Below are 56,424 nucleotides of genomic sequence, written 5' to 3'. Positions count from 1 at the left end.
GACGGCATGACCCTGTGCCGGGATCTGCGCGCCCGCTGGCAGGGCCCGATTGTGCTGCTCACCTCTCTCGACAGCGACATGAACCATATCTTGTCTCTGGAAATGGGCGCCAACGACTACATCCTGAAAACTACCCCTCCGGCAGTGCTGCTGGCGCGTGTGCGCCTGCATCTGCGCCAGCATGTTGCCACCTCCAGCGAAACCCCGGCCCCGCAACTCACTCCGCATAAAGCGCTGCGTTTCGGTACGCTTTCCATCGACCCGGTGAATCGTCAGGTGCTGCTTTCCGGCGAGCAGGTGGCATTGTCGACGGCGGATTTCGATCTGCTGTGGGAGCTGGCGACCCATGCCGGGCAGATTATGGACCGGGACGCGCTGCTGAAAAACCTGCGCGGCGTCAGCTACGATGGCATGGACCGCAGCGTGGACGTGGCGATCTCCCGCCTGCGCAAGAAACTGCTGGATAACGCCACCGAGCCGTTCCGCATTAAAACCGTGCGTAACAAGGGCTATCTCTTCGCGCCCCACGCCTGGGACATGTAAAGCGGCTGCCGCCAAGGTAAGCGGCCTCATTCATTATCCTTCCCCTGGTGATTAACCTTTTGCTACCGCCCTCATAATATGTATTATGTTATAACATAACATTTATGGGGAAGGTAACGTGTTTATCAAATACAGCGCAATGGCATTAGTGCTTGCGACACTGGCGCAACCGGCGATCGCCGCAACAACTTATCCGCTGACGGTAGAAAACTGTGGGGTAAAGGAGACCTTTACCCAGGCTCCACAGCGGGTAGTGACGGTGGGGCAACACGAGACGGAACTGCTGCTGGCGCTGGGGCTTGAGAAGAAAATCAGCGCGACCTCGGTCTGGTTTGGCCCGCTGCCCAATGCGCTTTCAGAGCAGGGTAAGGCGCTGAAAAAGCTGGCAGATAACGCCCCTTCCTTTGAAGCGGTCACCGCGCAAAATCCCGATCTGGTTCTGGCGCAATATCACTGGCACATCGGGCCGCAGGGGGAAACCGGCACCCGGGAACAGTTTGCTTCCCTTGGCATTCCGACGTGGATCTCCCCTGCCGACTGCATCGGCAAAAGCGTCACCGACAGCTCGAATGCCGACGGAGCGCGCAGCACGCCTTTCTCCATCGCGGAGATCGAGCGTGAGATCAGCGAACTGGCAGCAATATTCGATGTTCAAGCCCAGGGTAAAGCGCTTAACGCGGCGCTGAAACAGCGTATTGCGAAAGCTCAGACCCTGGCGGCTACGCAGCAGACCCGCCCTCTGAAAGTGGTGTTCTGGTTCTCCAGCAGCCGTCTGAAAGGCGATCCCTGGGTGGCGGGCGATTATGGCGCGCCGGGCTGGATCAGCAACACGCTGGGGCTGAAAAACATTATTGATTCACATGATGAATGGCCCGCCGTCACCTGGGAACATATCGCCCAGGCGCAGCCGGACGTGATCGTTATCGCCGAAATGTCCCGTCGGCTCTACCCCGCCGATGACGTGGCGGTTAAAAAGGCATTTTTAAACGACGATCCGGTGACCCGAAACATCCCCGCCGTAAAAAACGGTCACATCATTGTGGTGCCCGCGATGTCACTCAATCCCTCACTGCGTAATGTCGATGCCGTCGAGGCCATCGGCGAAAAACTGGCGACTTATCAGGCTGAACGATGAGCATGCTGACTCTGCGCGCCACCTTTACCCTGCCACGCTGGCGGCAGGGTAGCCTGCTGGCTGTCGGGTTACTGACCCTGCCGCTGATGCTGGTTTTCGCCGCCACCGTCGGGGATATGCCGGTGTCATATGGAAATGCGGGGAAAGCCATTCTTAACGGCCTGGGTCTGGGAAACTATGCCATGCCTCAGGTCGAGGAAGGGATTGTCTGGCAGTACCGCATGAGCCGGGCGCTGATGGCGGCCTGCAGCGGCGGCGGACTGGCGCTCTGCGGCCTGGTGATGCAGGCGATCCTGCGTAACCCGCTGGCGGAGCCGTATTTACTGGGGATCTCCTCCGGCGCCTCACTGGGTGCCGTCTGCGTGATGCTGCTCGGGATCGGCGGCGGCGCGCTGGGCATCAGCGGCGGGGCCTTTATCGGCGCCTGCTGCGCATTCGGGCTGATCATGCTGATCACCCACGGCATGACCGACAGCCCGCCCCGCATCCTGCTGGCGGGTATTGCCGGGACGCAGCTCTTCAACGCCATGACCGCGTACATTGTCAGCACCTCCGCCAACGCCGAGCAGTCGCGTAGCGTTATGTTCTGGCTGCTGGGTAGTCTGAGCGGCGTGCGCTGGCCGGATGCGCTGCTGGCACTGGGGGTGGTTCTGGCCGGGTTCATCGTGATCTTCGCCTTTTCACGCTCGCTGGATACCTTCACCTTTGGCGATGAAGTCTCCACCACCCTGGGCGTGCCGGTGACTCTGGTACGCATCATCCTGCTGCTCACCTGCGCCCTGGTGACGGCGGTGATGGTCAGTATTATTGGCGCAGTGGGGTTTGTCGGGCTGGTGATCCCGCATATCACCCGGATGCTGTGCGGCCCCGGGCACCGCCGCGCTGTTCCCCTGACCTTCCTGGTCGGGAGTCACTTTATGATCCTCGCGGATGTGGTTTCCCGCACGCTGATTACCCACCAGGTGCTGCCGATTGGCGTGGTCACTGCGCTAGTGGGCGCGCCTGCCTTTGTCGTTCTGCTCTATCGCAGCCGGGAGAAAAGAGTATGACTATTTCATTGAGAGAGCTGCAGGTTACCCTGCAGTCCCGTAAGGTGCTTCAGGATATCAATCTGGAGCTAGGGAGCGGCGAGATCGTCGGTCTGCTCGGGCCAAATGGCTCGGGGAAATCAACGCTGCTGCGCTGTCTGGCCGGGTTAATCCCACGGCATGCGCACCATATTCAGTTTGATGGCACTCCGCTCAATAAAATCTCCGTGCGGGATCGGGCAAAACAGCTGGCGTTTGTCCCCCAGCATGCCGGGGTGGATGGCGATCTCAGCGTGGAGCAAATTGTCCGGCTGGGGCGCACGCCGCACCGCCGGGGACTTTTTGGCTGGAGCGAGAGCGACAACCAGGCGGTGGAGAACGCCATCCATCAGATGAAGCTCTCTGCCCTGCGTCACCGGCTCTGGCGGCAGCTTTCAGGCGGCGAGCGGCAGCGCTGTCAGATTGCCCGCGCCCTGGCCCAGCAGCCGCGCGTGTTGATCCTCGATGAGCCCACCAACCATCTGGATATCGAGCATCAGCTGGAGCTGATGACGTTGATCACCCGGTTGCCCATTACGGTGGTGGTGGCGCTGCACGATCTTAATCTCGCCGCCAACTACTGCCATCGGCTGGTCCTGCTGAAATCCGGCAAGGTGATAGCCAGCGGGCCGCCGGATACCGTGCTGACGCCAAATATGATTGAAAATGCCTGGCATGTGCAGGCAAACGTGATGAAGCAAGACGAAACCTTCAACATTCGCTATGCCATGAGGCAGCCCATTGCGTAAAGTATGCGATGCCCGTTCAGGGAAAATGATTCTTAAGACCGGGCGGCATTGTTAACGCGTTGTATTTGGGTGATATTTCATGAAAAAACTGTTCGTTCAGTTTTACCTCCTGCTGTTTGTCTGCTTCCTGGTGATGACCATGCTGGTCGGGCTGGTCTACAAATTCACCGCCGAGCGGGCGGGCAGACAGTCGCTGGATGATTTGATGAAAAGCTCGCTCTACCTGATGCGCAGCGAACTGCGTGAGATCCCCCCTCACGACTGGGCGCGGACCATCAAAGAGCTGGATCTGAATCTGTCCTTCAAACTGCGCATCGAGCCGCTGAAGAAATACACCCTCGATGCCCCGACGATGCAGCGACTGCGTCAGGGCGACATTGTGGCTCTGGACGATCAGTACACCTTCATTCAGCGAATTCCGCGCAGCCATTATGTGCTGGCGGTCGGCCCGGTGCCCTATCTCTACTTCCTGCATCAGATGCGCCTGCTGGATATCGCCCTGCTGGCCTTCATCGCCATTTCCCTCGCCTTCCCGGTGTTTATCTGGATGCGTCCCCACTGGCAGGACATGCTGCGTCTGGAAGCTGCCGCCCAGCGTTTTGGCGATGGGCACTTAACCGAGCGTATCCATTTCGACAGCGGTTCCAGCTTTGAGCGCCTGGGGGTAGCGTTTAACCAGATGGCGGACAACATCAACGCCCTGATCGCCAGCAAAAAACAGCTGATTGACGGCATCGCCCACGAACTGCGTACCCCGCTGGTACGACTGCGTTACCGGCTCGAGATGAGCGAAAACCTGACCGAGGCGGAGTCCCTGGCGCTGAACCGCGATATCAGCCAGCTCGAGGCGCTGATTGAGGAGCTGCTGACCTACGCCCGCCTCGACCGGCCGCAGAACGAGCTGAAGCTCACCACCCCGGACCTGCCCGCCTGGCTGCGCAGCTACGTGGAGGATGTGCAGAGCGTGAACCCGCAGCGCACGCTGCTGATCAACAGCATGGACGGCGATTACGGCGCGCTGGATATGCGGTTGATGGAGCGCGTGCTGGATAACCTGGTCAACAATGCCTTGCGCTACAGCGATAACCGTCTGCGAATTTCATTGCAGCTGGACGGCAGCCGCGCCAGTTTGTCGGTGGAAGATGATGGCCCGGGCATTGCGCCAGAGGCCCGCCAGCGCGTTTTTGAGCCGTTCGTGCGTCTCGACCCGAGCCGCGACCGCGCCACCGGCGGCTGTGGCCTGGGTTTGGCGATCGTTCACTCCATCGCCCAGGCGCTGGGCGGCGACGTCAGCTGTGAAGCCAGCGACCTCGGCGGAGCCCGTTTCTGCTTTAACTGGCCCGTGTGGCACCACATCGCCCTGCCCATCCCTGACTGACCTAAACCGCACGCTGGCCTGACCCGGCGTGCTGTGCTATAAATTCAGTATGTTGTAACTATTATGGTGTGCAATGGCTACTTACGATTTGATCGAACGCTTAAACTCCACCTTCCGCCAGATGGAGCACGAGCTGGCGGAATTAACGCCCGAACTCCAGGCCTGCCGGTTGCTGGCCGGGCGCGTCTTCTCCCTGCCGGATGTCGCCAAAGGCGCCGAGCACGATCCGCTCAACGCCATCGCGGTGAAGCAGCATCTCAGTCAGGAGGCGCTGACGATGGCCCTCCAGCACTATCGGCATCTGTTTATTCAGCAGCAGTCCGAGACCCGCAGCAGCAAGGCCGCCGTGCGCCTGCCGGGGGTGATCTGCCTGCAGACCGATGCCGCGCACCGGGAGCAACTTACCGCCCGCATCGCCAGCATTAACGCCCTGAAAGCAGAATTTGAAAAAATCGTTACCGAAGAGTCGGGCCTCGCACCTGCCGCCCGTTTCGAGTGGGTGCACCATCAGCTGCCGGGATTGATTACCCTTAACGCTTATCGCACGCTGACGGTCATTAACCACCCCGCCACCCTGCGCTTCGGCTGGGCCAACAAGCACATCATCAAAAATTTCACCCGGGATGAGGTGCTGGAGATGCTGGAGAAAAGCCTGAAATCGCCGCGCGCCCAGGCGCCCTGGTCGCGGGATCAGTGGGTTGAACGTCTGGAAGCGGAGTACACCGCCATCCACGCGCTGCCCGCGGATGCCCGGCTCAAGATCAAACGGCCGGTGAAGGTGCAGCCCATTGCCCGCGTCTGGTATGCCGGTCAGCAAAAGCAGGTGCAGTACGCCTGCCCGACGCCGCTTATCGCGCTGTACGATGCGGATCAGGGGGCGGTGATCCCGGATATCGGCGAGCTGCTGAATTACGATGCTGACAACGTTCAGCATCGTTATAAACCCCAGGCGCAGCCGCTGCGCTTAATCATTCCGCGGCTGCACCTGTACGTGGCGGAGTGACTATTTCAGGCTGCCGACCATCTCTTGTGGGCGTACCCAGCTGTCGAACTCGGCCTCGGTGAGATACCCCAGCGCCAGCGCGGAGGCTTTCAGGGTCAGCCCCTCTTTGTGCGCTTTTTTGGCGATTTCTGCCGCCTTGTCGTAGCCGATGTGGGTGTTGAGCGCCGTCACCAGCATTAGCGACTCATTGAGCAGCTGGCTGATGCGCTCGCGGTTAGGCTCAATGCCCACCGCGCAGTGCTCGTTAAAGCTCTCCATTCCGTCAGCCAGCAGACGCACCGACTGCAGGAAGTTATGGATGACCATCGGACGGTAAACGTTAAGCTCAAAGTTGCCCGATGCGCCGCCCATATTCACCGCCACGTCGTTGCCCATCACCTGACAGCAGAGCATGGTCATGGCTTCGCACTGGGTCGGGTTGACCTTACCCGGCATGATGGAGCTGCCCGGCTCATTCTCGGGGATGCTGATCTCGCCGATGCCGCAGCGCGGGCCGGAGGCCAGCCAGCGCACGTCGTTGGCGATTTTCATCAGCGAGGCCGCCAGCCCTTTCAGCGCCCCGTGGGCATGCACCAGCGCATCACAGGTGGCCAGCGCTTCGAACTTATTCGGCGCGGTGACAAACGGCTGCCCGGTGATGGAGGCCAGCTCTTTTGCCACGCGCACCGCGTACTCGGGATGGGTGTTAAGCCCGGTCCCCACCGCCGTACCGCCCAGCGCCAGCTCCGCCAGATGCGGCAGGCTGTGGTCGATGTGCCGCAGGTTGTGCTCGAGCATCGCTACCCAGCCGGAAATCTCCTGGCCGAGGGTCAGCGGCGTGGCATCCTGCAGATGGGTACGGCCAATTTTGACGATATCGGCAAAGGCCTGGGATTTGTCGTGGAGGGTCTGCTTCAGCACGTTCAGCTGCGGGATCAGCTGCTCGCGCAGGGCGATCAGCGCCGCCACGTGCATCGCCGTCGGGAAGACGTCGTTGGAGCTCTGGCTTTTGTTGACGTCGTCATTCGGGTGGATCTTGCGCTCCATGCCGCGCACCCCGCCGAGCAGTTCACTCCCACGGTTCGCCAGCACCTCGTTCATGTTCATGTTGCTTTGGGTGCCGGAGCCGGTCTGCCAGATGGCGAGCGGGAACTCATCGGGATGTTTACCGGCCAGCACTTCATCGGCGGCGGTGATGATAGCGGTGGCTTTTTCCGCCGCCAGCAGGCCTAAATCCTGGTTGACCTTCGCCGCAGCGCGTTTGGTCAGCGCCAGGGCCTGGATCAACGAGACCGGCATTTTTTCAGTGGAGATACGGAAATGTTCCAGCGAACGCTGGGTTTGTGCGCCCCAGAGTTTGTCCTGCGGGACGTCGATGGCACCCATCGAATCTTTCTCACTGCGTGAGGTGGTCATACTTTCTCCTTGATAACAACGAAGTGGGTTGCTCACAGCTCAAAGAAACAAGTATTGATGAGATCGGGAAAAGGGTATGGCGCTTTGTGCGCTCTTTTTGTTGCCGGGCTTGTGCCGGGTGGCGCTGCGCTTACCCGGCCTACATGTTCAGTAGGCCGGGTAAGGCGAAGCCGCCACCCGGCAGGTTTTTCAAACTACTTCACGCACGCCGAACACTGGGACGACTGGATCTGCTTGAAGAAGTCGTTACCTTTGTCATCCACAAGGATAAACGCCGGGAAGTCTTCCACTTCAATTTTCCAGATAGCCTCCATACCCAGCTCCGGGTACTCAACGCACTCCAGGCTCTTGATACTGCCCTGCGCCAGCACTGCGGCCGGGCCGCCGATACTGCCGAGGTAGAAGCCGCCGTGTTTGTGGCAGGCGTCGGTCACCTGCTGGCTGCGGTTGCCCTTCGCCAGCATGATCATGCTGCCGCCGTTGGCCTGCAGCTGGTCGACGTAGGAGTCCATACGCCCGGCAGTGGTCGGGCCCAGGGAGCCAGACGCATAACCGTCCGGCGTTTTGGCCGGGCCTGCGTAGTAGATCGGGTGATCCTTAACGTACTGCGGCAGCCCTTCGCCGTTATCCAGACGCTCTTTCAGCTTCGCGTGGGCGATATCGCGGCCCACGATGATGGTGCCGTTCAGCGACAGACGGGTAGAGACCGGGTACTGAGAAAGCTGGGCCAGGATCTCGTTCATCGGACGGTTCAGGTCGACGTGTACCGCCTCGCCCTCGCCCGCTTTACGCAGCTCTTCAGGAATGTACTTGCCTGGGTTGTTTTCCAGCTTTTCAATCCAGATCCCGTCGCGGTTGATTTTGGCTTTGATGTTGCGGTCCGCCGAGCAGGAGACGCCCATGCCCACCGGGCAGGAAGCGCCGTGACGCGGGAGACGGATCACGCGAATGTCGTGGGCGAAATATTTGCCGCCGAACTGCGCGCCGAGGCCGAGGTTCTGCGCTTCCACCAGCAGCTCCTGCTCCAGCTGTACGTCGCGGAACGCCTGGCCGTGCTCGTTACCTTCGGTCGGCAGGCCATCGTAGTATTTGGTGGAGGCCAGCTTCACGGTTTTGAGGGTGCTTTCTGCCGAGGTGCCACCGATGACAAACGCAATATGGTACGGCGGACAGGCGGCGGTGCCGAGGGTGCGCATCTTCTCCACCAGGTAGTTCTTCAGCTTGCCTGGAGTCAGGAGCGCTTTGGTCTCCTGATAGAGGTAGGTTTTGTTGGCGGAACCACCACCCTTAGCGATGCACAGGAATTTGTATTCGTCGCCATCCACGCTGTAGAGGTCGATCTGCGCGGGCAGGTTAGTGCCGGTATTGACCTCTTTGTACATATCCAGCGCGGCGTTTTGCGAATAGCGCAGGTTGTCTTCGATATAGGTGTTGTACACGCCGCGCGCCAGGGCAGCTTCATCGCCGCCGCCGGTCCAGACGCGCTGGCCTTTTTTACCGGTGATAATGGCGGTGCCGGTATCCTGGCAGGTCGGCAGAATGCCTTTCGCCGCGATATCGGAGTTACGCAGGAACTGCAGGGCCACGTACTTGTCGTTTTCACTGGCCTGCGGATCGCTGAGGATATCCGCGACCTGCTGCTGGTGCGCCGGGCGCAGCATAAACGAGGCGTCGTGGAAAGCCTGCTGCGCCAGTAAGGTCAGCGCCTGCGGCTCAACTTTCAGGATCTCCTGTCCTTCAAACTCGGAGACAGAAACGTGGTCGCGGGTTAACAGGTAATATTCGGTCTGATCCTTGGCCAGCGGGAAAGGATCTCGGTAATGGAAGGGTTTATTCGACATTGATCTCTCACTTACTGCTTCGGTCTGTTTATTTAGAGCAGATGTTCCGCTGCCCTGCTTAAAAGCGAGTTAGCCTATCCTACACAATTTTTTAACAAAAACTGAGACTAGTACGACTTTTTCCGCGTGCAGGTTACATCCGTGCGGTTTATTGCTTTAATACGGGCAGATAATTCCACATATGAAACAGGGCTTGATAATGCAAAAACTCATCAACTCAGTGCAGAACTACGCCTGGGGAAGTAAAACTGCGTTAACGGATCTCTACGGTATCGCCAACCCGGACAACCTGCCGATGGCAGAATTGTGGATGGGGGCGCACCCGAAGAGCAGCTCAAAAATTGAAGATGCCCGGGGCGTGCGTTCCCTGCGTGAGGTTATTGATGCCGATAAAACCACGCTGTTGGGCGGTGCCGTCGCCGAACGTTTTGGCGAACTGCCATTCCTCTTCAAGGTGCTTTGCGCCGATCAACCGCTCTCCATTCAGGTTCACCCGAACAAGCAGGCCTCCGAAGAGGGCTTTGCGAAAGAGAACGCGGCCGGTATTCCGCTGGATGCCGCCGAACGTAACTACAAAGATCCCAACCACAAACCGGAACTGGTTTTTGCCCTGACCCCGTTCCTGGCAATGAACGCCTTCCGCGAGTTCTCTGAGATCGTCTCCCTGCTGCAGCCGGTCGCCGGGGCGCACAGCGCCATCGCCCACTTCCTTGAAAAGCCGGATGCCGATCGCCTGAGCCACCTCTTCGCCAGCCTGCTCAATATGCAGGGCGACGAAAAATCCCGCGCCCTGGCGGTGCTGAAAGCGGCTCTGAACAGCCAGAAAGGGGAACCCTGGGAGACTATTCGCGTCATTTCAGAATTTTACCCGGACGACAGCGGTCTCTTCTCTCCGCTGCTGCTGAACGTGGTGAAACTGGAGCCGGGCGAAGCGATGTTCCTGTTTGCCGAAACGCCGCACGCCTACCTTAAAGGCGTGGCGCTGGAGGTGATGGCGAACTCCGATAACGTCCTGCGTGCGGGGCTGACGCCAAAATACATCGACATTCCTGAACTGGTGGCTAACGTCAAATTCGTCGCCAAACCGGCCGCTGAGTTGCTTACCCAACCGGTGAAAAACGGCGCAGAGCTGGACTTCCCGATTCCGGTGGATGACTTTGCTTTCTCGCTGCATGACCTCGGCAGCGACGAGACCCGTATCGCCCAGCAGAGCGCGGCCATTCTGTTCTGCGTTGAGGGCGAAGCCGTGCTGAGCAAGGGTGACGAGCGCCTGGTGCTGAAGCCTGGCGAGTCAGCCTTTATTGCGGCGAATGACTCTCCGGTCAGCGTCAGCGGCGTGGGTCGTCTGGCGCGGGTTTTCAACAAGCTTTAGTGAACCGCTGAATTTTTTAACAATTATTGCTAAGCTATTGGTAATCTTATGACCTCACCGGGCGGTTTTCACCGCTCGGTTTCATTTTAGGGATAATCACGATGAAAAAATCGGTTGTAGCTGCAGGCGTTATTGTTGCTTTAGGGCTGGTCTGGACGGGCGCGGCCTGGTACACAGGGAAACAGCTGGAGAGTCGTCTGTCAGAGATGGTGGCGCAGGCGAACGGTGAGCTTAAGCGTACCGCACCGGAAGCCGGGCTGGAGCTGAGCTATCAGGATTATCAGCGCGGCGTGTTCAGCAGCCATCTGCAGATGGTCGTTAAGCCGGTTGCCGGCAGCACAAATCCGTGGCTGCAGCCGGGGCAAAGCCTGGTGCTGAACGAAGAGGTCGACCACGGCCCGTTCCCGCTGGCCCAGCTGAAAAAGTTCAACCTGATCCCTTCTATGGCCTCGGTGAAGTCGACTCTGGTCAACAACGAAGCCTCTAAGCCGCTGTTCGATCTGGCGAAGAATGAGTCGCCGTTCGAAATTAATACCCGCATCAGCTATGCCGGTGACACCCGTTCCGATATCGCCCTGAAAGCGCTGAATTACGAGAATGGCGACGAGAAAGTGGCGTTCAGCGGCGGCAACTTCCAGCTTGATGCCGATCGCGACGGCAAAAACGTCACGCTGAAAGGCGAAGCGGCAAGCGGCCTGGTCCACGCGGTGAACGAGTACGATCAGAAAGTCCAGCTGACCTTCAATAACCTGAACATCGATGGCAACAGCCGTCTGACCAGCTTTGACGAACGCATCGGCGATCAGAAACTGACCCTTGATAAAATGGCTATCGCCATCGAAGGCAAAGAGATGGCGGTGCTGGAAGGCACGGATCTGAAAGCGACTGCGGATCTGTCTAAAGATGGCAAGAGCATCAACAGCCAGCTGGATTACAGCCTGAAGAGCCTGAAAGTGCAGAATCAGGACCTGGGTACCGGCAAGCTGACGCTGAAAATCGGCAATATCGACGGTCAGGCGTGGCACCAGTTCAGCCAACAGTACCGCGCCCAGAGCCAGGCGCTGCTGGCGGATAAAGAACTGATGACCAATAACCCGGCGCTCTACCAGCAGAAAGTGGCCGAGGCGTTCTTCGGCAATCTGCCGATCCTGCTTAAAGGCGAGCCGGTAATCACTCTCGCCCCGCTGAGCTGGAAAAACAGCAAAGGCGAAACCAACTTCAACCTCTCGCTGTTCATGAAAGATCCGGCCACCGCGACGGGTGAAGCCCAGACCCTGGCCCAGGAAGTGGATCGCAGCGTGAAATCGCTGGAGAGCAAGCTGACCATCCCAATGGACATGGCGACCGAGTTCATGACCCAGATTGCGAAGCTGGAAGGCTACAACGAGGATGACGCCGGGAAGCTGGCCAGCCAGCAGGTGAAAGGCCTGGCGGCGATGGGACAGATGTTCCGCATCACCACCGTGGAAGATAACGTCATCAGCACCAGCCTGCAGTACAGCAATGGTCAGGTGACGCTGAACGGTCAGAAAATGCCGCTGGAGGAGTTCGTTGGCATGTTCGGCGTACCGGCCCTGAACCTGGCGCCACCGGCCGAGCCTGCGGCACCAGCAGTACCGCCAGCGCCGGCCGCTCCGGCAGCACCTGCGGTTCCTCAGCAGTAACGGTTTAACCCCTCTTCGGAGGGGTTTTTTATTGCCGCTTATCCTTTCCAGCCGGTAAGGAAATCCAGCAGCAGGGCATTGACCTTCTCCGGCTGCTCTTCCTGCGGCAGATGACCACACTCCTCAATGGCATACGCCCTGAGATCGTCCGCCATTTCCGCCCAGACGCTTTGCATATCGAACAGCTTTCCGACGGCGTGGAAATCATTGCCCCACAGCGACATCACCGGGCAGGCAATTTTGACGTCAGCATCGGCAAGATCCTGCGCCACATCCTCCGCGTTAGCGCGATAATCCGCCATGGCCCCGCGCACGGCTCCGGGGGCCTGATACGCCCGGACGTAGGTATCAAATGCCTCGCCGCTGATGGTTGACGGATCAAAGGTCCAGTCCGAGAAGAAGTGACGCAGCCAGATATGCTCCCGACCGGCAATCAGGGCTTCCGGCAGATCGGGCACCAGGTGGAACAGAAAGAACCAGTACGCCCGGGCGATGGAGGCATTTAAATCGCGGGCAACGATACGCGTCGGGACGTTGTCCATCACCACCAGACGGTCCACCAGCTCCGGATAATCTTTCGCAAAGCGGGTTGCGACCCGCGCCCCACGGTCGTGCCCCACCAGCACCACTTTTTCCAGCCCCAGCGCGCGCATCAGCTCCCGGATATCCCGCGCCATATTGCGTTTATCGTAGCCGGAGGCGGGTTTATCGGTTTCCCCGTAGCCACGCAAATCCGGAGCGATTACCCGGTAGTGTTTTGACAGAACAGGGATCTGATAGCGCCAGGCGTAGTGGGTTTCCGGAAAACCGTGCAGCAGGATAACCGGCGCGCCTTCCCCCTCCTCAACCACAAACTGACGGATGCCATTTGCCATAACGGTATAACTTTTCATCTTTATTCTCTCGCCTTATTTCAACAGTGGCACATCGGCCGCACGCTGGTACGGGCCGTAGTTCGCCGGATTCCAGCTGTAACCCTGCGGGATTGTGGAGAGCTGGCCGATCCCCGGAAAGGCCAGATGCGCCGCCGCCAGCCACTCGCCATCTTTCGCCAGGGCGTTAAATTCTTTTTCACGGGACGCGGAGGCTTTCTTCGCGTCCACGTCAAAGCGAATCGTCACTTCAGGGTGCGGGAACTGCACGGCGGGCGCATGGATCAGATCGCCAATGAAGTTAACGGCCTTCCCTTCTGAGGCAAAGCGGTAGAGGGTGCTGCCAGGAGTGTGGCCGGTGGCATAGGCGGTCTGGACCTCCGGAATGGGCGAGGCGGGCGGTACGAAGGTTTTCAGCCGTCCGGCCGCTTTATAGGCTGCCAGGGCATCCCGGGCGATGGCGAAATACTCCTTCGCATTCGCGGGGGCACTGGCTTCTTTCGCCGGATCCAGCCAGTAGTCGGCCTCCCCCTGCGGCACGTAAACCGTGGCATTGGAGAACAGCGCTTTACCGGCTGCATCGCTCAGACCGCACACATGATCCAGGTGAAGGTGGGTCAGGAAGATGGTGTCAACCTGCTCGGGGCGATACCCGGACGCCGTCATATTGGGGATCAGCTGTCCGGCGGTTTGCGGTACACAGTGGCCCGCCCCGCTGTCAATCATCACCAGATGTTTCCCGGTATTGATCAGAAAGGCGTTAAAGGAGGTGGGCATGCGCTCTGCATCAATCTTATGTTGCGCCAGCAGCTCGCGTATTTTGCTGGCCGACAGGCCTTTTAATAAGGAGGGCGAGAGATCGTTGTAGCCGTCAAACAGCGCCGTGACTTCATAGGCTCCGACAGCCAGGCGGTAATATCCCGGCACCTGCTGTTTAATCTGGGCGGGCGCATCAGCCAGGACGGCGCTGGCCACAAACAGGCTGCTGAGGGCTAAAACTGCGGTCATCTTTTTCATCTTCACTCCGAATTCACCGTTAATCTGAATGTGAAGTGACTATGGCGCTATAACGACAATTAGTGTAGATGTGTAATTTGATAGGCCAGTATAACGAGAAACGAGATAATGAGACTGGAAGAGGTAGAAGTGTTCGTGGAAGCGATCAAAGCGGGCAGTCTGGCGGGCGCCGCGCGTCGGCTGTCGATGAGCGCCATGGCGGCTTCGCGGTGCCTCAATAATCTGGAGGCGGAGCTTGGAGTCCGGCTGGTGCATCGCACCACGCGCTCCCTTTCCCCCACCAGCGACGGCGCGGTTTTTTTGCCCCATGCCCAGGCGCTGCTGGAGGACAAAACCAATGCTCTTGCCGATCTGTTTCCTGACGGCACCCACCTTACCGGGCGGCTGCGCATCACCGCCTCGGCGGCGTTTGGGCGGAAGATCATCGCCCCGATGCTGCCCGACTTTATGCGCCAGCATCCTGCCCTGCAGGTGGATCTGCTCGCCACCGATGAACAGGTTGATATTGTCGCCAGAGGAATCGACGTGGCGTTACGTATCGCCCCGCTGCGGGACAACCGTCTGGTGGCGCATCGCCTGTGCGATAACCCCCGCGATTTGTGCGCCAGCGCTGAATATCTGGCGGCGAACGGCTATCCGAAAACCCTCAGCGATCTGGCGACGCACAGCTGCTTAACCACCTCCGATACCACCCACTGGGCGTTTGACCAGGGCGGGCAGCGCAGCAAACAGAAGGTGTCCGGGCGATTTTCGGCGAACTCCATTGAGGCGATCTTTGAGGCGTGTCTGGGGGGAATGGGTATCGCCAACCTCTCCCGCTGGTACGTTGAGCCCGCCCTGGCGCAGGGCCAGCTTGAGCGGATCGTGCTGGAGGATGCCCAACCGGAGGCCCTGGCCGTCTGGGCCGTTTACCCGACGTCGCGACTGATCCCGGTGAAGGTACGTAAGTTTGTTGAAGCCCTTGAGGCGCGGCTGGCGATGAACCCGCTCACGCCATAAGCGTAACGCTATTTCACCGTCACCAGCCGGGCTGAAACGATCTGGTGCCCGGCCTGCACGTCGGATTTCTCGATGCGCTGCATAATGCGGTCTGCCAGGGTGTAGCCCATTTCGCGCGCGGGCGTGGTCGCCCAGACGATGGGCAGATCGTCCAGCGCGTTCTCTGACACATCCGCAAAGGCGCCGAGCGCCACCTGATGACCGAAGAAGGTTTCAACTCCGCCTTCCCCACTTTGTCGTCCGGCACGGATCAGGCCAAACCAGGCCCCCATGGCGATGACGTCGTTGTAGCAGATCACGGCGCTGATGGTCGGGCTGGCGCGCAGCAGTGCATTTATCGCCTCTGCCGCCTGCTTCTGGCTGGAGCCGCACTCCACCACCCACTCGCTGTGGAACGGCAGCCCGTATTTAATCAAGGTCGCGCAGTAGCCGCCCACCCGTTCGGCGCGGGTCAGCGACGAGCTTTGCCCGCCCAGCCAGGCAATGCGCTGATGGCCGCGATGAATAAGATGTTCGGTCAGCATTTGCGCCGCCTGCATGTTGTCCGGGCGCAGAGTATCCGCTTCGTCCAGATAGCTGGCGCGGGAGGCAAACACCAGCGGAACGCCCTTCTGTGCGGCCCGCTCGCACAGCTCATTACTCACCCCGGAGGCTCCGGCGACGATCACGCCATCCACCCCTTGCGTCAGCAGCATGTCGAGACGCTGGAGCAGCTGGTCGGCCTCGCGCCCGCCGGCCAGCAAAAAGACCATCCGCCCCTGGGCTTCCAGCGCTTCCGTCAGGCCTGCGGTGAGCTCAGCATAAAACGGCGACGTGAGGTCGCGGACGATCAGGCCAATCACCCCGCTTTGCCCACCCCGCAGGGCGGATGCCTGGCGGTTGCGGACAAAACCGAGTTGCTCAACCGCCTCGTTGACGCGCTGGCCCGTTGCGGGAGAGATGCGTCCTTTACCGCTCAGAACCAGTGAAACCGTGCTGACGGAAACCCCCGCCGCCAGCGCGACGTCGTTGATGGTGATCTTTTTCGCTACAGCCATGTGGTGGCGTGACTCCCTGATAATGAGATCGCTAAAACGTTTTATCAATACGTTATCTTTATACTCTCTGCCAAAGCCTGAGAATGTGATTTAGCGCGCACTAAACTTTGATAAAACGTTTTATCTTCTCGCAGCACTGAGACAGGTAAACTTATTTTAACAATAAAGGAGTCGTTTTATGACGGCGAAAGCAGCACAAAAAATCTCGCTGTGGGAGTTTTTCCAGCAACTGGGTAAAACCTTTATGCTGCCCGTGGCTCTGCTCTCCTTCTGCGGGATCATGCTGGGGATCGGCAGTTCGCTCAGCAGTCACGATGTCGTTACCCTGATCCCGGCGCTGGGGAATCCCGTGCTGCAGGCGATCTTCATCTGGATGAGTAAGGTCGGCTCCTTTGCCTTTAGCTTCCTGCCGGTGATGTTCTGTATCGCTATCCCGCTGGGGCTGGCGCGCGAGAACAAAGGCGTGGCGGCGTTTGCCGGCTTCGTTGGCTATGCGGTGATGAACCTGGCGGTCAACTTCTGGCTGACCGCGAAAGGTATTCTGCCGACCACCGACGCGGCGGTGCTCAAAGCCAACAACATTCAGAGCGTAATTGGTATTCAGTCTATTGATACCGGGATCCTCGGAGCGGTGATCGCAGGGGTGATTATCTGGATGCTGCACGAGCGTTTCCACAATATCCGCCTGCCGGACGCGCTGGCCTTCTTCGGCGGTACCCGCTTTGTGCCGATTATCACCCTCGTGGTAATGGGTCTGTTTGGTCTGATCATTCCGCTGATTTGGCCTGTCTTTGCCATGGGCATTACCGGCATTGGCCGTATCATTAACAGCGCGGGGGATTTCGGTCCGATGATCTTCGGCACCGGGGAACGCCTGCTGCTGCCGTTTGGACTCCAGCATATTCTTGTCGCCCTGATCCGCTTCACCGAAGCGGGCGGCACCATGGACGTATGCGGTCACGATGTGAGCGGCGCGCTGACCATCTTCCAGGCGCAGCTGAGCTGCCCGACCACCCACGGCTTCTCGGAGAGCGCCACCCGCTTCCTCTCCCAGGGTAAAATGCCTGCCTTCCTCGGCGGCCTGCCGGGTGCGGCACTGGCAATGTACCACTGCGCCCGTCCGGAAAACCGTCATAAGATTAAAGGCCTGCTGATCTCCGGCGTTATCGCCTGCGTGGTAGGCGGCACCACCGAGCCGATCGAGTTCCTGTTCCTGTTCGTGGCGCCGGTGCTGTATCTGATTCACGCCGTGCTGACCGGTCTGGGCTTCACCACCATGGCGGTGCTGGGCGTGACCATCGGCAACACCGACGGCAACGTGATCGACTTCGTGGTGTTCGGTATTCTTCATGGCCTGTCGACCAAGTGGTATCTGGTACCGGTAGTGGCCGCTATCTGGTTTGCGGTGTACTACGGCATCTTCCGCTTCGCCATCACCCGCTTTAACCTTAAAACGCCGGGACGTGATATCGATAACGCGGCAAGCGTGGAACAGGCCGTGGCAGGCGTCACCGGCAAATCCGGCTACAATACCCCGGCAATCCTCGCGGCGCTGGGCGGTGCGGATAACATTACCTCGCTGGACAACTGCATCACCCGTCTGCGTCTGTCGGTAGCGGATATGTCCAAAGTGGATACCAACGCCCTGAAGGCCAACCGCGCCATCGGCGTGGTGCAGCTTAACCAGCACAATTTGCAGGTAGTGATCGGCCCGCAGGTACAGTCAGTGAAAGATGAGCTGGCGACCCTGATGCGAACAGTAGAAGCCTGATGCCTCAGCCCCCTCACCTGAGGGGGTTTTCTTTTAAGGACACGTTATGTTTGATTTTTCAGCCGTCGTGGATCGTCACGGCACCTGGTGTACCCAGTGGGATTACATTGCGGACCGCTTCGGCACCGCCGATCTGCTGCCCTTTACCATCTCGGATATGGATTTCGCCACCGCCCCCTGCATCATCGACGCCCTGCAATCGCGCATCGGCCACGGGGTGTTTGGCTACAGCCGCTGGAAAAACGACGAATTCCTTGCCGCGGTGGCACACTGGTTCCGCCAGCGCTTTAACAGCACCATCGACACCAACGCCATCGTCTACGGTCCGTCGGTGATCTATATGGTGTCGGAGCTGATCCGCCAGTGGTCAGCGCCCGGCGACGGCGTGGTGATCCACACCCCGGCCTACGACGCGTTTTACAATGCCGTGGCGGGCAATCACCGTCAGGTGGTCTCCGTTGGCCTGCATAAAACGCCTGCTGGATGGCAGTGCGACATGGCGGAACTGGAAGCGGTGCTGGCCCAGCCGCAGAACACTGTTTTACTGCTTTGCAGCCCGCACAACCCCACCGGCAAGGTCTGGACCCGGGATGAGCTGAAAACCATGGCGGAACTGTGCACGCGTTACGGCGTAGCGGTGATCAGCGATGAGATCCATATGGATATGGTCTGGGGCAACCACCGGCATACCCCGTGGTGCGAGGTGGCCCGCAGCAAATGGGCCTTGCTGACCTCGGGCTCCAAGAGCTTTAACATTCCCGCCCTCACCGGGGCTTACGGGCTTATTGGCGACGAGGCCAGCCGCACGGCGTATTTACAGGCGCTGAAGGGACGCGACGGGCTCTCTTCGCCGTCGGTGCTGGCGCTGGTGGCGCACATTGCCGCTTATGAGCAGGGTGAGGCCTGGCTGGATGCGCTGCGCGGGTATCTGGAGGCCAATTTGCAGTATGTGGCCGACAGGCTCAACGCCGCCTTCCCCGCGTTAAACTGGCAGCCGCCGGAAGCGACCTATCTGGCGTGGGTCGATCTCCGCCCGCTCAACATTGATGACAAAGCGCTGCAAAAGGTGCTGATTGAGCAGCAAAAGGTGGCGATTATGCCGGGCTATACTTACGGCGAAGAGGGTAACGGTTTTATCCGCCTTAACGCCGGATGCCCGCGCAGCAAGCTGGAGCAAGGCGTCGAACGCCTGATTGCCGGGATCAACGCCCTGCGGTGATCCTGTTGCGCAACGGATATTTATCTTGCGCAAATAGCTTTTTCATCGTTTTTGTTTTTATAATGTGTCGCACTTCTACTAATAAAGAGTGCGACCATGATTGATACCACCCTCCCGCTAACTGACGTTCACCGCCACCTTGACGGCAACATCCGCGCCCAGACCATTCTGGACCTTGGTCGTCAGTATAATTTAACCCTGCCCGCACAAACCCTGGAGACACTGATCCCGCATGTGCAGGTTACGGAAAACGAGCCGGATCTGGTCAGCTTTTTGAGCAAACTCGACTGGGGGGTAAAAGTTCTCGCCTCGCTGGACGCCTGCCGTCGCGTCGCCTTTGAAAATATCGAAGATGCCGCGCGCAACGGTCTGCACTACGTCGAGCTGCGTTTCTCCCCAGGCTATATGGCGATGACCCATAACTTGCCGGTCGACGGTGTAGTAGAAGCGGTGATCGCAGGCGTTCGCGAAGGGTGCAAAACCTTTAACGTTGAAGCGCGTCTGATCGGGATCATGAGCCGCACCTTCGGCGAAGCCGCCTGCCTGCAGGAGCTTGAAGCCCTGCTGGCGCACCGGGACGGTATCACTGCGGTGGATCTGGCCGGTGATGAGCTGGGCTTCCCGGGCAGCCTGTTCCTTTCCCACTTCAACCGCGCCCGTGATGCTGGCTGGCACATCACCGTCCATGCCGGTGAAGCGGCGGGCCCGGAGAGCATCTGGCAGGCTATTCGTGAGCTGGGTGCCGAGCGAATCGGTCACGGCGTGAAGGCGGTGGAAGACAGGGCCCTGATGGACTTCCTGGCCGAACAGCGCATCGGGATCGAATCCTGTTTAACCTCCAACATTCAGACCAGCACCGTGGCGACGCTGGCGCACCATCCGCTGAAAACCTTCCTCGAGCATGGGGTACTGGCGTCCTTGAACACCGACGATCCGGCGGTTCAGGGTGTGGATATCATTCATGAGTACAACGTGGCTGCCTCGCTGGCAGGACTGAGCCGGGAGCAGATCCGCCAGGCGCAGATCAACGGGCTGGAGATGGCATTTTTAACGCCGGCCGAGAAGCAGGCGCTGCGCGACAAGGTCGCACGCGGATAAGAAAACGCCCGGCACTGCCGGGCGTTGTTTTTTATGCCAGACAGAGAGTCGCGCGATGTTTCGCCGACTCGATACCCAGCTCAATCAGCTCCATAATCTGAATCGCCTGACTGGCCGGAACCGGGTTTTCCCCGTCGCCGTTCAGCGCATCGCGAATACCGGCGTAATAGGCCGGATAGTTGCCCGGCAGCGTCAGCCAGGTCTCTTCCACGAGTTCTTCGCCTTCGACGCGGGTCAGCACACCATCACGCATGTCGTAACCCCAGTCCTCCTGCGGCAGACGTTCGCCGTTCTTCAGACGATCTTCCTGTGGGTCGAGACCAAACTTCACATAGCTGCCGCGGGTGCCGTGGACGATGTAACGCGCGGATTCCGCCGCGGCCACCATGGTGCCGTGCAGCACAACGCGACGCTGCGGGTAGCTCAGCACCGCATGGAAATAGTCCGTCGCCTGCGCGCCAGGACGCAGCTGGGCCAGATCGACGTTCAGGCTCACCGGCAGACCAAACAGGTTGACGGCCTGGTCGAGAAGATGCGGAGCCAGATCGTACCAGATGCCGCTGCCCGGGCCTGCCTGCTCACGCCAGCGGTTACGCACCTGGGGACGGAAACGGTCGAAATGGGATTCAAAAAATGCCACTTCCCCGAGGGAGCCGTCGGCAATCAATGCCTTAACGGTGAGGAAATCGCTGTCCCAACGACGGTTGTGGAACACGGAGAGCAGTTTACCCAGGCTTTTCGCCAGCGCATCCAGCTCGCGCGCCTGTGACAACGTCACGGTGAACGGTTTATCCACGACCACATGCTTGCCTGCTTCCAGGGCCGCTTTCGCCAGCGGGAAGTGGGTGTCGTTCGGCGTCGGGATGACGATCAGATCGATAGTCGGATCGTTAAAAAGATGCTTCGGCTCGGAAACCACCGGCACGTTTGGCCAGTCGGCGTGGACTTTTGTCGCATCGCTGCTGGAAATTGCTGCCAGCTCCATCCCCGGAGTGCCATCAATCAGCGGGGCGTGAAACGTTTTACTCGCATAACCATAACCTATTAATCCAACACGGATTTTGTCGCTCATGAAATCGCCTCTCATCTTTTGACACTCATATTTCACACTATCTCTTCTCACCTCACAATAGATTAATCTGGCACTCCTCGCTTTAAAGCAACACAAGCAATCAGTAATTTCTGATTAACATTTATAACTCGCTGAATACAATCGTAAAACATCAATGCAAAGCGCTTGCCGGAAGGCATAGCGCGCTGTAAAATTCTGGATCTGTATTTATGGATAAAACAAATAACGAATCATGACGACAATAATTAATCGAATTATCGAGTTAGCAGGGTGGATTGTGCTGGGCGTGTCGGTGATATTGCTGGGCATTGCCAGCCATATTGATAACTACCAGCCGCCAGAACCGGTGAATACGGTCAATCAAGCCAAGCCTCATGCACTGATCAAAAATAGTGACATATGATGTCAGTTGCTTATTGCCAGCCGTCATGAACAGCGTTACCCTTCTTCGCCAGGCGTCGGCCGACGCCTGATTTCGTCAGCAAAGAATATTCTTAATTTTGCCGATGCGTTTCTGCAAAATGTTTACGTCTTATTTGAACCGTTTATTATTCGACCGAATTACTCTTTTGGTATTACTCACTCGTATATGGAAAATTATTAAAATGACAGTTCAGGACTATTTATTAAAGTTTCGCAAAATTAATTCCCTTGAAAGTCTGGAAAAGCTCTTTGATCACCTGAATTATACCCTGAATGATAATCAGGAGATTATCAGCATGTACCGCGCCGCCGATCACCGTCGCGCAGAGCTGGTCTCTGGTGGACGCCTGTTCAACGTCGGCGAAGTGCCTAAGTCAGTGTGGCGTTACGTGCTCTAAAAGGATACTCATTCCCCGGAAATGTTATATACTCTCGCCCCTGCTAATTTGCGGTTCGCGCTTTAATGACTTCGGGAGAGAACATGACCACTACGGCTGGAGAAAGAATTGGCGGCTGGTTACTTGCTCCGCTTGCCTGGCTGCTGGTTGCATTATTAAGTGCCTCGCTGGCCCTGGTACTTTACTCTACTGCGTTAATTACGCCGCACGCGTTAAAGACGCTTGGTGCGCAAAATACGACTGCTATTGTCATGTGGTTTATTTCCTTCGCCTTCGCGATTGCCATGTGGTACTACACGCTGTGGCTGACCATTGCGTTTTTCAAACGCCGCTGCAGTGTGCCTAAGCACTATATTATCTGGCTGCTTGTCTCCGTATTGCTGGCCGTGAAGGCCTTCGCTTTTTCGCCGGTATCCGATGCGCTGGCGCTGAGACAACTTCTCTTCCCACTGCTGGTGACCGCGCTGTTTGTGCCCTACTTTAAGCGCTCGGCACGTGTGAAGAACACCTTTGTGAACCCGTAATAACCTTACAGTTAACCTGTTGTCGCCTGCGGCGGTTTATCCGATAATAGGCGGCTTTTTTATGTCAGGCTAAATAATGACCGATTACTTACTGCTCTTTGTCGGCACGGTGCTGGTAAACAACTTCGTTCTCGTGAAGTTCCTTGGCCTGTGTCCGTTTATGGGCGTCTCCAAAAAGCTGGAAACGGCGATGGGGATGGGGCTGGCAACCACCTTCGTGCTGACCCTGGCCTCGATCTGCGCCTGGTGGGTAGATACCTGGATCTTAATCCCCCTTGGTCTGACCTATCTGCGCACGCTGGCCTTTATTCTGGTTATCGCTGTGGTGGTGCAGTTCACCGAAATGGTGGTGCGTAAAACCAGCCCGGCGCTCTACCGCCTGCTCGGCATCTTCCTGCCGCTGATCACCACCAACTGTGCGGTGCTCGGCGTGGCGCTGCTCAACATTAACCTTGGGCACAATTTCCTGCAGTCGGCGCTGTACGGCTTTTCCGCAGCGGTCGGCTTCTCGCTGGTGATGGTACTGTTTGCGGCGATCCGCGAACGCCTGGTCGCGGCCGATATCCCGGCACCGTTTCGCGGTAACGCTATCGCGCTGGTTACCGCCGGTCTTATGTCTCTGGCCTTTATGGGCTTTAGTGGTCTGGTGAAGTTGTAATGAATGCAATCTGGATTGCCATTGCTGTCCTCGGCGTTCTGGGACTGCTGTTTGGCGTTATTCTCGGTTACGCCTCACGCCGCTTTGCGGTAGAGGACGATCCGGTTGTCGAAAAAATTGATGAGCTGCTGCCGCAAAGCCAGTGCGGCCAGTGCGGCTATCCTGGCTGTCGCCCTTACGCCGAGGCGGTGGGCACCGGCGGCGAGAAAATTAACCGCTGTGCCCCTGGCGGCGAAACGGTAATGCTCAAAATTGCCGGACTGCTGAACGTGGAACCCCAGCCGGTCGACGGTGACGAAAGCGCCCAGGAGCCGGTGCGCATGCTGGCGGTGATTGATGAGCCCAACTGCATCGGCTGCACCAAATGTATTCAGGCCTGCCCGGTGGATGCCATCGTGGGCGCCACGCGCGCCATGCATACCGTGATGGAAGATCTGTGTACCGGCTGTAACCTCTGTGTTGCCCCCTGCCCGACCCAGTGCATTGAGTTACGCCCGGTAGCAACCACAACTGACAGCTGGAAATGGGATCTTCAGACCATTCCGGTGCGCATTATTCCTGTGGAACAACATGCTTAAGTTATTTTCTGCCTTCAGAAAAGAGAAGATCTGGGATTTCGACGGCGGTATTCACCCGCCGGAGATGAAAACCCAGTCCAGCGGCACGCCGCTGCGCCAGATACCGCTGGCCAACCGTTTTATTATCCCTCTGAAACAGCACATCGGCGCTGAGGGTGAGCTGTGCGTGAAGCCCGGCGACAGCGTGTTACGCGGCCAGCCCCTGACCTTCGGGCGCGGGCGTATGCTGCCTGTCCATGCCCCGACCTCCGGCACCGTGGTGGCGATTGCCCCCCATACGGTGGCCCACCCTTCCGCGCTGTCTGAAATGTGCATCGTGATTGAAGCCGATGGCGAAGATCGCTGGATCGAGCGCGACGGCTGGAGCGACTACCGCAGCCACAGCCGGGAAGAGCTAATCGCCCGCATCCATCAGTCCGGCGTCGCCGGTCTGGGCGGCGCAGGCTTCCCGACCGGCAACAAACTGCAGGGCGGCGGCGATAAGATTAAGACCCTGATCATCAACGCCGCCGAGTGCGAACCCTACATTACAGCGGACGATCGTCTGATGCAGGACTGCGCGGCGCAAATCGTTGAGGGTATTCGTATCCTCGCGCACATTCTGCAGCCGCAGGAAGTCCTGATCGGCATCGAAGATAACAAGCCGCAGGCCATCTCCATGCTGCGTGCGGTGCTGGCGGGTAGCCACGACATCGGCCTGCGCGTGATCCCGACCAAATACCCTTCGGGCGGTGCGAAGCAGCTGACCCAGATCTTAACCGGCAAGCAGGTTCCCCACGGCGGTCGTTCGTCTGATATCGGCGTGCTGATGCAGAACGTCGGCACCGCCTATGCCGTGAAACGTGCGGTCATTGACGGCGAACCGCTCACCGAGCGCGTCGTTACCCTCACCGGTGAAGCCGTCAGCCGTCCGGGCAACGTCTGGGCGCGTCTCGGCACTCCTGTCCGCCACCTGCTCGATCAGGCCGGTTTCTGCCCGAGCGCTGAGCAGATGGTGATCATGGGCGGGCCGCTGATGGGCTTTACCCTGCCGTGGCTCGATGTCCCGGTCGTGAAAATTACCAACTGCCTGCTGGCACCGTCCGCCAGCGAAATGGGCGAAGAGCAGGAAGAGAAAGGCTGCATTCGCTGTAGCGCCTGCGCCGATGCCTGTCCGGCAGATCTGCTGCCCCAGCAGCTGTACTGGTACAGCAAAGGGCAGATCCACGACAAAGCAAAATCCCACAACCTGGCCGACTGTATCGAGTGCGGTGCCTGCGCCTGGGTTTGTCCGAGCAATATTCCGCTGGTGCAGTATTTCCGCGTCGAGAAAGCCGAAATTTACGCCATCGCCCAGGAAGAGAAGCGTGCTGCCGAAGCCAAAGCACGTTTTGAAGCGCGCCAGCAGCGTCTTGAGCGTGAGAAAGCCGCCCGCGAGGAGCGCCACAAGAAAGCCGCGGTTCAGCCTGCGGCGAAAGATCAGGACGCCATCAACGCCGCCCTGGCCCGCGTGCGCGAGAAGAAAGCCACCGCTACCGAAGATGTAGTGATCCCGGCAGGTCAGCGTCCGGATAACAGCGAGATGATTGCCGCCCGCGAAGCGCGTAAAGCCGAGGCCCGGGCGCGGCAGGCAGAAAAAGCCCAGGCAGCCGCAGCGCTGCCGGAAGCCGATCCGCGTAAAGCTGCGGTGGAAGCGGCGATTGCCCGCGCCAAAGCCCGCAAAGCGGCCCAGCCGGAAGAAAGCCAGGCCGAACCGGCTCCGGTCGATCCACGTAAAGCCGCGGTCGAAGCGGCGATTGCCCGCGCGAAAGCCCGCAAAGTGGCGCAGCCGGACGACATTCAGATCGAACAGACGCCGGTCGACCCACGCAAAGCCGCGGTCGAAGCGGCCATTGCCCGTGCGAAAGCCCGTAAAGCGGCGCAGCCGGAAACGACCCCGGAAGAAAAATCCCCTGTCGATCCGCGTAAAGCCGCGGTCGAGGCGGCCATCGCTCGTGCCAAAGCACGCAAGGCGGCGCAGCAGGAAGAAGAACCGGCAGCCAATGACGATCCACGCAAGGCGGCAGTTGCTGCCGCCATCGCGCGCGTCCAGGCGAAGAAAGCCGCACAGCAGGCAGTTAACGAGGATTAAATGGTTTTCAGAATCGCAAGCTCCCCTTATACCCATAACCAGCGCCAGACATCGCGCATTATGATGCTGGTTTGCCTGGCCGCGCTGCCGGGCATTGCCGTTCAGTTCTGGTTTTTCGGCTGGGGTACGCTGCTGCAAATTATCCTCGGCTGTGTCAGCGCCCTGGCGGCTGAAGCGCTGGTGCTTAAGCTGCGCAAAATTGCCGTAAGCAAAATTCTGGCGGACAACTCCGCCCTGCTTACCGGTCTGCTGCTGGCTATCAGTATTCCCCCCTTCGCCCCCTGGTGGATGGTGGTGCTCGGCACCGTATTTGCGGTTATCATCGCCAAGCAGCTGTATGGCGGCCTGGGGCACAACCCCTTTAACCCGGCGATGATTGGCTACGTGGTGCTGCTGATCTCCTTCCCGGTGCAGATGACCAGCTGGCTGCCGCCGCATGACATCGCCGCAACGGTGCCAGGTTTTATGGATGCCGTGCAGGTGATCTTCTCTGGCCATACCGCCAGCGGCGCTGATATGAACAGCCTGCGCATGGGCGTGGACGGCATCAGCCAGGCAACACCGCTTGATACCTTCAAAACCTCCCTGCACGCGGGCCATAGCGTGGAGCAGATCCTGCAGTACCCGATTTACAGCGGCGTGCTGGCGGGCGCAGGCTGGCAGTGGGTTAACCTCGCTTATCTGGCGGGCGGGCTGTTTCTGCTGTGGCAGAAAGCGATCCGCTGGCATATCCCGGTGAGCTTCCTGGTGACTCTTGCGGTCTGTTCCGGGCTGGGCTGGGCGTTCTCGCCGGAGTCGCTGGCATCGCCGCAGATCCATCTGCTCTCTGGTGCCACCATGCTGGGTGCGTTCTTTATTCTGACCGACCCGGTGACGGCCTCCACCACGAACCGTGGACGTCTCATTTTTGGTGCGCTGGCCGGTCTGCTGGTGTGGCTGATCCGCAGCTTTGGCGGTTACCCGGACGGCGTGGCCTTCGCCGTGCTGCTGGCGAACATTACCGTACCGCTCATCGACTACTACACCCGTCCGCGCGTGTACGGCCATCGCTAAGGAATACGCCATGTTAAAGACGATGCAAAAACACGGTGTGACCCTGGCGCTCTTTGCCGCGGTGCTGACCGGCCTGACCGCGCTGGTCAACGGGTTAACCAAATCCACCATTGATGAACAGGCGGCCCGTCAGCAGAAGGCGCTGTTTGACCAGGTTATTCCGGCCGATTTGTACGATAACGAACTGCAGAAGAGCTGCTACCTTGTTCAGGCTCCGGCGCTGGGCAAAGGTACTCACCGTATCTATATTGCCCGTAAGGGCGATACGCTGGTCGGTACCGTAATGGAAGCAACGGCCCCTGACGGTTACTCCGGCGCTATTCAGCTGCTGGTCGGCACCGATTTCTCCGGTACCGTGCTGGGCACGCGCGTGACTCAGCATCACGAAACGCCAGGGCTTGGGGATAAAATCGAAACCCGCTTAAGCGACTGGATTTTGCATTTCGCTGGTAAAATGATCCACGGTATTGACGATCCGGCCTTTGCGGTGAAAAAAGATGGCGGCGAATTCGATCAGTTTACCGGTGCTACCATCACCCCACGTGCGGTGGTGAATGCCGTTAAGCGCGCGGGCGTCTACGCGCAAACGCTGCCTGCGCAAATTAACAATCTGCCCGCCTGTGAGGAGTGATCATGAGCCAGGTTAAAGAGGTTATTGTCCAGGGGCTGTGGAAGAACAACTCCGCCCTGGTGCAGCTGCTGGGGATGTGTCCGCTGCTGGCCGTCACCTCGACCGCCACCAACGCCCTGGGCCTGGGCCTTGCCACTACGCTGGTGCTGACCCTGACCAATCTGTCGATCTCTGCCCTGCGTCGCTGGACGCCGTCAGAAATTCGTATTCCGATCTACGTGATGATCATCGCCTCGGTGGTGAGCGTCGTGCAGATGCTGATCAACGCTTACGCCTTTGGTCTTTATCAGTCGCTGGGGATTTTTATCCCGCTGATCGTGACCAACTGTATTGTGGTGGGACGCGCCGAAGCCTTTGCGGTGAAAAACGATCCGCTGATTTCCGCCCTTGATGGCTTTGCCATCGGGATGGGGGCAACCGGAGCGATGTTCGTGCTGGGCTCGATGCGCGAAATCCTCGGCAACGGCACCCTGTTCGACGGCGCGGACGCGCTGCTGGGCGGCTGGGCCAAAGCCCTGCGCATTGAAGTGTTCCACACCGATACGCCGTTCCTGCTGGCGATGCTGCCCCCTGGCGCGTTTATTGGCCTCGGCATGATGCTGGCGGTGAAATACCTGATTGATGAGAAGCGCAAACGCCGCGCTGCCGCTCGCAGCGCAGAGGAAGGGATCCCTGAGAAGGCCTGATGAACAAAGAGAAGCGTTTAACTATTTTGCAGCGCCTGCGGGATAACAACCCGCACCCGACGACCGAACTGAACTTCACCTCGCCGTTTGAGCTGCTGATCGCGGTCCTGCTCTCCGCGCAGGCTACGGACGTGAGCGTGAACAAAGCCACCGCCAAGCTCTATCCCGTAGCCAACACGCCCCAGGCGATGCTGGAGCTGGGCGTCGAGGGGGTAAAGTCGTACATCAAGACTATCGGCCTGTTTAACAGCAAAGCCGAGAACGTGATTAAGACCTGCCGGATGCTGATTGAGCTGCACGGTGGCGAAGTACCGGAAGATCGCGCTGCGCTGGAAGCCCTGCCCGGCGTGGGCCGCAAAACCGCCAACGTGGTGCTGAATACCGCCTTTGGCTGGCCGACCATTGCCGTGGATACCCACATCTTCCGCGTCTGCAACCGGACGAATTTCGCCCCGGGCAAAAACGTGGAGCAAGTTGAAGATAAGCTCCTGAAGGTGGTTCCGGCGGAGTTTAAGGTCGACTGCCACCACTGGCTGATCCTGCACGGGCGCTACACCTGTATTGCGCGTAAGCCCCGCTGTGGCTCCTGTATTATTGAAGATCTCTGTGAATATAAAGAGAAAACCGATGCCTGAAACCGTCATCCGACGGTTTTTTCATGATGTAAATCCCTTACACTAAGCATGACTATCTTTTAATCCCGCCTTTTGCAGTTTTTCCAACTGAGCTAAAGTGCATGCTTCGCGCATTGTGCGGCTATATAACAATCAAACAGGTTAATTGTTTTTTCGTCAGCGAAATTTTCTATATAAATGTGATCTCGATCACCCTGTTCACACGCTGTTAATTTTATGTGTCAAAAAGGCTATCAAGGCCTTACAGCATCAATAATTATCCCCTTTATACCCGTAGATATGTCCGGGTATTTTTCAGAATGCAGGCCATATCACTGCTTAACACCTTTTACAGCAGAACATATCGCCACATGGCGATTTTTTCCCCTGACTGACAGTGAAAAAAACCAGTTTCAACGCAACGGTAAAATTTAACGCTAAATAACATTTGGGTTTCTGGCGCATTATAGGGCAAGAGTTAAATGTAACAGACTATTACAAACACCTTGCCAGATGGGTCAGGATAGTGAACATTACCCGCCGTTTCCCCTCCCACTATAACTATAAAGCGGATGGACTACGGTCATCACGCTGTGAACACCCCCGTTAATATGGGATGTAAAAAAAGAGGTATATGTGTCTACTGCAAACAATAAACCAGCTGAAGAGAGCGTAAGTCTTAACGCTTTCAAACAACCGAAATCGTTCTATCTCATTTTCTCTATTGAGCTGTGGGAGCGTTTTGGTTACTACGGTCTGCAAGGGATCATGGCGGTTTACCTGGTTAAACAACTGGGTATGTCCGAAGCCGATTCCATCACGCTGTTCTCTTCCTTCAGTGCTCTGGTGTACGGTCTGGTCGCGATTGGCGGCTGGCTGGGCGATAAAGTGCTGGGTACCAAACGTGTCATCCTGCTGGGCGCCATCGTTCTGGCTATCGGTTATGGTCTGGTGGCATGGTCCGGTCACGATGCCGGCGTGGTGTATATGGGTATGGCGACCATCGCGGTCGGTAACGGCCTGTTCAAAGCGAACCCGTCTTCCCTGCTTTCTACCTGCTATAAGAAAGATGACCCACGTCTGGACGGTGCATTCACCATGTACTACATGTCCATCAACATCGGTTCCTTCTTCTCTATGCTGGCAACCCCGTGGCTGGCAGCAAAATTCGGCTGGAGCGTGGCGTTTGCCCTGAGCTTCGTCGGTATGCTGATCACCGTGGTGAACTTCCTGTTCTGCCGCAGCTGGGTTAAAGACTACGGTTCAAAACCTGACTTTGCCCCGGTGCAGAAAGGCAAACTGCTGGCAACTATCGTCGGTGTTGTGGTGCTGGTTGCTATTGCGACCTGGCTGCTGCACAACCAGGGTATCGCCCGTGCGGTGCTGGGCGTGGTTGCGCTGGGTATCGTCTGCATCTTCGCGAAAGAAGCTTTCTCTATGCAGGGCGCAGCGCGCCGTAAGATGATCGTTGCCTTCATCCTGATGGTTGAAGCCATTGTCTTCTTCGTGCTCTACAGCCAGATGCCGACTTCTCTGAACTTCTTCGCGATCCGTAACGTTGAGCACTCTATCCTGGGTATCGCGTTCGAACCTGAGCAGTTCCAGGCCCTGAACCCGTTCTGGATCATGATTGGTAGCCCGATTCTGGCTGCTATCTACAACAAGATGGGCGACCGCCTGCCAATGCCGCACAAGTTTGCTGTCGGTATGGTGCTGTGCTCTGGTGCGTTCCTCGTACTGCCGCTGGGTGCTAAGTTCGCCAGCGACGCGGGTATCGTCTCCGTTAACTGGCTGATCCTGAGCTACGCGCTGCAGTCTATCGGTGAGCTGATGATCTCCGGTCTGGGCCTCGCGATGGTTGCACAGCTGGTTCCACAGCGTCTGATGGGCTTCATCATGGGTAGCTGGTTCCTGACCACTGCCGGTGCTGCCATCATCGCCGGTAAAATCGCGAACCTGATGGCCGTGCCATCTGACGTGACCGATCCGCTGCAGTCCCTGCATGTCTACGGCGACGTGTTCCTGCAGATTGGTATCGCCACCGCGGTCATCGCTGCGCTGATGATGCTGACTGCGCCGAAACTGAACCGCATGACTCAGGACGACGACACTACCGCTAAAGCGAGCAAAACCGCCACCGCGTAATGTCATCGGGAAACGACTGAACGGAAGCCGCTAACTGTGCGTTAGCGGCTTTTTTTTTACCTTGTGGCGCACTAACATAGAGTAAACCTACGTAAACAGGAGTGACCGATGAAACTGTTCTATAAACCAGGCGCCTGCTCTCTTGCCTCCCACATTACGCTGCGCGAGAGCGGTAAAGACTTCACCCTCAACGGTGTCGATCTGATGAAAAAGCGTCTGGAAAACGGCGATGATTTTTTCGCGGTGAATCCTAAAGGCCAGGTTCCGGCCCTGCTGCTGGAAGACGGTACCCTGCTGACCGAAGGGGTTGCCATCATGCAATACCTCGCCGACAGCGTGGCAGACCGCCAGCTGCTGGCCCCTACCGGCAGCATTGCCCGCTATAAGACCATCGAGTGGATGAACTACATCGCCACCGAACTGCACAAGGGCTTTACCCCGCTGTTCCGCCCGGATACCCCGGAAGAGTACAAGCCGACCGTCCGCGCCCTGCTGGAGAAAAAGCTGCAGTACGTCAACGAATCACTGAAAGATGAACAGTGGATCTGCGGTCAGCGCTTTACCATCGCCGATGCGTATCTGTTTACCGTCCTGCGCTGGGCACGCGCCGTGAAACTGAACATGGAAGGGTTAAGCCATATTGACGCTTATATGCAGCGTATGGCGGAGCGTCCTGCCGTGGCGGCAGCGCTGGAAGCGGAAGGGTTGAAGTAAGAGGATTTTTTTTGCCCGGCGGCGCTTCGCTTGCCGGGCCTACAGATTCCGTAGGCCGGGTTAGCGAAGCGCCACCCGGCTTTTTTTATCAGAGCTGGGTCGCACTAAAGACGTGTTCTGGCTTCGCTATACGATCCTGGGCGGCCACCACCTGCAGTTCGTACTCCTGCATCGCTTTGGTGGCGATCATAATCTCATACACCGCCGCCGTGACGTGCTCCAGCGCATCACGCACCGTTGCACCCTGCAGCAGTTTCACCAGCAGTAGACCGCTGGTGACATCGCCCACGCCTACCGGCTGGCGGCTGCCGAAATCCACCAGCGGACGGCTGATGTGCCAGGCTTCATCTTTGGTTACCAGCAGCATTTCAAAGCGATCCGGGCTTAATCCGGCGCGGGCCAGATGCTTCACCAGCACGATCTCAGGCCCCATCACAATCAGTTCGCGGGACGCCGCCACGGCCTCTTCCACGCTGTTCACCGGGTGCTCGCAGAGGATCTCCAGCTCGATAAGGTTCGGGGCGATAATGTCGCTGGCCGGTAAAGCGTGACGCACGTGGAACTCCGCCACGCCCGGTGCCACGATACAGCCCTTTTCCGGATGGCCCATCACCGGGTCACAGAAGTATTTCGCCGCCGGATTCGCCGCCTTCACCTGGCGGACGATACCGAGAATATGCTCGCCCTGCTCTGCAGAACCCAGGTAGCCGCTCAGCACGGCATCGCAGGTTTTCAGTTTGTCGATATCGGCGATGCCCTGAACAATCTCCGTGAGATGAGCGGGCGGCATCACGCAACCGGTCCACTTGCCGTATTGCGTATGGTTGGAAAACTGAACGGTGTTTAACGGCCAGACGTTGGCCCCGAGACGACGCATCGGAAACTCAGCGGCGCTGTTGCCAGCATGCCCAAAGACAACGTGGGACTGGATGGCGAGGATATTCTTCATGTTCTTACCACAACCCTGAAAAAATAAAGGGGCGTGGTTTCCCACGCCCCTGTGCTTTTATGATTATTTCCAGCAAACCAGACAGTAATTCTTCTTACCGCGACGCAGTAAGGTATAACGACCAAACAGACGATCGCTGTCGGTGAAGATGTACTCCGGGTCAGACTGTTTTTCACCGTTAATGGTGATGGCGTTCGAGGCGATGGTTTTACGTGCCTGACCGCGGGACGGCTGCAGCTCAGAATCCACCAGGGCCTGCATCAGATCGGCGCCTTTGTCCATCTCAACCATCGGCACACCATCCTGCGCCAGCTGTTCGAAGTCCTCTTCGCTCAGATCGCTTAAGGTGCCGTTAAACAGGCTGGCGGTGATACGCTTCGCCGCTGCCAGGCCCTCTTCACCGTGAACCAGCTTCGTCACTTCATCTGCCAGCACGTACTGGGCGCGTGGCGCTTTACCGCTGTTCTTGTCTTCTTCTTCCAGGGCATTGATCGCTTCGATGTCCATAAAGGTGAAGAACTTCAGGAAGCGATAGACGTCAGCATCCGCGGTGTTGATCCAGAACTGGTAGAACTTGTACGGGCTGGTTTTCTTCGGATCGAGCCATACCGCGCCGCCTTCAGTTTTACCGAATTTGGTGCCGTCTGCTTTGGTGATCAGCGGAACGGTGAGACCAAAGACCTGGTTCTGGTGCAGACGACGGGTCAGATCGATCCCGGAGGTGATGTTACCCCACTGGTCAGAGCCGCCAATCTGCAGGGCAACGCCGTGCAGTTCGTTCAGACAGGCGAAGTCATAACCCTGCAGCAGGTTGTAGGAGAACTCGGTAAAAGAGATGCCCTGATCGTCACGGTTCAGACGCTGCTTCACCGCTTCTTTGTTGATCATCTGGTTAACGGAGAAGTGCTTGCCGATATCACGCAGGAAGGTCAGCACGTTCATGCCGCCAAACCAGTCGTAGTTGTTCGCGGCAATCGCTGAGTTCTCACCACAGTCGAAGTCGAGGAATGGGGCAACCTGTTTGCGGATTTTTGCCACCCACTCCTGCACGGTGTCTGCCGTATTCAGTTTACGCTCAGCGGCTTTGAAGCTCGGGTCGCCAATCAGACCCGTTGCGCCGCCGACCAGTGCCACAGGCTTATGGCCTGCCAGCTGGAAGCGTTTCAGGCATAACAAAGGAACCAGATGCCCCAAATGCAAGCTGTCAGCGGTAGGATCGAAGCCGCAATAGAGCGCGATCGGGCCTTGCGCCAGTCGCTCTGCTAACGCTTCCTCGTCCGTCACCTGGGCTACCAGCCCCCGCTCTTGCAATTGTTTAATCAAGTTACTGCTTGCCATCAAATTCTCCATGTATAAAACGACTGCACCTTTGCCGGTACACGACTTTTCGCCAGACGCGAAAGGTACATAGAATAAAGCGCTGACACCCGTTGTACCAGCGCTTAAGAGAACAAATTTCGGGGATTAAGGTGCCAGACGATCGATTTTCCAGGCATCGTTATCGCGCTGGTATAAAAAGCGGTCGTGGAGTCGATGTTCACCGCCCTGCCAGAACTCCATCTGCTGGACCTGGACGCGGAAACCGCCCCAGAAGCTCGGCAGCGGCACTTCGCCCTGCTGGAATTTCTGTTTCAGCTCGAGGAACTTGCTTTCCAGCACGCCGCGGGCAGAGATGCGGCTCGACTGTTTAGAGACCCAGGCGCCAATCTGGCTGTCGCGCGGTCGGCTGTGGAAATACTTCACCACCTCAAGCGTGGAGAGACGCTCAACGGTGCCGGTGACCATCACCTGGCGCTCCAGCATATGCCACGGGAAGAGCAGACTGATACGCGGGTTGTGTTCGAGGTGCTGCGCTTTGCGGCTGCCGAGGTTGGTGTAAAACACCAATCCTTTATCGTCGTAATGCTTGAGCAGGACAATGCGCTGGTAGGGTTGACCCTTTTCATCGACGGTGGCGACCACCATCGCGGTCGGATCGGCCAGTTTTGCTTCACAGGCCTGTTTCAGCCAGTGTTCAAACAGCACCAGCGGCTCGGCGGGGAGATCCTGGCGACGCAGGCCGCCTTTGGTGTATTCGCGCCGGAGGTGCGCGATTTTCTGCAATTCATCGTTATCTGACATGGCGTTAGCTGACGTTGACAATGGGTGACGCTATTGTGCGCCGCCCCCTGCAAAATCTCAACGCTTCGGATTTTCGATCTGACAATTGTTCAGCACAATGCGATCGCGCTTGTATACCGTCGCACTGTCACCTTTCGACCAGAAGACATACACCCCGTCGCTGTAACGGGTACCGGAGGCTGACATTCCCTGCTTCAGCGTCAGCAGCTTATTGTCATAGACGAAGCTGACTTCCTGGCGCGGATTATTGAGCTTAACGGTGAGCGGTTTTTCTTCACACTGATAGGCCAGGGTGTCGGTTTGCATGCGCTCGACGAACTGGTTGTAGACGCTACAGCTCGCCAGCAGGAAGGGGGTAAAAGCAAGAAGCAGTTTTTTCATGGGTAAATTCCGAAGACTTTTTGGTCCCGGAGGGCGCGAACGCCCTCCCGTTTTTTTCGGTATTTTTACCCACGGCGTGCTTAAGCGAAATTCGGTTAACTCTGATTTTGCCGCGGATTCGCTGGAAAAACAGCACCTAAGACGCTGGCTTCACGGGCACCGGTCACTGAGGGCAAGTTCCCCGGCAGCCCAGCCACGGTGCGCCACGCCAGCCAGGCGAAGGCCAGCGCTTCCATGTCGTCACCGCTGATCCCCGCCTTGTCGGTGGTGGTCACCTCCGTACCCGGCAGCAGACCGGCGAGGCGCGTCATCACCAGCGGGTTACGGCCGCCGCCACCGCAAACCAGCAGACGCTCGCAGCCACCGCTGAGCAACACCTGTTCCGACACCGAAACGGCAGTGAGCTCCGCCAGCGTGGCCTGCACGTCCTCAGGAGCCAGGCCCGGGAAGTTCGCCAACTGACGTTCGAGCCAGCCGTAGTTGAAGTATTCGCGGCCGGTGCTTTTCGGCGCCGGTGCGGCAAAATAGGGATCGCACAGCATGCTTTGCAGCAGCGGGATAATGACCTTGCCACTGCAGGCCCACTGGGCATCTTTGTCGTAGGGTTTGCCCGCCTGACGCCAGATCCAGGCGTCCATCAGCATATTGCCCGGCCCGGTGTCGAAACCGCGCACCGGCTGGCCGGGGATCAATAAGGAGAGATTGGCGATGCCGCCGATGTTCAGCACCATGCGGCGCTCCGTCGGATGCGCCAGCAGCGCATGGTGGAACGCGGGAACCAGCGGTGCGCCCTGCCCGCCAAGCGCGATATCCCGGCGGCGGAAATCCCCTACCACCGTCACGCCGGTTTTGGCGACGATGTGGTTGTTATCGCCAATCTGCAGGGTATGCGGAGCCTCGCCGCCCGGCTCATGCCAGACCGTTTGCCCGTGACAGCCGATCGCCACGACATCCTGAGGGCGCAGGTTCTCCTGATCCATCAACGCCTGCACGGCATCACCGAACAGGCGTCCCAGCTGCGTATCCAGCTGCCCCAGCTGCGACAGCGTCAGCTGTTGGCCCTGACAGATATTCAGAATCGCTTGTTTCATGTGCTGAGGAATAGGCCAGCTGAGGCTTGCCTGCTGCGCCACCATATTCTCATCTATTGCCGCAAGAACGACATCCACACCATCCAGACTGGTTCCTGACATTACGCCAATGTAGCGACCCGATTTCATCCGTTTTCCTTTATCCGTATGGGCTGATGACTCACTCCACCATAAACCGATAATCAATGCTACGGCGGACTAATACTTTTTAACAATAGCTGGCACCCGGCATCATTCCAGGAATTATCCGCATCGCCCGCAGGGTGATATCGTCGCTTGTATAGCTATGGTTGATTGAGTTTCGAGTATCATTCTGATTGTGTTTGAGCAAAGATAGGATTTATGGCTATTGATGCCATATAATTTAGCCATAACGGATGCTCAAAGAGCGTTTTTGGTGAACAGGAGATTCAAATGATTTTACGTGTACTGGCCGTTTCGTTAGTTGGATTTACTCTGGCTGGCTGTGTGAACGACAGTTCCCTTTCCGGGGATGTGTACAGTGCCTCTGAGGCGAAACAGGTTCAGAATGTCACTTATGGCACCATCGTGAACACGCGCCCGGTACAGATTCAGGGCGGTGACGAGAACAACGTGATCGGCGCACTGGGTGGTGCGGTACTGGGTGGTTTCCTCGGTAACACCGTCGGTGGCGGCACAGGCCGTTCTCTGGCAACCGCTGCGGGTGCCGTAGCCGGTGGTGTTGCAGGTCAGGGCGTCCAGGGTGCGATGAACAAATCCCAGGGCGTTGAGCTGGAGATCCGCAAGGACGACGGCAGCACCATTATGGTGGTCCAGAAGCAGGGCAACACCCGATTCGCGGCAGGCCAACGCGTAGTCCTGGCCAGCAACGGCAGCCAGGTTACCGTATCTCCGCGTTAATAACGTTACGGACGTGGTCTCCTGACCACGTCCGTTCTCTTTTAGTAGCACTCACGTGAATATATTCACTTAATACATTCACCGCACTTATATTTAATACTTCCATCTCTTGTTCCTGCGCAAAGTATTACACCTGCGCATATGAGACTATTCGCAAATCCTTCGATATTTTTAATTTTAAAGTTATATATGCTTGCGATAAATCATTATATTAAGAACAAGTATGTTCAGTTCTTTGTGGGCTGTTTTATTGTCATCGGGATCTTACATTCTCTGTTTAATGAACTGGTGGAAAAGATCCCCTCGTTTTCACCGCTTTTGTTTCCCATGCTCACCATCTTTTTACTGGTATTCCACCTTTTCATTGCCAGTTTTATGGCGATGAAATACTGGTGTGACAGGATGCGGTTATATCTGATGGCCTTTTCATTCGCCTTCGCCGGTTCGGCTCTGCTGATGGTGGGCACTCTTTCCAGTTACCCGGCCTGGCTGGATCTGTATCAGTTTGACGTCGTTAACTACAACGACGCCATGATCTACTTTACGTTCCGCCATCTGCTGATGGCCGTGCTGTTTATCGTCTCGGCCGTGCTTTTCGCTCTCCGCAACCGTTCGCTGTCACGCACTTTCCATGTGGCAGTCATTTCCGGGATGTTTATTTACACGGCTCTGATATTGATCCTGGCCTGGCTCTATTCCAGCAACTCGCCTTTATTAACATTAGACCTGGTTGACAATGAAACCCGGCAATATATGTTGCTGTGGAAAAAGCCAACGAACATCACGCTTATTGCGCTCTGGGTTATTTCATTAGCAACCCTGATGAGTATTACGCGGGTGCGTAACCTGTTCTGGATTGGCGGTAACTTCTTATGTATCTGTTATATCGCCACGCTTGCGATGCTGTTTTTAGGTGGGCACGCGGAAGATCTCTCCTGGTATCGCGCCCGGTTATTTGAAGCCGTCGCCACGCTGCTGATTATTTTCGTTCTGCTGTATGACGTCTTTAATCTTTATCGCGAGTCGCATCTGAAGTATCAGCAGTCTTATCAGAACTCCATTCGCGATCCGCTGACGCGGCTTTATAATCGCAGCTATTTTTATGACACCCTCAATCACGCCCTGCGCACGGTAAAACCGACGGAGCCGGTCTCGGTTATCGTCAGCGATCTCGATCGTTTTAAGCGCATCAACGACTGCTACGGGCATCTGCAGGGAGATAAGGTGTTGCAGTTTGTCGCTCAGCTGCTGATGGATTCGGTTCGGCCGCAGGACGTTGCGGCACGCATCGGCGGAGAGGAGTTTGTCCTGCTGTTAACCCATACGCCTCCCGAGGCGGCACGCCAGGTGGCAGAGCGGATCCGCTTAAAACTGAGCAGCTTTGATAAAGCCAGTACCGACGGGCAGCTTCCCGAGCCCATCACCATCAGTATGGGGGTGTTTACCGCCACGTCGAAAATCAGTGCTGAAGAGTGCGTCGGGTACGCAGACAAGGCGATGTACGAGGCGAAAGAGACCGGGCGTAACCGGGTGGTGGTATTTGGGTAAAGAAAAAGCCTTGCATCAGCAAGGCTTTTTTAAAGGTCAGTCGCGGGACTGTAGCTCATTGATATTGTGCTCGAGCCGGGCAACCAGCGCGATCAGCAGTTCCAGTTCAGCAGGTGAGATCCCACTGAGGATTTCACCGCGCGTTTTGCTGATAACCGCCTCCATCTCTGTGATGATGGGGGTCGCTTTTTCAGTGAGTTTAATCCGCTTGGCACGACGATCGCTGGCACAGGTCTGGCGTGAAATCAGCCCCTTCTCTTCCAGTTGATCGAGCGTACGTACCAGTGAAGGCTGCTCGATGCCTATCGCTTTTGCCAGTTGGATCTGTGACTGGTCGGGCGGCAGCTGATGAATGTTATGCAGCGTGACCCAATGCGTCTGTGTCAATTCCAGAGGTTTCAGGCGATGGTCAATCAGAGCACGCCAGATGCGTACTAACCTGGCCAGATCAGAACCTAATGGCGATTCCAATTTCATCTCCTTATAATTAGCTTGCTAAGTTATTATACTGATTTTAGAATAGTGTGCAGCATTTATATTGCCAAAACAAATGCAATACTGCATTCAACCTTGACGACAGTCTGTTTTACACTTTGTTATGACGCCCCAGCGCGTTATGCGGCCGCGCTTTTTGGCCACTACCCCATTTGCAAAGGAACCGGCACGTGAATTTCACGCTTAACGCCACGGGGTTACCGCTTCAGGATCTGATAGTGGGTGCCTCGGTTTATTTTCCTCCCCTGTTTAAAGCGGTGATGCTGGGTTTTGTTCTCTGGCTTGTCACCCACCGCTTACTGCGCGACTGGATCTATTCCGGTGAAATCTGGCATCCCATGCTGATGGATCTTTCACTGTTTGTCCTGGCAGTATGCCTGGGACTGGTTCTGTTGATTGTGTGGTGACTAACATTATGAAAACAATTAAATATTTTTCATCATTACTGGTTCTGGCCCTGGCGCTGATTGCCGGCTGGTGGCTCTGGAACTATTACATGCAGTCACCCTGGACCCGGGACGGAAAAGTGCGCGCCGAACAGGTCAGCGTAACGCCCCAGGTCTCCGGCACCATTACCACTCTTAAGATTAAAGATAATCAGTTTGTGCATGCGGGTGAGGTGCTGTTTCAGATTGATGAGACGCCTTACCATATTGCGGTGCTGAACGCCGAAGCCCAGCTGGCAAAAGCCCAGTCCGACCTGGCAAAAGCCAATAACGAAGCCAACCGTCGCCGCCATCTGTCGCAAAAGTATATCTCCGCAGAAGATCTGGATACCGCCAACATTAACGTCAAGGCGATGCAGGCCAGCGTGGCGGTAGCCGAAGCAACCCTCAAACAGGCCCAGTGGCAGCTGACCCAGACGGTGGTTAAAGCCCCGGTAGACGGCTGGGTGACCAATCTCTCCACCCGCGTGGGCGATTATGCCACCACCGGCCAGCCGGTGTTTGCCCTGGTCGATAGCCACTCCTTTTACGTGGTGGGCTATTTCGAAGAGACCAAGCTCCGGCATATCCGTGAGGGTGCGCCAGCGCAGATTGTCCTCTACAGCGGTTCGCAAAGGTTACAGGGTCACGTATCCAGTATCGGTCGCGCCATCTACGATCAGAGCGTGGAGACCGACTCTGGCCTGGTGCCGGACGTTAAGCCTAATATCCCGTGGGTGCGGCTGGCGCAGCGCATCCCGGTGCGCATCGCTTTTGACCAGCTGCCAGCGGACCTGACCCTGGTCTCCGGCACCACCTGCACCGTTTCCATCGGCACCGCGCCGTGAACTGGCACAACCTGCCGTGGCTTAAAGCGTCCCCGGCGCAGTGGCGCTATGCCCTGCGCAACGGGATTGCGATGTGCCTGGCCCTGACCGTCGCCTACTGTCTCAACCTGGATGAACCCTACTGGGCGATGACCTCGGCGGCGGTGGTCAGCTTCCCGACCGTGGGCGGCGTAATCAGTAAAAGTCTCGGCCGCGTGGCGGGCAGCCTGCTTGGCGCAACGGCGGCGCTGATTATTGCCGGGCATACGCTCAACGATCCCTGGCTGTTTCTGTTCAGCATGGCTGCCTGGCTCGCCGTCTGTACCTGGGCCTGCGCCCATTTCACCAACAACGTCGCCTACGCCTTCCAGCTTGCCGGTTATACCGCGGCGATCATCGCCTTCCCGGTCATCGATATCCTCGACACCACCCAGCTGTGGGATATCGCCCAGGCCCGGGTGTGCGAAGTTATTATCGGTATTCTCAGCGGCGGGGTGATGATGATGATCCTCCCCAGCACCTCCGACGGCACCGCCCTGATTACCGCCCTGAAAACCATGCACAGCAGGCTTCTGGAGCACGCCAGCCTGCTGTGGCAGCCCGAGAGCAACGATGCCATTCGCCTTGCCCATGAGAAGGTGATCGCCCAGATCCTGACCATGAACCTGCTGCGCATTCAGGCCTTCTGGAGCCACTACCGTTTTCGCCGCCAGAACGCCCTGCTCAACTATCTTCTTCACCAGCAGTTGCGGATGACCAGCGCCATCTCAAGCCTGCGCCGCATGCTGTTGAACTGGCCCAACCCGCCCGCCCACACCCGTGAGGTCATCGACCAGCTGCTCGCCGCCCTTGCCCGGCCAGAGTCCGACTTCTATACCGTGGCGCGGATTATCGCCCCGCTCAGGCCGGAAAATAGCGACGATTATCGCCATCGCGCCTTCTGGCAGCGGTTGATTTACTTTAGCCGCCTCTATTTGCGCAGCAGCCGCTGGATTAAAGCTGTGGAAACGGCTACCCCGATTACCGAGTTTGCGGTGCCCCGCAGTCCGGCGCTGGCGCGCCATACCGATAATCTTGAAGCGCTGTGGAGCGGCTTTCGCACCTTCTGCGCCCTGAGTCTGGTGGGGGCCTGGACCATTGCCGCCCAGTGGGATGCCGGGGGAGCGGCCCTGACCCTGGCGGCGATCAGCAGCGTGCTCTATTCGGTGGCGGCCTCGCCTTTTAACTCGCTCACCCTGCTGCTGCGTACCCTGGTTCTGCTGTCGCTGTTCAGCTTTGTGGTTAAGTTTGGCCTGATGGTGCAGATCTCGGATCTGTGGTTGTTCCTGCTGTTTCTGTTCCCGCTCCTGACCACCATGCAGCTGCTGAAGCAGCAGATGCCCGCCATGGCCGGTCTGTGGGGTCAGCTGATTGTGTTTATGGGGTCATTTATTTCGGTGACCAACCCGCCGGTGTATGACTTTGCCGATTTCCTCAATGACGACCTGGCAAAAATTCTGGGCGTGGGGCTGACGTGGCTGGCCTTCGCGGTGCTGCGCCCGGGATCGGACGCGCGGAAAAGCCGTCGTCACATCCGGGAGCTGCGGCGGGGATTTGTCGATCAGCTCAGCCGCAGGCCGCGGCTTAGCGAGAATGGATACGAATCGCTGGTCTATCACCATGTGAACCAGCTCAATACCAGCCAGGACGCGCTCGCGCGACGCTGGCTGCTGCGCTGGGGCGTGGTATTGCTCAACTGCAGCCACGTGGTCTGGCAGCTTCGCGACTGGGAGACCCGCTCAGATCCGCTCTCCCGGGTGCGTGACGTCGCGGTATCGCTGCTGCGTGACATCATGAGCGAGCGCGGCGTCCAGCAGCGCCCCCTTGCCACCACCCTGGACGAGCTTCAGCGCATCTGTGATGCCCTGGCCCATCATCCGCAACCGGCCGGGCAGGAGCTGGCAGCCCTGATCTGGCGACTGCACTGCTCGCTATCCCAGCTGGAACAGGCGCCCGCGCCGGGCACCCTGAGCGATCAGATCACCCCGCAGGCGTAACGCGCCCCGCCACCGCCAAGCGGTTTTGGCTGATCCGACATATTATCACCGCCGACGTGGATCATCAGCGCCTTGCCCTTCACCTCATCCAGCTTTTTGAGGCGCGGGGCGACGACCGGGTCGGTGGCTTTACCGTCGTTATTCACCACCAGCGCGGGGAGATCGCCTAAGTGGCCCATGCCCTCCGGCCCTTCATGTTTACCGGTGTTCTGAGGATCGAGGTGGCCGCCTGCGGCCTCAGCGGCGGAGGGTTTGCCGTCTTTCATAGCGGGTTCGCAGGAACCTTTGGCGTGGACGTGATAACCGTGTTCGCCCGGCGGGAGGGCTTTGAGATCCGGGGAAAACTCCAGCCCTTTATCGGTTTCGGTGATTTTCACCGTCCCGATGGACTGGCCGATCCCCTGAGAGGTGACGAGGTTCATCTTGACTTCTTCGCTGGCGGCCTGCGCACCTGCGCACACCACCAGCGTTAACACTGCCAGAGTAAATCGCTTCATATGACCTCCTTGGTTATTTTTTGCCCCTTAAGTTTATACCAGGGGCAAGGTTTTAACCGGAAAGTCAGATAAATAGAGAATTACGGCACGTCGTAACCCAGCGCGGCTTTACGGATGCGGAACCACTGCTGACGGGTCATGTTCAGCTGCTCTGCCGCCAGCGCCGAACGCACGCGCTCAATTTTGCCAGAACCGATGATCGGCAGCGGCTGGGATGGCAGGCGTAAAATCCACGCGTACACCACCTGCTCGATGGTTTCGGCGTTCAGCTCCTGAGCCACCTGCGCCAGCTCATCGCGCAGCGGCTGGAAGGATTCATCGTTGAACAGACGTCCACCGCCGAGGCAGGACCAGGCCATCGGGCGGATGCGCAGCTGCTGCAGCTGATCGAGGGTGCCGTCCAGCAGCAGCGGCTGATAAACCGGCGAAATCTCAACCTGGTTGGTCGCGAGCGTAAACGGCAGACGCGACTGCAGCAGCGCGAACTGCGCCGGCGTGAAGTTAGAAACGCCAAAGTGGCGCACCTTGCCGCTCTGATGCAGGGCGAGGAAGGCTTCGGCAACCTCATCGGCATCCATCAGCGGGTCGGGACGGTGGATCAACAGCAGGTCAAGGTAATCGGTCGCCAGATGGGTGAGAGACTGCTCGGCGCTGCGAACAATGTGGTCGCGGTCGGTAATATAGTGGCCGAGGGCATGCTCTGCCTTCGCGGTGGTGGCGATCCCGCACTTGGTGACGATCTCCATCCGCTGGCGCAGCGCCGGGGAGAGCTTCATCGCCTCGCCGAAGGCCGCTTCACACTGGTAGCCGCCATAAATATCGGCGTGATCGACGGTAGTGATCCCCAGATCCAGATGCTCTTCAATAAAGCTCGCCAGCTGTTGGGCGGACATGTTCCAGTCCATCAGACGCCAGTAGCCCATCACAAAACGGGAAAACTCCGGGCCCTGCGGGGCAAGGGTAATACGCTGAACCATAGTTATTTCCTTTAAAAAAATCTGCGGAGAGTATACGCGTTTACGGGGCTAAAACAGTGAGGGCTGCTGCGGTTCTTCGGGTTCGGGGGGCTTGTTTGCGCGCAATTTGCGCAAAAGACGCTGGCGGCACAGGCGAAGGATCTCCTGTTTCTGGGCGTCGCTCATGGACTGCCAGTTAAAGCGCTCTTCCCGGCTGCGCATACAGCCGCGACAAAATCCGCGCTCGTCCGACTGGCAAATCCCCCGGCACGGGCTCTGGACAGGAAAGAACTCCAGTTGTTCAGCCACACGTACCTCCCCGGACCCAAGATTTAGTAAAGTGAAGACCTTAAGCCGGGGTTACGCAAGAGGTCAACCACAGAATTGTGGCATTAAGGTTTCACTAATCTTCGCTCTTTATACTCGCCTCATCAAAATAATCCCTGGTTTTAATGATGATGCTGACCCTTAAAAAGTTACAGTGTAACGACACGAAATTTACGCTGGGCTGCGCACTGCTGTTTACCCTGTTAAACGCCCTCTTTATTCACCGCAGCTGGCAGGTGATCTCCCCGGCCCGGCTGCATGATTTTCTTTTCGCCCTTACCGTGCCGCTGGTGTTGTTCTGCGGCTGGGTTATCGTTTTCAGCATTCTGAACATCCCGTTGATCCGCAAACCGCTGCTGGTGGTGCTCACCCTCGGCTGCGCGGCGGCGACCTGGTTTATGTTTACCTACGGGGCGGTGATTGACCAGAATATGATTGTCAACGTCTTCGAGACCAACTCCCAGGAAGCGACGGCGCTGATCACGCCTCAGCTGCTGCTGTGGCTGGCCGTCGCCGGTCTGGTGCCTGCCGTCGTGCTGGCGATGATCCGCATCCGTCCGGGTAAGTGGTGGCAGACGCTGTTGATGCGCGTGGCGGCTATCCTCGCAAGCCTGGTGGTGATTATTCTGGTGGCGGCGGTCTTCTATAAAGACTACGCCTCGCTGTTTCGCAATAACAAAGGCATCGTCAAAATGGTGACGCCAGCCAACTACGTCAGCGCCATCGCCAAGTACAGCAAGGCGCGCTGGTTCGCAGGCGACCAGACCTTAATCCGTCTCGGTGAAGACGCGCGTAAAGGCCCGGTGCTGATGGCGCAGCAGAAAAAGACCGTGCTGGTGCTGGTGGTCGGTGAAGCCTCCAGGGCGGAAAACTACTCCCTTAACGGCTATGGTCGCGATACTAATCCTGAACTTGAAAAGCAGAACGTGATTTACTTCCCGCAGGCCTCCTCCTGCGGTACCGAAACCGCCGTCTCCGTGCCCTGCATGTTCTCGGGTATGCCGCGCAAAAAATACGATGCCGACCTTGCCCATCATCAGGAAGGGCTGCTGGATGTGCTGGGCCACGCCGGGGTCAACCTGCTGTGGCGGGATAACGACGGCGGGTGTAAAGGTGCCTGCAACCGCATCCCGCACACCGACATGACGCAGTGGAAGCTGGATCAGTTCTGTAAGGACAAATCCTGCATTGACGACGTTAACCTCTATCGGCTGAACGACACCCTTGATGGCCTGAAGCAGGATACGGTGCTGGTGATCCACCTGATGGGCAGCCACGGTCCGGCCTACTACGAGCGCTATCCGGAGCAGTACCGCAAATTCACCCCAACCTGCGACACAAACCAGATCCAGGACTGCGATCATCAGGCGCTAATAAACACCTATGACAACACCATTCTGTACACCGACAGCGTGCTGAGTAAAACCATCGACGCCCTGAAAGCGCGTCAGGCGACGATGAATACGGCGCTGGTCTATCTCTCGGATCACGGCGAATCGCTGGGGGAAAACGGACTCTATCTGCACGGCACGCCGTACATGCTGGCCCCGGAACAGCAGACGCACATTCCGTTTATGTTCTGGCTGTCGCAGGATTATAAAAAGAACTTTGGCGTGGACGAGCAGTGCCTGCGCGACCAGGCGGCGAAAGAGGCGGTGTCGCAGGACAACCTCTTCTCCACGGTGCTGGGGATGATGAATATCCAGACCTCGGTTTATCAGCCGCAAATGGATCTGCTTACCCACTGTCGTCGAACATAAGGCTTGCATTAGACCGATTGGTCTACTACATTGACGGCATGAACAAGCATACTGAACACGATACACGCGAACATCTCCTTGCGACCGGCGAGCGTCTTTGCATGCACCGCGGGTTTACCGGGATGGGTCTGAGCGAGCTGCTGAAAACCGCCGATGTGCCGAAGGGGTCGTTTTATCACTACTTCCGCTCCAAAGAGGCGTTTGGCGTGGCCCTGCTGGAGCGCCACTATGCGGGCTACCATCAGCGTCTGGCCAGCCATTTCGCCAGCGGCAAGGGCAACTGTCGCGATCGTGTTCTGGCTTATTATCAGGAGACGCTGACCCAGTTCTGCGCGCAGGGCATTATCAGCGGCTGTCTGACGGTAAAACTTTCTGCCGAAGTGTGCGATCTCTCTGAAGATATGCGCACGGCGATGGATAAAGGGGCCACGGGTGTCATCACCCTGCTGGCGCAGGCGCTGGCGAAGGGACGGGAAGAAAAATCCCTGACCTTCATCGGTGAACCGGTCACCCAGGCGCAGGTGCTTTATTCCCTGTGGCTGGGTGCCAACCTGCAGGCCAAAATGTCCCGCAGCGCGCTGCCGCTGGAGAGCGCGCTGGATCATGTTAAGAACATCATTGCTACGCCTGGCAATTAACAGGCGTTTTTATTTATCGAATCACTAGACGACCGGTCTACTCAGGAGTCACTATGTCAGCCGAAAAATTATTTACCCCGCTCAAAGTGGGCGCGATCGAAGCACCCAACCGTGTCTTTATGGCCCCCCTCACCCGTCTGCGCAGCATTGAGCCGGGCGATATCCCGACCCCGCTGATGGGTGAATACTATCGCCAGCGCGTCAGCGCGGGCCTGATCATCTCCGAAGCCACGCAGATCTCTGCCCAGGCCAAAGGCTATGCTGGCGCACCTGGCCTGCACAGCCCGGAGCAGATCGCCGCCTGGAAGAAAATTACCGACGGCGTGCATGCCGAAGATGGCCGCATCGCGGTGCAGCTGTGGCACACCGGCCGCATCTCCCACAGCAGCCTTCAGCCTGGCGGTCAGGCGCCGGTGTCTGCCTCTGCCCTGAACGCCGGTACCCGCACCTCTCTGCGTGACGAAAACGGCAATGCGACCCGTGCGGATACCACCACCCCGCGCGCACTGGAGCTGGACGAAATCCCGGGGATCGTTAACGATTTCCGCCAGGCGGTAGCCAATGCCCGCGAAGCCGGTTTCGACCTGGTTGAGCTGCACTCTGCCCACGGCTATCTGCTGCACCAGTTCCTGTCGCCGTCTTCTAACCAGCGTAACGACCAGTACGGCGGCAGCGTTGAGAACCGCGCCCGTCTGGTGCTGGAAGTGGTTGATGCCGTCTCGAAAGAGTGGAGCGCAGATCGCATCGGGATCCGCGTCTCGCCGATTGGCTCTTTCCAGAACGTGGACAACGGCCCGAACGAAGAAGCCGACGCCCTGTACCTGATCGAAGAGCTGGCCAAACGCGGCATCGCCTATCTGCACATGTCCGAACCGGACTGGGCCGGCGGCGAACCTTACTCGGATGCGTTCCGCCAGAAAGTACGTGACCGCTTCCCGGGCGTGATCATTGGTGCGGGCGCGTACACGCCAGAGAAAGCCGAAGAACTGATCAACAAAGGGCTGATTGATGCCGTGGCCTTTGGTCGCGCCTACATCGCCAACCCGGATCTGGTGGCCCGCCTGAAGCACAAAGCCGAGCTGAACCCGCAGCGTCCGGAGAGCTTCTACGGTGGCGGCGCAGAAGGTTATACCGATTATCCCTCTTTATAATCCCTTCATTGATAGCGGCGGCGATTCGCCGCTATACTAAAACATCGTTTCTGTTCAAGATGATAAAAAGCTAAGAGGATAATATGCGCCTACTTCACACCATGCTGCGCGTTGGCGATCTGCAACGTTCCATCGAGTTTTACACCAACGTGCTGGGCATGTCCCTGCTGCGCACCAGCGAAAACCCGGAGTACAAATACTCCCTCGCCTTCGTGGGTTACGGCGAAGAGAGCGAAGAAGCGGTTATCGAACTCACCTACAACTGGGGTGTGGATAGCTACGAGCTGGGTACCGCCTACGGTCACATTGCGCTGGAAGTGGATAACGCCGCAGAAGCCTGCGAGCGCATTCGCAGCAACGGCGGCAACGTCACCCGTGAAGCGGGTCCGGTTAAGGGCGGCACCACGGTGATTGCCTTCGTTGAAGATCCGGACGGTTACAAAATCGAACTGATTGAAGCCAAAGACGCCGGTCGCGGTCTGGGCAACTGATTGTAACGGGCGCGCAATGCGCCCGTTGTTTTACTGCATCTCATTGCGAAATTTGCCATAATGCGCACTGCTTTTTTCCCCTTGTAAGAGATCCAGATGTCCGATAACGCTCAACTTACCGGTCTGTGCGACCGTTTTCGTGGTTTTTATCCTGTTGTGATAGATGTCGAAACCGCTGGATTTAATGCCAAAACCGATGCGCTGCTGGAAATTGCCGCCATCACGTTGAAAATGGATGAACAGGGCAATTTGCTGCAGGACTCCACGCTGCACTTTCACGTCGAACCTTTCGAAGGGGCGAACCTGCAGCCTGAGGCGCTGGCGTTTAATGGCATCGATCCCCATAACCCGCTGCGTGGGGCAGTGAGTGAATATGACGCGCTGCATGCCATCTTCAAAATGGTGCGCAAGGGAATGAAAGACCAGAACTGTAACCGCGCGATCATGGTGGCGCACAATGCTACCTTCGATCACAGTTTTATGATGGCTGCCGCCGAGCGCGCGTCGCTCAAGCGCAACCCGTTCCATCCGTTTGTGACCTTCGATACCGCCGCCTTAAGCGGACTGGCGCTGGGGCAGACCGTCCTCTCTAAAGCCTGTATTACCGCCGGTATCGATTTTGACGGTACCCAGGCGCATTCGGCGCTTTATGACACCGAGCGGACGGCGGAGCTGTTTTGTGAAATCGTTAACCGCTGGAAACGCCTCGGCGGCTGGCCGCTGCCGGACGCCGAGAACAACGCATAAAAAAAGCGACCTCAGGGTCGCTTTTTTATTTACCGGGACGCGGAATTATTCGGCGCCTGGCTCTTCTGATTTGTATTTCGCAGCCGTCTCTTTGATCAGCTGTTGCAGTTCGCCGCGCTGATACATCTCAATCAGGATGTCGCAACCGCCTACCAGTTCACCGTCAACCCACAGCTGCGGGAAGGTCGGCCAGTTAGCGTATTTTGGCAGCTCAGCGCGGATATCCGGGTTCTGCAGAATATCAACGTAAGCAAAACGTTCGCCACAGGCAGACAGCGCCTGGACCGCCTGAGCGGAGAAACCACAGCTTGGCAGTTTCGGAGAACCTTTCATGTACAGCAGGATCGGGTTTTCAGCGATTTGTTGCTGAATTTTTTCAATAGTAGTGCTCATGTTTTGCTTCCTTTTACTTCTGTTACGGCAATAGTCTGACATTGTAGCGTTTCAGGCCGACTACGGAAAATAACATTTTTGTCACCTTTATGATTTTACCGCGCGTCCTTTAAAGATGCATTCACAACATACCTTATCGCGAGATTAGCTGCGGTTTTGCACAGCTAATGTACAGAATGCCCCTGTGAAATTCTGATATTTTTGCACTTGCTAACGAAACACAGTTTTAGATGCAAAAAGTTTATTAACGTCGGGCCTTTTTATAGATTAGAATCGACGAGTTTTGTAAATCATACGCAGGGTTATTTATATCCTGCGATTACCAGGGGAATGCCCAGTGGCGCGAATAAATAATTTCTCGATCACGCTCTGTGCTTTGCTGTTTTCATCTCTCACCTTCACGCCGGTGGCAAACGCCTCAGAGCAGGCGCGGCCTTCTGCCGCCCATAAAACGCATCTGGCGAAAGCCACCGAACCTAATAAAAAAAGCAGCACCAGTAAAACCAGCAAAAAAGAGAGCACGAAAAAAAGCACTACCAGCAAAAAGAGCAGCAGCAAAAAAAGTAGCCTGGCTAAAACACAGCCAGCCACCTCCAGCAAGAAAAGCAAAAATTCCTCCCGCAGCGCGACCCGTACCACTCAAACCGCCTCCCGCGCTGTGACAGAAAAATGCACCACCCGTAAAGGACGCAAAGCGCAGTGCGTCAAAACCAGCAAAACCACGACCCTTGCTGAAGCGCATAAAGTCCGGGTGCAAAAGGCGCAAAAAACGGCGTTAAATAAACTAATGGGCCAGATTGGTAAACCCTATCGCTGGGGCGGTTCCTCGCCGCGTACCGGTTTCGACTGCAGCGGCCTGGTTTATTACGCCTATAAAGACCTGGTTAAATTCCGTATTCCGCGCACCGCGAACGAAATGTACCACCTGCGTGACGCCTCTCCGGTCGATCGCGGCGAGCTCGAAAGCGGCGATCTGGTGTTCTTCCGCACCCGTGGGCGCGGCACCGCCGACCACGTGGGCGTTTACGTGGGCAACGGCAAATTTATCCAGTCCCCGCGTACCGGCCAGGACATTCAGATCACCTCCCTGAGCGAAGACTACTGGCAGCGCCATTACGTCGGCGCGCGCCGCGTGATGAAAGCCAACACCCTGCGTTAATCTCCCCTACCCCGCTGGCACGCCAGCGGGGTAAGTTCTTCTTTTGCATACCCTTTCAATTTGCTACTCTACCCTTACATTCAATATGGTTATTGAATGGATCACTATAATAAGGAGAGAAGCAATGTCGTTTGAATTACCTGCATTACCGTATGCAAAAGACGCCCTGGCCCCGCATATTTCTGCGGAGACCCTGGAATACCACTACGGCAAACACCACCAGACCTACGTTACCAACCTGAACAACCTTATCGCCGGTACCGCCTTTGAAGGGAAAACCCTGGAAGAGATCGTGCGCAGCTCCGAGGGCGGCGTATTCAACAACGCCGCACAGGTATGGAACCACACCTTCTACTGGCACTGCCTGGCACCACAGGCCGGTGGCGAACCGACCGGTGAACTGGCAGATGCCATCACCGCTACCTTCGGCAGCTTTGCAGAGTTTAAGGCGAAGTTTACCGACGCGGCGGTGAAGAACTTTGGCGCAGGCTGGACCTGGCTGGTAAAAGAGGCGGACGGCAAACTGGCCATCGTTTCTACTTCCAACGCGGGCACGCCGTTGACCAGCAACGCCACCCCGCTGTTAACGGTGGATGTTTGGGAGCACGCGTACTACATCGATTACCGCAATGCGCGCCCGAACTATCTTGAGCACTTCTGGGCGCTGGTAAACTGGGCGTTTGTTGCGAAGAACTTCGCGGCGTAACAAAAAAAGCAGAAGGCCCGGCCTTCTGCTTTTCTGTTTTATTCGGTAGCACACACCGGATCAGGTTGTTTTCTGTCAGCAGTCAGCACCAGCAGAAGCCCCAGCGCCGCAATGATGGCCCCCATCACCGGAACGAAGCTGTAACCCAGTCCGCCCGAGATCACCGCCCCACCGGCCGCCGCCCCCAGCGCATTCCCGAGGTTAAACGCCCCGATATTCACGGAAGAGGATAACCCCGGCGCATCGCTCGCTACGCGCATCACGCGCATCTGCAGCGGCGGTACTACCGCAAAGGTCGCCATTCCCCACACTACCATCGCAAATGCCGCGCCCACTTCGTTACGCGCCAGCCATGGGATCGCCAGCATGATGACGATCAGCAGCAGTAAAAACCCCTTCAGGGTGCCGCTCACGGAGCGGTCCGCCAGCTTGCCGCCGAGGAAGTTGCCAAGCGAGAAACCGACGCCAATCAGCACCAGCATCGCGGTGACAAAGGCAGGCGTGGCGTTGTTAATGTCATGCAGGACCGGTGCAATGTAGGTGTAGAGCGTAAACATCGCCCCGGCACCGAGCACGGTAGTCAGCAAGGCCGAGAGCACCTGCGGGCGCATCAGCACCGCCAGCTCTTTGCGCACTTCCGGCTTTTCGCCCGCCCCGCCCGCTGGCAGAGAGAAGAACAGTGCGATCATCGAGACCACGCCGAGCAGCGCGGTTGCGAGGAATGACATGCGCCAGCCGATCGCTTCGCCCATCCAGGTCGCGGCAGGGACGCCGCCGATGTTGGCGATGGTCAGCCCCATAAACATGGTTGCCACAGCGCTGGCCTGTTTGTGCTTCGGCACCACGCTTGCGGCCACCACCGACCCGAGGCCAAAGAAGGCGCCGTGGTTGAGGCTGGTCAGAATGCGCGACAGCAGCAGGGTGGTGTAATCCGGGGAGAGCGCCGAGAGAACGTTACCGACGGTAAAGATCGCCATCAGGAAGATCAGCGCGTTACGGCGACCGCGGTGCGACAGCAGCAGGGTCATCAGCGGCGCCCCCACCATCACGCCGATGGCGTAGGCGCTGATCAGCATGCCTGCCGCGGGAATAGAAACATCCACACCCCGGGCAATCACCGGTAACAGCCCCATCGGGGAAAACTCGGTGGTGCCGATACCAAACGCACCAATGGCCAGGGCCAGCAGCGGAAAATTGATTCTCATACTTCAACTCCAGACACCGTGTCGTCAGGCGACACAGAACAATGAAGGCGAAAGCATGACATCAATCACAAAAAATGAGAAGTTAACAATTTGGCAAAAGATTTTTGCAGGGAGCGTAACAATAAAGGAAGGGAGACGAGGGAGCGGTGACTCCCTCGCGAGGATCAGTGCAGCGCAGCAGTCAGACCGCTTGCTACGATCAGACCCAGAACAATAATGGTGGTAACCAGCGAAAACTTAAGATCGGTACTCATCAATTTTTCTCCTTTTAATCACCCCATGAAGAGTGAGCTTGCTCATTTTTGCACAGTTCAGGGTAAAAATCTTGCGGGAATTAGGTTGATATCCATTTTTACTCTTCCCCTTTTGGTCAAGATCAGACAAAATTCCACGCTAAATTTATTAGCGTACCGGCCATTGACCCCCTCCTGACGTCCTGTGTCGTTTTCCCGGCGTACCGCAATTCAAATTGCGCAATTAGGGCGAGTGAAGGCAAACGTTTACCTATTGGTTTTTCAGGAGCTTAGATATGGTCTGGAGTGACATCTGATGGCAACAATTAAAGACGTAGCGAAACGCGCAAACGTTTCCACTACAACCGTATCACATGTTATTAACAAAACCCGCTTTGTGGCGGAAGAGACGCGTAACAACGTCTGGGCAGCGATCAAAGAGCTGCACTACTCTCCCAGCGCCGTGGCCCGCAGTCTGAAGGTGAATCACACCAAATCGATCGGCCTGCTGGCGACCAGCAGCGAAGCTCCCTACTTCGCAGAAATTATTGAAGCGGTAGAGAAAAACTGCTTCCAGAAAGGCTATACCCTGATCCTCGGCAACGCCTGGAACAGCCTCGAGAAGCAGCGGGCCTATCTGTCGATGATGGCGCAAAAGCGCGTCGACGGCCTGCTGGTGATGTGCTCCGAATACCCGGAGCCCCTGCTGACGATGCTGGAAGAGTATCGCAATATTCCGATGGTGGTGATGGACTGGGGCGAAGCGAAAGCCGACTTCACCGACTCGGTGATCGATAACGCCTTTGAAGGCGGCTACATGGCCGGACGTTATCTGATTGAACGCGGTCACCGCGACATCGGCGTTATTCCGGGGGCGCTGGAGCGCAATACCGGTGCCGGGCGTCTGGCCGGTTTTATGAAAGCGATGGAAGAAGCGTTAATCACGGTGCCGGAAAACTGGATCGTGCAGGGCGACTTTGAGCCGGAGTCCGGCTATCGCGCCATGCAGCAGATCCTCTCCCAGAGCCCGCGTCCGACCGCTATTTTCTGCGGCGGCGACATTATGGCGATGGGTGCCCTTTGCGCCGCCGATGAAATGGGTCTGCGCGTGCCGCAGGACGTTTCGCTGATCGGGTATGATAACGTGCGCAACGCCCGGTTCTTCACCCCGGCGCTGACCACTATCCACCAGCCAAAAGATTCGCTGGGAGAGACGGCCTTCAACATGCTGCTCGACCGTATCGTCAACAAGCGCGAAGAGTCGCAGTCCATTGAAGTGCATCCGCGTTTGATCGAACGCCGCTCCGTCGCCGATGGCCCGTTCCGCGACTACCGCCGTTGATCCCCTCAGGGAGCCAGCACCTCTGGCTCCCGCAGCCACTCCCTGTTCATCGTTTCACTGTCCCCCAGATAATCCAGCAGCCACGCCAGCGCCGGTGACATATCGTTTTGCTGCCAGGTGAGGCAGCAGGCCGCATCCGGGAACGGGTTCTCCAGCGTCAGTTCTACCCATTTGCCGCTGTCGATCCACGGGCGGGCAAAATGCACCGGCACCATCCCCACGCACAGTCCGGCCGAGAGGCAGGTTGCCGCCGACTCCCAGTCCGGGGTGACGATCCGCCGCTGGTTGTCCAGCAGCCAGGTGATGCGTTTTGGCAGCGAGCGGGAGGTGTCTTCCCGCACCAGCGACGGCCAGTTGCGCAGGGTATCATCGCTGAGCGGGCCGGGGAGCGCGGCCAGCGGATGATGGCTCGCCACCACGCAGATCCAGCTCAGCATGCCCATATCGCGAAACGCGTAGCGTCCCCCCACCGGGATCGCCTGGGTCGCGCCGATGGCCATCTCCACCCTGCCGTCCGCCAGCGCATCCCACACGCCGTTAAAGACCTCCTGGGAGACCCGCAGCTCGACGTCGGAGAAGTGACGGTAAAAATCGACAATCATCTGGCGGGTGCGCTCGGGGCGAACGATGTTGTCCACCGCAATGGAGATGTGCCCGCGCCAGCCGTTGGCGATCTGCTGGCACTGTTCGCGGGTGATCTGCATTTTTTTGATAACAGAGCGCCCTTCTTTAAGAAACCACATGCCGGCCGGGGTGAGCTCCACGTCGCGATGGCGCCGTTCAAACAGCGGCACCGCCAGCCACTCCTCAAGCTGACGCACCGTATAGCTGATCGCCGAGGGAACGCGGTGCAGCTCCTGGGCCGCGCCGCTGAAACTGCCGTTACGCGCCACGGCGTCCACCACTTCGAGGGAATATTCAGACCACATTTTCTGCCTGCAAAAAATTTGAATGCAACCGCCAAATATTAGCGTTTCACAAGCGGGATTGCACTGCCTACACTCAGCGGCTACCTAAACCTGCACCTATAAGGACAATAAAACAATGCAACCCAGGAAAGGATTTTTAGTCTGGCTCGGCGGCCTGAGCGTACTGGGCTTCCTCGCCACCGATATGTATCTGCCTGCCTTCTCGATCATGCAGGAGGATCTGCAAACCCCGGCGGCTGCCATCAGCGCCAGCCTGAGCCTCTTCCTTGCGGGCTTTGCTTTCGCGCAGCTGCTGTGGGGACCGATGTCCGACCGCTTCGGGCGTAAGCCGGTTCTGCTGGCCGGTTTAGCCATCTTCGCGCTGGGCTGTCTGGGCATGCTGTGGGTACGCGTTGCCACCTGGCTGCTGGTGCTGCGCTTTATCCAGGCGGTAGGCGTCTGCGCGGCGGCGGTCACCTGGCAGGCGCTGGTGACGGACTACTACCCGGCGACGCGGACCAACCGGATTTTTGCCACCATCATGCCGCTGGTGGGGCTGTCACCGGCCCTGGCACCGCTGCTCGGCAGCTGGATCCTCGCCCATTTCAGCTGGCAGGCCATTTTTGCCGTGCTGTTTGCCATCACCCTGGTGCTGATGATCCCGGCCTTTTTCCTGAAGCCGGTCGCGGCAAAAGCGGATCGGTCTGAGTCCCGCGTCACCTTCTTCACCCTGCTCCGCTCGCGTGTTTATCGCGGTAACGTGCTGATCTACGCCGCCTGTTCCGCCAGCTTCTTCGCCTGGCTGACCGGCTCGCCGTTTATCCTCAGCGAGATGGGCTACAGCCCGGCAGCGATCGGCCTGAGCTACGTGCCGCAGACTATCGCCTTCCTGATTGGTGGCTACGGCTGTCGCGCTGCGCTGCAAAAATGGCAGGGTCACCAGATGCTGCCGTGGCTGCTGGGCCTGTTTGCGCTCAGCGTGATCGGCACCTGGGCGGTCGGATTTATTCCGGGCGTGAGCCTGGCGGAACTGCTGATACCCTTCTGCCTGATGGCGGTGGCGAACGGCGCGATCTACCCTATCGTCGTCGCGCAGGCACTGCGTCCCTTCCCTCAGGCCACCGGCAGCGCGGCGGCGCTGCAGAACACCCTGCAGCTGGGCCTCTGCTTCCTTGCCAGCCTGCTGGTCTCATGGCTGATTGCCACCCCGCTGCTGACCACCACCAGCGTGATGGTCGCCACCGTGATACTGGCCGCGCTGGGCTACCGGATGCAGTACCTCCCTGCCCGCCAGCAGCATGACGAGATGCAGGCGGAGTCCTCTCGCGCCTGATGGCGTAACTGATTAGGGTGCTAACGATTTTCTGTTGAAGCACCCATTTATCAGGCC

Annotated in this window: 57 protein-coding genes (1 of these 57 only partly in view); 38 read left to right on the top strand and 19 right to left on the bottom strand. The window is 57.7% G+C overall.

Annotated features, from left to right (window positions below; all coding sequences use genetic code 11):
- From rstA to tus, 6 genes are all read left to right on the top strand, one after another.
- On the top strand, positions 1-543 hold the 3' portion of the coding sequence (rstA, locus tag FFB58_RS02355; RefSeq protein WP_039029186.1) for a two-component system response regulator RstA. The gene continues 174 nt to the left of window position 1, outside the view; 543 of the gene's 717 nt are visible here — the last part of the coding sequence; its start codon lies beyond the left edge, outside the window; its stop codon occupies positions 541-543.
- A gap of 139 nt (positions 544-682) precedes the next feature.
- Positions 683-1,678, top strand: a complete 996-nt coding sequence (locus FFB58_RS02350) for an ABC transporter substrate-binding protein (RefSeq protein ID WP_138369237.1) — start codon at positions 683-685, stop codon at positions 1,676-1,678.
- Positions 1,675-2,727, top strand: coding sequence for an iron chelate uptake ABC transporter family permease subunit (locus FFB58_RS02345; RefSeq protein ID WP_205735734.1), 1,053 nt, complete (start codon positions 1,675-1,677; stop codon positions 2,725-2,727). Before FFB58_RS02350 ends, FFB58_RS02345 begins: the two co-directional genes overlap by 4 nt.
- The gene (locus tag FFB58_RS02340) at positions 2,724-3,494 is read left to right on the top strand and encodes an ABC transporter ATP-binding protein (protein ID WP_039029184.1); all 771 of its coding nucleotides are present in this window, start codon (positions 2,724-2,726) and stop codon (positions 3,492-3,494) included. The genes FFB58_RS02345 and FFB58_RS02340 overlap by 4 nt, the downstream gene beginning before the upstream one ends.
- Before the next feature lie 79 nt (positions 3,495-3,573).
- Positions 3,574-4,872, top strand: coding sequence for a two-component system sensor histidine kinase RstB (rstB, locus tag FFB58_RS02335; RefSeq protein WP_138368854.1), 1,299 nt, complete (start codon positions 3,574-3,576; stop codon positions 4,870-4,872).
- Positions 4,873-4,945: 73 nt separating this feature from the next.
- Positions 4,946-5,875 carry a DNA replication terminus site-binding protein gene (gene tus, locus FFB58_RS02330; RefSeq protein WP_138368853.1) on the top strand — a complete coding sequence of 310 codons (930 nt, stop codon included), beginning with the start codon at positions 4,946-4,948 and terminating at the stop codon, positions 5,873-5,875.
- On the opposite strand, the gene fumC is transcribed toward tus, so the two are convergent.
- Together fumC and fumA are read right to left on the bottom strand one after the other, a co-directional pair.
- The gene (gene fumC / locus FFB58_RS02325; RefSeq protein WP_138368852.1) at positions 5,876-7,270 is read right to left on the bottom strand and encodes a class II fumarate hydratase; all 1,395 of its coding nucleotides are present in this window, start codon (positions 7,268-7,270) and stop codon (positions 5,876-5,878) included. It abuts the gene before it with no gap.
- Between the two features lie 194 nt (positions 7,271-7,464).
- Positions 7,465-9,111 carry a class I fumarate hydratase FumA gene (gene fumA / locus FFB58_RS02315; RefSeq protein WP_138368851.1) on the bottom strand — a complete coding sequence of 549 codons (1,647 nt, stop codon included), beginning with the start codon at positions 9,109-9,111 and terminating at the stop codon, positions 7,465-7,467.
- Between the two features lie 199 nt (positions 9,112-9,310).
- Between fumA and manA the strand changes: the two genes are divergently transcribed.
- The gene (gene manA / locus FFB58_RS02310; protein WP_039029179.1) at positions 9,311-10,483 is read left to right on the top strand and encodes a mannose-6-phosphate isomerase; all 1,173 of its coding nucleotides are present in this window, start codon (positions 9,311-9,313) and stop codon (positions 10,481-10,483) included.
- A 101-nt stretch (positions 10,484-10,584) separates the two neighbouring features.
- Entirely contained in the window at positions 10,585-12,147 is a 1,563-nt protein-coding gene (locus tag FFB58_RS02305) for a YdgA family protein (protein WP_138368850.1), read from the top strand.
- A 38-nt stretch (positions 12,148-12,185) separates the two neighbouring features.
- Here FFB58_RS02305 and FFB58_RS02300 read toward each other — a convergent pair whose 3' ends face one another.
- Both FFB58_RS02300 and FFB58_RS02295 read right to left on the bottom strand, forming a co-directional pair.
- Positions 12,186-13,040, bottom strand: coding sequence for an alpha/beta hydrolase (locus FFB58_RS02300; RefSeq protein WP_039029177.1), 855 nt, complete (start codon positions 13,038-13,040; stop codon positions 12,186-12,188).
- A 15-nt stretch (positions 13,041-13,055) separates the two neighbouring features.
- Complete coding sequence (locus tag FFB58_RS02295) at positions 13,056-14,027, bottom strand: MBL fold metallo-hydrolase (RefSeq protein WP_286172443.1); 972 nt, start codon at positions 14,025-14,027, stop codon at positions 13,056-13,058.
- 117 nt (positions 14,028-14,144) lie between these two features.
- Here FFB58_RS02295 and FFB58_RS02290 point away from each other — a divergent pair, with 117 nt between their 5' ends.
- The gene (locus tag FFB58_RS02290) at positions 14,145-15,035 is read left to right on the top strand and encodes a LysR family transcriptional regulator (protein WP_138368848.1); all 891 of its coding nucleotides are present in this window, start codon (positions 14,145-14,147) and stop codon (positions 15,033-15,035) included.
- A gap of 8 nt (positions 15,036-15,043) precedes the next feature.
- On the opposite strand, the gene FFB58_RS02285 is transcribed toward FFB58_RS02290, so the two are convergent.
- Positions 15,044-16,072, bottom strand: coding sequence for a Mal regulon transcriptional regulator MalI (locus FFB58_RS02285; RefSeq protein WP_039029174.1), 1,029 nt, complete (start codon positions 16,070-16,072; stop codon positions 15,044-15,046).
- Positions 16,073-16,250: 178 nt separating this feature from the next.
- Here FFB58_RS02285 and malX point away from each other — a divergent pair, with 178 nt between their 5' ends.
- The 3 genes from malX to add all read left to right on the top strand — a co-directional run bounded on the left by malX (position 16,251) and on the right by add (position 20,160).
- Complete coding sequence (malX, locus tag FFB58_RS02280; protein WP_138368847.1) at positions 16,251-17,843, top strand: maltose/glucose-specific PTS transporter subunit IIBC; 1,593 nt, start codon at positions 16,251-16,253, stop codon at positions 17,841-17,843.
- A gap of 46 nt (positions 17,844-17,889) precedes the next feature.
- Positions 17,890-19,062: a MalY/PatB family protein gene (locus FFB58_RS02275; protein WP_138368846.1), complete on the top strand. Its 1,173-nt coding sequence runs from the start codon at positions 17,890-17,892 to the stop codon at positions 19,060-19,062.
- A 96-nt stretch (positions 19,063-19,158) separates the two neighbouring features.
- Positions 19,159-20,160, top strand: a complete 1,002-nt coding sequence (gene add, locus FFB58_RS02270) for an adenosine deaminase (RefSeq protein ID WP_138368845.1) — start codon at positions 19,159-19,161, stop codon at positions 20,158-20,160.
- Positions 20,161-20,191: 31 nt separating this feature from the next.
- Here add and FFB58_RS02265 read toward each other — a convergent pair whose 3' ends face one another.
- On the bottom strand, positions 20,192-21,232 hold the full coding sequence (locus FFB58_RS02265; RefSeq protein WP_138368844.1) for an oxidoreductase: 1,041 nt from the start codon (positions 21,230-21,232) through the stop codon (positions 20,192-20,194).
- A gap of 244 nt (positions 21,233-21,476) precedes the next feature.
- On the opposite strand from FFB58_RS02265, the gene blr reads away from it, so the two are divergent.
- The 12 genes from blr (at position 21,477) to gstA (ending at position 31,766) form a co-directional block, all read left to right on the top strand.
- Positions 21,477-21,635 (top strand): division septum protein Blr, encoded by a 159-nt coding sequence (gene blr, locus FFB58_RS02260; RefSeq protein WP_171029932.1) that lies wholly within the window; start codon positions 21,477-21,479, stop codon positions 21,633-21,635.
- Between the two features lie 202 nt (positions 21,636-21,837).
- Positions 21,838-22,053: a transcription modulator YdgT gene (ydgT, locus tag FFB58_RS02255; RefSeq protein ID WP_039029168.1), complete on the top strand. Its 216-nt coding sequence runs from the start codon at positions 21,838-21,840 to the stop codon at positions 22,051-22,053.
- 83 nt (positions 22,054-22,136) lie between these two features.
- Positions 22,137-22,577 (top strand): DUF2569 domain-containing protein, encoded by a 441-nt coding sequence (locus FFB58_RS02250; RefSeq protein WP_138368843.1) that lies wholly within the window; start codon positions 22,137-22,139, stop codon positions 22,575-22,577.
- A 76-nt stretch (positions 22,578-22,653) separates the two neighbouring features.
- On the top strand, positions 22,654-23,235 hold the full coding sequence (gene rsxA / locus FFB58_RS02245; protein WP_039029166.1) for an electron transport complex subunit RsxA: 582 nt from the start codon (positions 22,654-22,656) through the stop codon (positions 23,233-23,235).
- Positions 23,235-23,813, top strand: coding sequence for an electron transport complex subunit RsxB (rsxB, locus tag FFB58_RS02240; RefSeq protein ID WP_138368842.1), 579 nt, complete (start codon positions 23,235-23,237; stop codon positions 23,811-23,813). The genes rsxA and rsxB overlap by 1 nt, the downstream gene beginning before the upstream one ends.
- Positions 23,806-25,923, top strand: coding sequence for an electron transport complex subunit RsxC (rsxC, locus tag FFB58_RS02235; RefSeq protein WP_138368841.1), 2,118 nt, complete (start codon positions 23,806-23,808; stop codon positions 25,921-25,923). Before rsxB ends, rsxC begins: the two co-directional genes overlap by 8 nt.
- Positions 25,924-26,976 carry an electron transport complex subunit RsxD gene (gene rsxD / locus FFB58_RS02230; RefSeq protein ID WP_138368840.1) on the top strand — a complete coding sequence of 351 codons (1,053 nt, stop codon included), beginning with the start codon at positions 25,924-25,926 and terminating at the stop codon, positions 26,974-26,976. It begins immediately after the preceding gene.
- 10 nt (positions 26,977-26,986) lie between these two features.
- Complete coding sequence (gene rsxG, locus FFB58_RS02225) at positions 26,987-27,607, top strand: electron transport complex subunit RsxG (RefSeq protein WP_138368839.1); 621 nt, start codon at positions 26,987-26,989, stop codon at positions 27,605-27,607.
- Positions 27,608-27,609: 2 nt separating this feature from the next.
- Positions 27,610-28,293 (top strand): electron transport complex subunit E, encoded by a 684-nt coding sequence (locus FFB58_RS02220; RefSeq protein ID WP_039029161.1) that lies wholly within the window; start codon positions 27,610-27,612, stop codon positions 28,291-28,293.
- Complete coding sequence (gene nth, locus FFB58_RS02215) at positions 28,293-28,928, top strand: endonuclease III (protein ID WP_039029160.1); 636 nt, start codon at positions 28,293-28,295, stop codon at positions 28,926-28,928. The genes FFB58_RS02220 and nth overlap by 1 nt, the downstream gene beginning before the upstream one ends.
- Positions 28,929-29,543: 615 nt before the next feature.
- Positions 29,544-31,052: a dipeptide/tripeptide permease DtpA gene (gene dtpA, locus FFB58_RS02210; protein WP_039029159.1), complete on the top strand. Its 1,509-nt coding sequence runs from the start codon at positions 29,544-29,546 to the stop codon at positions 31,050-31,052.
- 108 nt (positions 31,053-31,160) lie between these two features.
- Positions 31,161-31,766 carry a glutathione transferase GstA gene (gene gstA / locus FFB58_RS02205; RefSeq protein WP_039029158.1) on the top strand — a complete coding sequence of 202 codons (606 nt, stop codon included), beginning with the start codon at positions 31,161-31,163 and terminating at the stop codon, positions 31,764-31,766.
- Positions 31,767-31,854: 88 nt separating this feature from the next.
- On the opposite strand, the gene pdxY is transcribed toward gstA, so the two are convergent.
- The 5 genes from pdxY to anmK all read right to left on the bottom strand — a co-directional run bounded on the left by pdxY (position 31,855) and on the right by anmK (position 36,437).
- Positions 31,855-32,715 (bottom strand): pyridoxal kinase PdxY, encoded by an 861-nt coding sequence (gene pdxY, locus FFB58_RS02200; RefSeq protein ID WP_138368838.1) that lies wholly within the window; start codon positions 32,713-32,715, stop codon positions 31,855-31,857.
- Between the two features lie 63 nt (positions 32,716-32,778).
- Positions 32,779-34,053, bottom strand: coding sequence for a tyrosine--tRNA ligase (tyrS, locus tag FFB58_RS02195; RefSeq protein ID WP_138368837.1), 1,275 nt, complete (start codon positions 34,051-34,053; stop codon positions 32,779-32,781).
- Positions 34,054-34,179: 126 nt separating this feature from the next.
- Positions 34,180-34,836, bottom strand: a complete 657-nt coding sequence (pdxH, locus tag FFB58_RS02190) for a pyridoxamine 5'-phosphate oxidase (RefSeq protein ID WP_039029155.1) — start codon at positions 34,834-34,836, stop codon at positions 34,180-34,182.
- A 57-nt stretch (positions 34,837-34,893) separates the two neighbouring features.
- A complete protein-coding gene (gene mliC / locus FFB58_RS02185) occupies positions 34,894-35,217 on the bottom strand; it encodes a C-type lysozyme inhibitor (RefSeq protein WP_039029154.1) in 324 nt (107 codons plus the stop codon).
- A gap of 95 nt (positions 35,218-35,312) precedes the next feature.
- A complete protein-coding gene (gene anmK, locus FFB58_RS02180) occupies positions 35,313-36,437 on the bottom strand; it encodes an anhydro-N-acetylmuramic acid kinase (RefSeq protein WP_039029153.1) in 1,125 nt (374 codons plus the stop codon).
- Positions 36,438-36,722: 285 nt separating this feature from the next.
- Here anmK and slyB point away from each other — a divergent pair, with 285 nt between their 5' ends.
- Together slyB and FFB58_RS02170 are read left to right on the top strand one after the other, a co-directional pair.
- Positions 36,723-37,190: an outer membrane lipoprotein SlyB gene (gene slyB / locus FFB58_RS02175; protein ID WP_039029152.1), complete on the top strand. Its 468-nt coding sequence runs from the start codon at positions 36,723-36,725 to the stop codon at positions 37,188-37,190.
- 189 nt (positions 37,191-37,379) lie between these two features.
- A complete protein-coding gene (locus FFB58_RS02170; RefSeq protein WP_138368836.1) occupies positions 37,380-38,738 on the top strand; it encodes a GGDEF domain-containing protein in 1,359 nt (452 codons plus the stop codon).
- A 36-nt stretch (positions 38,739-38,774) separates the two neighbouring features.
- Here FFB58_RS02170 and slyA read toward each other — a convergent pair whose 3' ends face one another.
- The gene (slyA, locus tag FFB58_RS02165) at positions 38,775-39,215 is read right to left on the bottom strand and encodes a transcriptional regulator SlyA (protein ID WP_138368835.1); all 441 of its coding nucleotides are present in this window, start codon (positions 39,213-39,215) and stop codon (positions 38,775-38,777) included.
- 188 nt (positions 39,216-39,403) lie between these two features.
- Between slyA and FFB58_RS02160 the strand changes: the two genes are divergently transcribed.
- From FFB58_RS02160 to FFB58_RS02150, 3 genes are read left to right on the top strand one after another with little or no spacing between them, the layout of a single operon-like run.
- A complete protein-coding gene (locus FFB58_RS02160) occupies positions 39,404-39,640 on the top strand; it encodes a DUF1656 domain-containing protein (protein ID WP_039029149.1) in 237 nt (78 codons plus the stop codon).
- Between the two features lie 8 nt (positions 39,641-39,648).
- Positions 39,649-40,506 (top strand): HlyD family secretion protein, encoded by an 858-nt coding sequence (locus FFB58_RS02155; protein WP_039029148.1) that lies wholly within the window; start codon positions 39,649-39,651, stop codon positions 40,504-40,506.
- Positions 40,503-42,521 carry an FUSC family protein gene (locus FFB58_RS02150; RefSeq protein ID WP_138368834.1) on the top strand — a complete coding sequence of 673 codons (2,019 nt, stop codon included), beginning with the start codon at positions 40,503-40,505 and terminating at the stop codon, positions 42,519-42,521. Before FFB58_RS02155 ends, FFB58_RS02150 begins: the two co-directional genes overlap by 4 nt.
- On the opposite strand, the gene sodC is transcribed toward FFB58_RS02150, so the two are convergent.
- The 3 genes from sodC to FFB58_RS02135 form a co-directional block, all read right to left on the bottom strand.
- Positions 42,500-43,018: a superoxide dismutase [Cu-Zn] SodC gene (sodC, locus tag FFB58_RS02145; RefSeq protein ID WP_039029146.1), complete on the bottom strand. Its 519-nt coding sequence runs from the start codon at positions 43,016-43,018 to the stop codon at positions 42,500-42,502. The genes FFB58_RS02150 and sodC overlap by 22 nt on opposite strands.
- An 80-nt stretch (positions 43,019-43,098) precedes the next feature.
- The gene (locus FFB58_RS02140; protein ID WP_039029145.1) at positions 43,099-43,995 is read right to left on the bottom strand and encodes an aldo/keto reductase family oxidoreductase; all 897 of its coding nucleotides are present in this window, start codon (positions 43,993-43,995) and stop codon (positions 43,099-43,101) included.
- A gap of 48 nt (positions 43,996-44,043) precedes the next feature.
- The gene (locus tag FFB58_RS02135; protein ID WP_138368833.1) at positions 44,044-44,283 is read right to left on the bottom strand and encodes a DUF1289 domain-containing protein; all 240 of its coding nucleotides are present in this window, start codon (positions 44,281-44,283) and stop codon (positions 44,044-44,046) included.
- 149 nt (positions 44,284-44,432) lie between these two features.
- Between FFB58_RS02135 and eptA the strand changes: the two genes are divergently transcribed.
- From eptA to rnt, 5 genes are all read left to right on the top strand, one after another.
- Entirely contained in the window at positions 44,433-46,061 is a 1,629-nt protein-coding gene (gene eptA / locus FFB58_RS02130; protein WP_138369235.1) for a phosphoethanolamine transferase EptA, read from the top strand.
- Between the two features lie 38 nt (positions 46,062-46,099).
- Positions 46,100-46,699 carry a TetR/AcrR family transcriptional regulator gene (locus FFB58_RS02125; RefSeq protein ID WP_138368832.1) on the top strand — a complete coding sequence of 200 codons (600 nt, stop codon included), beginning with the start codon at positions 46,100-46,102 and terminating at the stop codon, positions 46,697-46,699.
- 53 nt (positions 46,700-46,752) lie between these two features.
- Positions 46,753-47,850 carry an alkene reductase gene (locus FFB58_RS02120; RefSeq protein ID WP_138368831.1) on the top strand — a complete coding sequence of 366 codons (1,098 nt, stop codon included), beginning with the start codon at positions 46,753-46,755 and terminating at the stop codon, positions 47,848-47,850.
- An 83-nt stretch (positions 47,851-47,933) separates the two neighbouring features.
- A complete protein-coding gene (gloA, locus tag FFB58_RS02115; protein WP_138368830.1) occupies positions 47,934-48,341 on the top strand; it encodes a lactoylglutathione lyase in 408 nt (135 codons plus the stop codon).
- A gap of 96 nt (positions 48,342-48,437) precedes the next feature.
- On the top strand, positions 48,438-49,088 hold the full coding sequence (gene rnt / locus FFB58_RS02110; protein WP_138368829.1) for a ribonuclease T: 651 nt from the start codon (positions 48,438-48,440) through the stop codon (positions 49,086-49,088).
- A gap of 45 nt (positions 49,089-49,133) precedes the next feature.
- On the opposite strand, the gene grxD is transcribed toward rnt, so the two are convergent.
- Positions 49,134-49,481, bottom strand: coding sequence for a monothiol glutaredoxin 4 (gene grxD, locus FFB58_RS02105; RefSeq protein ID WP_032617810.1), 348 nt, complete (start codon positions 49,479-49,481; stop codon positions 49,134-49,136).
- Positions 49,482-49,818: 337 nt separating this feature from the next.
- On the opposite strand from grxD, the gene FFB58_RS02100 reads away from it, so the two are divergent.
- Both FFB58_RS02100 and sodB read left to right on the top strand, forming a co-directional pair.
- Positions 49,819-50,640 (top strand): C40 family peptidase, encoded by an 822-nt coding sequence (locus tag FFB58_RS02100; protein WP_138368828.1) that lies wholly within the window; start codon positions 49,819-49,821, stop codon positions 50,638-50,640.
- Between the two features lie 124 nt (positions 50,641-50,764).
- A complete protein-coding gene (sodB, locus tag FFB58_RS02095) occupies positions 50,765-51,346 on the top strand; it encodes a superoxide dismutase [Fe] (RefSeq protein ID WP_039029139.1) in 582 nt (193 codons plus the stop codon).
- Between the two features lie 38 nt (positions 51,347-51,384).
- Here sodB and FFB58_RS02090 read toward each other — a convergent pair whose 3' ends face one another.
- A complete protein-coding gene (locus FFB58_RS02090; protein WP_138368827.1) occupies positions 51,385-52,551 on the bottom strand; it encodes an MFS transporter in 1,167 nt (388 codons plus the stop codon).
- Positions 52,552-52,715: 164 nt separating this feature from the next.
- Positions 52,716-52,805 (bottom strand): cytochrome bd-I accessory subunit CydH, encoded by a 90-nt coding sequence (gene cydH / locus FFB58_RS02085; protein WP_072036634.1) that lies wholly within the window; start codon positions 52,803-52,805, stop codon positions 52,716-52,718.
- A gap of 295 nt (positions 52,806-53,100) precedes the next feature.
- Here cydH and purR point away from each other — a divergent pair, with 295 nt between their 5' ends.
- The gene (gene purR, locus FFB58_RS02080) at positions 53,101-54,126 is read left to right on the top strand and encodes an HTH-type transcriptional repressor PurR (protein WP_039029137.1); all 1,026 of its coding nucleotides are present in this window, start codon (positions 53,101-53,103) and stop codon (positions 54,124-54,126) included.
- A 5-nt stretch (positions 54,127-54,131) separates the two neighbouring features.
- Here the strand turns inward: purR and punR are convergent, their stop codons facing one another.
- A complete protein-coding gene (gene punR / locus FFB58_RS02075; RefSeq protein ID WP_039029136.1) occupies positions 54,132-55,055 on the bottom strand; it encodes a DNA-binding transcriptional activator PunR in 924 nt (307 codons plus the stop codon).
- 115 nt (positions 55,056-55,170) lie between these two features.
- On the opposite strand from punR, the gene punC reads away from it, so the two are divergent.
- Positions 55,171-56,367, top strand: coding sequence for a purine nucleoside transporter PunC (gene punC, locus FFB58_RS02070; protein ID WP_138368826.1), 1,197 nt, complete (start codon positions 55,171-55,173; stop codon positions 56,365-56,367).
- Positions 56,368-56,424: the final 57 nt, after the last annotated feature.

Source organism: Enterobacter sp. MF024 (assembly GCF_005843915.1).
Classification (GTDB): Bacteria; Pseudomonadota; Gammaproteobacteria; order Enterobacterales; family Enterobacteriaceae; genus Enterobacter; species Enterobacter barmai.
This window is presented reverse-complemented; position numbering and strand designations above follow the sequence as displayed.

Bases quoted from the DNA above. Each gene is read 5' to 3' on its own strand.
- FFB58_RS02350 (WP_138369237.1), top strand. From the start codon at position 683: ATGGCATTAGTGCTTGCGACACTGGCGCAACCGGCGATCGCCGCAACA.
- FFB58_RS02345 (WP_205735734.1), top strand. From the start codon at position 1,675: ATGAGCATGCTGACTCTGCGCGCCACCTTTACCCTGCCACGCTGGCGG.
- FFB58_RS02340 (WP_039029184.1), top strand. From the start codon at position 2,724: ATGACTATTTCATTGAGAGAGCTGCAGGTTACCCTGCAGTCCCGTAAG.
- rstB (WP_138368854.1), top strand. From the start codon at position 3,574: ATGAAAAAACTGTTCGTTCAGTTTTACCTCCTGCTGTTTGTCTGCTTC.
- tus (WP_138368853.1), top strand. From the start codon at position 4,946: ATGGCTACTTACGATTTGATCGAACGCTTAAACTCCACCTTCCGCCAG.
- fumC (WP_138368852.1), bottom strand. From the start codon at position 7,270: ATGACCACCTCACGCAGTGAGAAAGATTCGATGGGTGCCATCGACGTC.
- fumA (WP_138368851.1), bottom strand. From the start codon at position 9,111: ATGTCGAATAAACCCTTCCATTACCGAGATCCTTTCCCGCTGGCCAAG.
- manA (WP_039029179.1), top strand. From the start codon at position 9,311: ATGCAAAAACTCATCAACTCAGTGCAGAACTACGCCTGGGGAAGTAAA.
- FFB58_RS02305 (WP_138368850.1), top strand. From the start codon at position 10,585: ATGAAAAAATCGGTTGTAGCTGCAGGCGTTATTGTTGCTTTAGGGCTG.
- FFB58_RS02300 (WP_039029177.1), bottom strand. From the start codon at position 13,040: ATGAAAAGTTATACCGTTATGGCAAATGGCATCCGTCAGTTTGTGGTT.
- FFB58_RS02295 (WP_286172443.1), bottom strand. From the start codon at position 14,027: ATGACCGCAGTTTTAGCCCTCAGCAGCCTGTTTGTGGCCAGCGCCGTC.
- FFB58_RS02290 (WP_138368848.1), top strand. From the start codon at position 14,145: ATGAGACTGGAAGAGGTAGAAGTGTTCGTGGAAGCGATCAAAGCGGGC.
- FFB58_RS02285 (WP_039029174.1), bottom strand. From the start codon at position 16,072: ATGGCTGTAGCGAAAAAGATCACCATCAACGACGTCGCGCTGGCGGCG.
- malX (WP_138368847.1), top strand. From the start codon at position 16,251: ATGACGGCGAAAGCAGCACAAAAAATCTCGCTGTGGGAGTTTTTCCAG.
- FFB58_RS02275 (WP_138368846.1), top strand. From the start codon at position 17,890: ATGTTTGATTTTTCAGCCGTCGTGGATCGTCACGGCACCTGGTGTACC.
- add (WP_138368845.1), top strand. From the start codon at position 19,159: ATGATTGATACCACCCTCCCGCTAACTGACGTTCACCGCCACCTTGAC.
- FFB58_RS02265 (WP_138368844.1), bottom strand. From the start codon at position 21,232: ATGAGCGACAAAATCCGTGTTGGATTAATAGGTTATGGTTATGCGAGT.
- ydgT (WP_039029168.1), top strand. From the start codon at position 21,838: ATGACAGTTCAGGACTATTTATTAAAGTTTCGCAAAATTAATTCCCTT.
- FFB58_RS02250 (WP_138368843.1), top strand. From the start codon at position 22,137: ATGACCACTACGGCTGGAGAAAGAATTGGCGGCTGGTTACTTGCTCCG.
- rsxA (WP_039029166.1), top strand. From the start codon at position 22,654: ATGACCGATTACTTACTGCTCTTTGTCGGCACGGTGCTGGTAAACAAC.
- rsxB (WP_138368842.1), top strand. From the start codon at position 23,235: ATGAATGCAATCTGGATTGCCATTGCTGTCCTCGGCGTTCTGGGACTG.
- rsxC (WP_138368841.1), top strand. From the start codon at position 23,806: ATGCTTAAGTTATTTTCTGCCTTCAGAAAAGAGAAGATCTGGGATTTC.
- rsxD (WP_138368840.1), top strand. From the start codon at position 25,924: ATGGTTTTCAGAATCGCAAGCTCCCCTTATACCCATAACCAGCGCCAG.
- rsxG (WP_138368839.1), top strand. From the start codon at position 26,987: ATGTTAAAGACGATGCAAAAACACGGTGTGACCCTGGCGCTCTTTGCC.
- FFB58_RS02220 (WP_039029161.1), top strand. From the start codon at position 27,610: ATGAGCCAGGTTAAAGAGGTTATTGTCCAGGGGCTGTGGAAGAACAAC.
- nth (WP_039029160.1), top strand. From the start codon at position 28,293: ATGAACAAAGAGAAGCGTTTAACTATTTTGCAGCGCCTGCGGGATAAC.
- gstA (WP_039029158.1), top strand. From the start codon at position 31,161: ATGAAACTGTTCTATAAACCAGGCGCCTGCTCTCTTGCCTCCCACATT.
- pdxY (WP_138368838.1), bottom strand. From the start codon at position 32,715: ATGAAGAATATCCTCGCCATCCAGTCCCACGTTGTCTTTGGGCATGCT.
- tyrS (WP_138368837.1), bottom strand. From the start codon at position 34,053: ATGGCAAGCAGTAACTTGATTAAACAATTGCAAGAGCGGGGGCTGGTA.
- pdxH (WP_039029155.1), bottom strand. From the start codon at position 34,836: ATGTCAGATAACGATGAATTGCAGAAAATCGCGCACCTCCGGCGCGAA.
- mliC (WP_039029154.1), bottom strand. From the start codon at position 35,217: ATGAAAAAACTGCTTCTTGCTTTTACCCCCTTCCTGCTGGCGAGCTGT.
- anmK (WP_039029153.1), bottom strand. From the start codon at position 36,437: ATGAAATCGGGTCGCTACATTGGCGTAATGTCAGGAACCAGTCTGGAT.
- slyB (WP_039029152.1), top strand. From the start codon at position 36,723: ATGATTTTACGTGTACTGGCCGTTTCGTTAGTTGGATTTACTCTGGCT.
- FFB58_RS02170 (WP_138368836.1), top strand. From the start codon at position 37,380: ATGCTTGCGATAAATCATTATATTAAGAACAAGTATGTTCAGTTCTTT.
- slyA (WP_138368835.1), bottom strand. From the start codon at position 39,215: ATGAAATTGGAATCGCCATTAGGTTCTGATCTGGCCAGGTTAGTACGC.
- FFB58_RS02155 (WP_039029148.1), top strand. From the start codon at position 39,649: ATGAAAACAATTAAATATTTTTCATCATTACTGGTTCTGGCCCTGGCG.
- sodC (WP_039029146.1), bottom strand. From the start codon at position 43,018: ATGAAGCGATTTACTCTGGCAGTGTTAACGCTGGTGGTGTGCGCAGGT.
- FFB58_RS02140 (WP_039029145.1), bottom strand. From the start codon at position 43,995: ATGGTTCAGCGTATTACCCTTGCCCCGCAGGGCCCGGAGTTTTCCCGT.
- eptA (WP_138369235.1), top strand. From the start codon at position 44,433: ATGCTGACCCTTAAAAAGTTACAGTGTAACGACACGAAATTTACGCTG.
- FFB58_RS02125 (WP_138368832.1), top strand. From the start codon at position 46,100: ATGAACAAGCATACTGAACACGATACACGCGAACATCTCCTTGCGACC.
- FFB58_RS02120 (WP_138368831.1), top strand. From the start codon at position 46,753: ATGTCAGCCGAAAAATTATTTACCCCGCTCAAAGTGGGCGCGATCGAA.
- gloA (WP_138368830.1), top strand. From the start codon at position 47,934: ATGCGCCTACTTCACACCATGCTGCGCGTTGGCGATCTGCAACGTTCC.
- rnt (WP_138368829.1), top strand. From the start codon at position 48,438: ATGTCCGATAACGCTCAACTTACCGGTCTGTGCGACCGTTTTCGTGGT.
- grxD (WP_032617810.1), bottom strand. From the start codon at position 49,481: ATGAGCACTACTATTGAAAAAATTCAGCAACAAATCGCTGAAAACCCG.
- sodB (WP_039029139.1), top strand. From the start codon at position 50,765: ATGTCGTTTGAATTACCTGCATTACCGTATGCAAAAGACGCCCTGGCC.
- FFB58_RS02090 (WP_138368827.1), bottom strand. From the start codon at position 52,551: ATGAGAATCAATTTTCCGCTGCTGGCCCTGGCCATTGGTGCGTTTGGT.
- cydH (WP_072036634.1), bottom strand. From the start codon at position 52,805: ATGAGTACCGATCTTAAGTTTTCGCTGGTTACCACCATTATTGTTCTG.
- purR (WP_039029137.1), top strand. From the start codon at position 53,101: ATGGCAACAATTAAAGACGTAGCGAAACGCGCAAACGTTTCCACTACA.
- punR (WP_039029136.1), bottom strand. From the start codon at position 55,055: ATGTGGTCTGAATATTCCCTCGAAGTGGTGGACGCCGTGGCGCGTAAC.
- punC (WP_138368826.1), top strand. From the start codon at position 55,171: ATGCAACCCAGGAAAGGATTTTTAGTCTGGCTCGGCGGCCTGAGCGTA.